The sequence below is a fragment of the Delftia sp. RIT313 genome (genome assembly GCF_000632165.1).
Classification (GTDB): domain Bacteria; phylum Pseudomonadota; class Gammaproteobacteria; order Burkholderiales; family Burkholderiaceae_C; genus Comamonas; species Comamonas acidovorans.
The window spans coordinates 1-57,151 of sequence record NZ_JFYT01000045.1 but is presented as its reverse complement, the minus strand read 5'-3'; the positions used below and the strand labels follow the sequence as shown (position 1 = coordinate 57,151).

48 protein-coding genes and 1 other RNA gene are annotated in these 57,151 nt (G+C 67.9%); 19 read left to right on the top strand and 30 right to left on the bottom strand.

Translation table 11 applies throughout. The features are described from left to right. Positions 1-177: 177 nt before the first annotated feature. The 6 genes from BW39_RS12490 to ruvC are packed head-to-tail and all read left to right on the top strand — an operon-like array spanning position 178 to position 5,982. Complete coding sequence (locus tag BW39_RS12490) at positions 178-762, top strand: YqiA/YcfP family alpha/beta fold hydrolase (protein WP_012203415.1); 585 nt, start codon at positions 178-180, stop codon at positions 760-762. 55 nt (positions 763-817) lie between these two features. After that, positions 818-2,896 carry a ribonuclease catalytic domain-containing protein gene (locus BW39_RS12485; protein ID WP_012203414.1) on the top strand — a complete coding sequence of 693 codons (2,079 nt, stop codon included), beginning with the start codon at positions 818-820 and terminating at the stop codon, positions 2,894-2,896. 36 nt (positions 2,897-2,932) lie between these two features. Next, positions 2,933-3,796, top strand: coding sequence for an energy transducer TonB (locus BW39_RS12480; protein WP_012203413.1), 864 nt, complete (start codon positions 2,933-2,935; stop codon positions 3,794-3,796). A gap of 38 nt (positions 3,797-3,834) precedes the next feature. Beyond that, on the top strand, positions 3,835-4,692 hold the full coding sequence (gene aroE / locus BW39_RS12475; protein ID WP_043822041.1) for a shikimate dehydrogenase: 858 nt from the start codon (positions 3,835-3,837) through the stop codon (positions 4,690-4,692). A 7-nt stretch (positions 4,693-4,699) separates the two neighbouring features. Then, positions 4,700-5,416 carry a monofunctional biosynthetic peptidoglycan transglycosylase gene (gene mtgA / locus BW39_RS12470; RefSeq protein ID WP_012203411.1) on the top strand — a complete coding sequence of 239 codons (717 nt, stop codon included), beginning with the start codon at positions 4,700-4,702 and terminating at the stop codon, positions 5,414-5,416. Between the two features lie 17 nt (positions 5,417-5,433). After that, positions 5,434-5,982, top strand: a complete 549-nt coding sequence (gene ruvC / locus BW39_RS12465; protein WP_012203410.1) for a crossover junction endodeoxyribonuclease RuvC — start codon at positions 5,434-5,436, stop codon at positions 5,980-5,982. A 162-nt stretch (positions 5,983-6,144) separates the two neighbouring features. Here the strand turns inward: ruvC and BW39_RS31685 are convergent, their stop codons facing one another. The 25 genes from BW39_RS31685 to dapF form a co-directional block, all read right to left on the bottom strand. Beyond that, positions 6,145-6,321: a hypothetical protein gene (locus tag BW39_RS31685; RefSeq protein ID WP_012203407.1), complete on the bottom strand. Its 177-nt coding sequence runs from the start codon at positions 6,319-6,321 to the stop codon at positions 6,145-6,147. Between the two features lie 13 nt (positions 6,322-6,334). Continuing rightward, positions 6,335-7,258: a UDP-3-O-acyl-N-acetylglucosamine deacetylase gene (gene lpxC, locus BW39_RS12460; protein WP_012203406.1), complete on the bottom strand. Its 924-nt coding sequence runs from the start codon at positions 7,256-7,258 to the stop codon at positions 6,335-6,337. Between the two features lie 93 nt (positions 7,259-7,351). Then, entirely contained in the window at positions 7,352-8,590 is a 1,239-nt protein-coding gene (gene ftsZ / locus BW39_RS12455; RefSeq protein WP_012203405.1) for a cell division protein FtsZ, read from the bottom strand. A 119-nt stretch (positions 8,591-8,709) separates the two neighbouring features. Continuing rightward, entirely contained in the window at positions 8,710-9,939 is a 1,230-nt protein-coding gene (ftsA, locus tag BW39_RS12450; protein ID WP_012203404.1) for a cell division protein FtsA, read from the bottom strand. An 84-nt stretch (positions 9,940-10,023) separates the two neighbouring features. Further along, complete coding sequence (locus tag BW39_RS12445; protein WP_013804104.1) at positions 10,024-10,824, bottom strand: cell division protein FtsQ/DivIB; 801 nt, start codon at positions 10,822-10,824, stop codon at positions 10,024-10,026. Beyond that, positions 10,821-11,801, bottom strand: a complete 981-nt coding sequence (locus BW39_RS12440) for a D-alanine--D-alanine ligase (protein WP_043822039.1) — start codon at positions 11,799-11,801, stop codon at positions 10,821-10,823. Before BW39_RS12440 ends, BW39_RS12445 begins: the two co-directional genes overlap by 4 nt. Further along, positions 11,798-13,231, bottom strand: a complete 1,434-nt coding sequence (gene murC / locus BW39_RS12435) for a UDP-N-acetylmuramate--L-alanine ligase (RefSeq protein ID WP_043822037.1) — start codon at positions 13,229-13,231, stop codon at positions 11,798-11,800. The genes BW39_RS12440 and murC overlap by 4 nt, the downstream gene beginning before the upstream one ends. Then, positions 13,228-14,322 carry an undecaprenyldiphospho-muramoylpentapeptide beta-N-acetylglucosaminyltransferase gene (gene murG / locus BW39_RS12430; RefSeq protein ID WP_012203400.1) on the bottom strand — a complete coding sequence of 365 codons (1,095 nt, stop codon included), beginning with the start codon at positions 14,320-14,322 and terminating at the stop codon, positions 13,228-13,230. Before murG ends, murC begins: the two co-directional genes overlap by 4 nt. Further along, positions 14,319-15,584: a putative lipid II flippase FtsW gene (gene ftsW / locus BW39_RS12425; RefSeq protein ID WP_013804108.1), complete on the bottom strand. Its 1,266-nt coding sequence runs from the start codon at positions 15,582-15,584 to the stop codon at positions 14,319-14,321. The genes murG and ftsW overlap by 4 nt, the downstream gene beginning before the upstream one ends. After that, on the bottom strand, positions 15,581-17,560 hold the full coding sequence (gene murD, locus BW39_RS12420) for a UDP-N-acetylmuramoyl-L-alanine--D-glutamate ligase (protein ID WP_043822036.1): 1,980 nt from the start codon (positions 17,558-17,560) through the stop codon (positions 15,581-15,583). Before murD ends, ftsW begins: the two co-directional genes overlap by 4 nt. Positions 17,561-17,564: 4 nt before the next feature. After that, complete coding sequence (gene mraY, locus BW39_RS12415) at positions 17,565-18,743, bottom strand: phospho-N-acetylmuramoyl-pentapeptide-transferase (RefSeq protein WP_043822034.1); 1,179 nt, start codon at positions 18,741-18,743, stop codon at positions 17,565-17,567. Next, a complete protein-coding gene (locus tag BW39_RS12410; RefSeq protein ID WP_043822033.1) occupies positions 18,734-20,158 on the bottom strand; it encodes a UDP-N-acetylmuramoyl-tripeptide--D-alanyl-D-alanine ligase in 1,425 nt (474 codons plus the stop codon). The genes mraY and BW39_RS12410 overlap by 10 nt, the downstream gene beginning before the upstream one ends. Further along, positions 20,155-21,684: a UDP-N-acetylmuramoyl-L-alanyl-D-glutamate--2,6-diaminopimelate ligase gene (locus BW39_RS12405; RefSeq protein WP_043822031.1), complete on the bottom strand. Its 1,530-nt coding sequence runs from the start codon at positions 21,682-21,684 to the stop codon at positions 20,155-20,157. The genes BW39_RS12410 and BW39_RS12405 overlap by 4 nt, the downstream gene beginning before the upstream one ends. Further along, complete coding sequence (locus BW39_RS12400; protein WP_043822029.1) at positions 21,681-23,429, bottom strand: peptidoglycan D,D-transpeptidase FtsI family protein; 1,749 nt, start codon at positions 23,427-23,429, stop codon at positions 21,681-21,683. Before BW39_RS12400 ends, BW39_RS12405 begins: the two co-directional genes overlap by 4 nt. Beyond that, positions 23,426-23,710: a cell division protein FtsL gene (ftsL, locus tag BW39_RS12395; RefSeq protein ID WP_012203393.1), complete on the bottom strand. Its 285-nt coding sequence runs from the start codon at positions 23,708-23,710 to the stop codon at positions 23,426-23,428. Before ftsL ends, BW39_RS12400 begins: the two co-directional genes overlap by 4 nt. Positions 23,711-23,747: 37 nt before the next feature. Further along, positions 23,748-24,677 carry a 16S rRNA (cytosine(1402)-N(4))-methyltransferase RsmH gene (gene rsmH / locus BW39_RS12390; RefSeq protein WP_012203392.1) on the bottom strand — a complete coding sequence of 310 codons (930 nt, stop codon included), beginning with the start codon at positions 24,675-24,677 and terminating at the stop codon, positions 23,748-23,750. Positions 24,678-24,692: 15 nt separating this feature from the next. Then, positions 24,693-25,121 (bottom strand): division/cell wall cluster transcriptional repressor MraZ, encoded by a 429-nt coding sequence (gene mraZ, locus BW39_RS12385; RefSeq protein ID WP_012203391.1) that lies wholly within the window; start codon positions 25,119-25,121, stop codon positions 24,693-24,695. 368 nt (positions 25,122-25,489) lie between these two features. Continuing rightward, positions 25,490-26,809, bottom strand: a complete 1,320-nt coding sequence (gene hslU, locus BW39_RS12380; protein WP_170962086.1) for an ATP-dependent protease ATPase subunit HslU — start codon at positions 26,807-26,809, stop codon at positions 25,490-25,492. A gap of 117 nt (positions 26,810-26,926) precedes the next feature. Further along, complete coding sequence (gene hslV, locus BW39_RS12375) at positions 26,927-27,472, bottom strand: ATP-dependent protease subunit HslV (RefSeq protein ID WP_012203389.1); 546 nt, start codon at positions 27,470-27,472, stop codon at positions 26,927-26,929. Positions 27,473-27,596: 124 nt separating this feature from the next. Next, entirely contained in the window at positions 27,597-29,378 is a 1,782-nt protein-coding gene (locus BW39_RS12370; protein WP_052155326.1) for an STAS domain-containing protein, read from the bottom strand. A gap of 45 nt (positions 29,379-29,423) precedes the next feature. Continuing rightward, positions 29,424-29,918 (bottom strand): RNA polymerase-binding protein DksA, encoded by a 495-nt coding sequence (gene dksA, locus BW39_RS12365; protein ID WP_012203387.1) that lies wholly within the window; start codon positions 29,916-29,918, stop codon positions 29,424-29,426. A 531-nt stretch (positions 29,919-30,449) separates the two neighbouring features. Then, a complete protein-coding gene (locus tag BW39_RS12360; protein ID WP_043822026.1) occupies positions 30,450-31,565 on the bottom strand; it encodes a CobW family GTP-binding protein in 1,116 nt (371 codons plus the stop codon). A 134-nt stretch (positions 31,566-31,699) separates the two neighbouring features. Continuing rightward, a complete protein-coding gene (locus tag BW39_RS12355) occupies positions 31,700-32,791 on the bottom strand; it encodes a tyrosine recombinase XerC (RefSeq protein ID WP_043822025.1) in 1,092 nt (363 codons plus the stop codon). Positions 32,792-32,805: 14 nt separating this feature from the next. Beyond that, complete coding sequence (locus BW39_RS12350; RefSeq protein ID WP_012203384.1) at positions 32,806-33,519, bottom strand: DUF484 family protein; 714 nt, start codon at positions 33,517-33,519, stop codon at positions 32,806-32,808. Beyond that, a complete protein-coding gene (gene dapF, locus BW39_RS12345; RefSeq protein WP_043822023.1) occupies positions 33,516-34,376 on the bottom strand; it encodes a diaminopimelate epimerase in 861 nt (286 codons plus the stop codon). Before dapF ends, BW39_RS12350 begins: the two co-directional genes overlap by 4 nt. 115 nt (positions 34,377-34,491) lie before the next feature. Between dapF and BW39_RS12340 the strand changes: the two genes are divergently transcribed. From BW39_RS12340 to BW39_RS12325, 4 genes are all read left to right on the top strand, one after another. Continuing rightward, positions 34,492-36,162: an MBL fold metallo-hydrolase gene (locus BW39_RS12340; protein WP_043822021.1), complete on the top strand. Its 1,671-nt coding sequence runs from the start codon at positions 34,492-34,494 to the stop codon at positions 36,160-36,162. A 63-nt stretch (positions 36,163-36,225) separates the two neighbouring features. Then, positions 36,226-36,969, top strand: a complete 744-nt coding sequence (locus BW39_RS12335; protein WP_012203381.1) for a pseudouridine synthase — start codon at positions 36,226-36,228, stop codon at positions 36,967-36,969. A 95-nt stretch (positions 36,970-37,064) separates the two neighbouring features. Further along, a complete protein-coding gene (locus BW39_RS12330) occupies positions 37,065-38,387 on the top strand; it encodes a sigma-70 family RNA polymerase sigma factor (protein ID WP_043822020.1) in 1,323 nt (440 codons plus the stop codon). A 162-nt stretch (positions 38,388-38,549) separates the two neighbouring features. Next, positions 38,550-41,024, top strand: coding sequence for a TonB-dependent siderophore receptor (locus tag BW39_RS12325; protein ID WP_043822018.1), 2,475 nt, complete (start codon positions 38,550-38,552; stop codon positions 41,022-41,024). Between the two features lie 44 nt (positions 41,025-41,068). On the opposite strand, the gene rnpB is transcribed toward BW39_RS12325, so the two are convergent. Continuing rightward, positions 41,069-41,496, bottom strand: an RNA gene (rnpB, locus tag BW39_RS29780) — RNase P RNA component class A. Between the two features lie 56 nt (positions 41,497-41,552). Beyond that, a complete protein-coding gene (locus tag BW39_RS12320) occupies positions 41,553-42,347 on the bottom strand; it encodes an AraC family transcriptional regulator (protein ID WP_043822016.1) in 795 nt (264 codons plus the stop codon). A gap of 96 nt (positions 42,348-42,443) precedes the next feature. Between BW39_RS12320 and BW39_RS12315 the strand changes: the two genes are divergently transcribed. From BW39_RS12315 to BW39_RS12300, 4 genes are all read left to right on the top strand, one after another. Further along, positions 42,444-43,343 carry a DMT family transporter gene (locus tag BW39_RS12315; protein ID WP_012203377.1) on the top strand — a complete coding sequence of 300 codons (900 nt, stop codon included), beginning with the start codon at positions 42,444-42,446 and terminating at the stop codon, positions 43,341-43,343. Between the two features lie 274 nt (positions 43,344-43,617). After that, complete coding sequence (locus BW39_RS12310) at positions 43,618-44,937, top strand: MFS transporter (protein WP_043822015.1); 1,320 nt, start codon at positions 43,618-43,620, stop codon at positions 44,935-44,937. Between the two features lie 87 nt (positions 44,938-45,024). Further along, positions 45,025-45,702: a DUF2848 domain-containing protein gene (locus BW39_RS12305; protein WP_043822013.1), complete on the top strand. Its 678-nt coding sequence runs from the start codon at positions 45,025-45,027 to the stop codon at positions 45,700-45,702. Positions 45,703-45,752: 50 nt separating this feature from the next. Then, entirely contained in the window at positions 45,753-47,123 is a 1,371-nt protein-coding gene (locus tag BW39_RS12300; RefSeq protein WP_043822011.1) for an amidase, read from the top strand. A 20-nt stretch (positions 47,124-47,143) separates the two neighbouring features. Here the strand turns inward: BW39_RS12300 and BW39_RS12295 are convergent, their stop codons facing one another. Then, entirely contained in the window at positions 47,144-48,079 is a 936-nt protein-coding gene (locus tag BW39_RS12295) for a LysR family transcriptional regulator (protein ID WP_043822010.1), read from the bottom strand. Positions 48,080-48,220: 141 nt separating this feature from the next. Between BW39_RS12295 and cysK the strand changes: the two genes are divergently transcribed. Both cysK and BW39_RS12285 read left to right on the top strand, forming a co-directional pair. Further along, positions 48,221-49,138, top strand: coding sequence for a cysteine synthase A (cysK, locus tag BW39_RS12290; protein ID WP_043822008.1), 918 nt, complete (start codon positions 48,221-48,223; stop codon positions 49,136-49,138). 313 nt (positions 49,139-49,451) lie between these two features. After that, on the top strand, positions 49,452-51,308 hold the full coding sequence (locus tag BW39_RS12285; protein ID WP_043822006.1) for an ABC transporter ATP-binding protein: 1,857 nt from the start codon (positions 49,452-49,454) through the stop codon (positions 51,306-51,308). On the opposite strand, the gene BW39_RS12280 is transcribed toward BW39_RS12285, so the two are convergent. After that, on the bottom strand, positions 51,305-52,051 hold the full coding sequence (locus BW39_RS12280; RefSeq protein WP_043822004.1) for a GntR family transcriptional regulator: 747 nt from the start codon (positions 52,049-52,051) through the stop codon (positions 51,305-51,307). The two genes, BW39_RS12285 and BW39_RS12280, sit on opposite strands and share 4 nt — an antisense overlap. A 97-nt stretch (positions 52,052-52,148) precedes the next feature. On the opposite strand from BW39_RS12280, the gene pcaB reads away from it, so the two are divergent. The 3 genes from pcaB to BW39_RS12265 are packed head-to-tail and all read left to right on the top strand — an operon-like array spanning position 52,149 to position 56,006. Beyond that, on the top strand, positions 52,149-53,531 hold the full coding sequence (gene pcaB / locus BW39_RS12275) for a 3-carboxy-cis,cis-muconate cycloisomerase (RefSeq protein ID WP_043822003.1): 1,383 nt from the start codon (positions 52,149-52,151) through the stop codon (positions 53,529-53,531). Positions 53,532-53,575: 44 nt separating this feature from the next. After that, complete coding sequence (locus BW39_RS12270; protein ID WP_012203368.1) at positions 53,576-54,568, top strand: tripartite tricarboxylate transporter substrate-binding protein; 993 nt, start codon at positions 53,576-53,578, stop codon at positions 54,566-54,568. Between the two features lie 4 nt (positions 54,569-54,572). Then, positions 54,573-56,006, top strand: coding sequence for a class II fumarate hydratase (locus BW39_RS12265; protein ID WP_043822001.1), 1,434 nt, complete (start codon positions 54,573-54,575; stop codon positions 56,004-56,006). Between the two features lie 5 nt (positions 56,007-56,011). On the opposite strand, the gene BW39_RS12260 is transcribed toward BW39_RS12265, so the two are convergent. Further along, positions 56,012-56,968: a tripartite tricarboxylate transporter substrate binding protein gene (locus BW39_RS12260; protein WP_043822050.1), complete on the bottom strand. Its 957-nt coding sequence runs from the start codon at positions 56,966-56,968 to the stop codon at positions 56,012-56,014. Between the last annotated feature and the right edge of the window lie 183 nt (positions 56,969-57,151).

Here is a 57,151-nt window from a genome sequence, read left to right as displayed (position 1 = left end):
CCCGTGGCGCATGCGGCCCAGCCCGGCGCAGGGTTGCCCACGGAGGCGGTTGTCATCCAGCTGTCGGCCCGGGCCTTCCCTGCTGGGCGCCGCCTGCCGCAGCGGCCACAATGGGCCATGAGCCGTCCGGGCCGCATCCCGCGCCCGGCCCCAGCAACGCAAAGGAGAGCGCCCGCCATGACCACCACCCATTTGCTGTACCTGCACGGCTTTCGCTCCTCTCCCCAATCCAACAAGGCCCGGCGCCTGGCCGAGCATGTGGCCACGCGCCATCCCCATGTGCGCTGGTGGAGCCCGCAACTGCCCCCTTCCCCGCGCGAGGCGGCTGCCCTGATTGCCGATGGCATCGGCAGCTGGCCGCGCGAGACCATGGCCGTGATCGGCTCCTCGCTGGGCGGCTACTACGCCAGCTGGGTGGCCCAGCTGGCGCGCTGCCGCAGCGTGATGATCAACCCGGCCGTCAACCCGGCGCGCGATCTTGAAAAGTACATCGGCGAGCAGACTTCCTGGCACAACCCGGAGGAGCGTTTCTTCTTCCGCCGCGAATACATCGAGGAGCTGCGCGCGCTGGACACGCGCCACATGACACCGGCCGCCCCCGAAATGCTGCTGGCGGCCGAGGGCGACGAGGTGCTGGACTGGCGCGAGATGAGCGCACGTTATCCGCATGCGCTGCAGATCATCCAGGAGGGCGGCGATCACGCGCTGAGCAACTTCGAGGAGTACTTGCCTCAGCTGGACGAGTTCCTGAATCTGGCCTGATGCCGCGCAAGACTGCGCGGCAGCTGCCAGCCGCAGCATGGGAGAATGTCGGGCTATGCACGCATTGTTTGAAGAATCCGGCAAGTTCCTGGCCGGCCGCATCCTCTCCGAAGCCGACACCTCCGCCCAGGTGGAGCTGGACTCGGGCAAACGGGTCAAGGTCAAGTCGGCCAACATCCTGCTCAAGTTCGACAAGCCGGCGCCTGCCGAACTGATCGCCCAGGCGCAGGCGCAGGCCGCCCAGATCGATCTGGACCTGGCCTGGGAATTCGCCCCCGAGGAGGAATTCGGCTTTGCCGACCTTGCACGCGACTATTTCTCGGACAAGGCCACGCTGGCCGAGCAGGCCGGCGCGCTGTTCCGCCTCTACGACGCCCCGCACTACTTCCGCCGTTCCGGCAAGGGCCGCTTCAAGAAGGCGCCGGCCGAGATCCTGCAGCAGGCGCTGGCCGGCATAGAAAAGAAAAAGCAGATCCAGGCCCAGATCACGGCCTGGGCCGAGCAACTGGGCGCCGGCGAATGCCCCGGCCCCATCCGCGAGCAGCTCTACAAGATCCTGTTCCGCCCCGACAAGAACGCCGCCGAATACAAGGCCGTGGTCGAGGCCAGCCGCGCCACGCGCCTGGCCCCGCTGGACCTGCTGCACAGGGCCGGCGCCATTGAATCGGCCTACGAGTTCCACTGGAAGCGCTTCCTGTTCGACCACTTCCCCAAGGGCACGCAGTTCCCGGCCCTGCAGGCACCCCAGCCACCGGCCGACCTGCCGCTGGCCGAGGTCCAGGCGTTTTCCATCGATGACTCGGCCACCACCGAAATCGACGATGCGCTGTCGGTGCGCGGCCTGGGCACGGGCACGGTCACCGTGGGTATCCACATTGCCGCGCCCGGTCTGGCCATCGTGCCGGGCACGCCGCTGGACCAGCTCGGCCGCTCGCGCCTGTCCACCGTCTACATGCCCGGCTACAAGATCACCATGCTGCCCGACGAGGTGGTGCAGATCTACACGCTGGACGAAGGCCGCGCCAACCCCGCCGTGTCGCTGTACGTCACCGTGGACGAGGCCACGCTGGAGACCACGGCCAGCGAGACGCGCCTGGAGCGCGTGCCCGTGCAGGTCAACTTCCGCCATGACAAGCTGGACCACATCGTCACCGAGCAGTGGCTGGCCGACCCCTCCTTCGAGGTCGAGGGCACGCCCGAAGTGCTGCAAGGCAAGCGCGCCGAACTGACGTTCCTGCAGCGCTGGGCCAAGCATCTGAAGGCCGGGCGCGAACTGGTGCGCGGCAAGCCCGAGAACTTCAACCGCCCCGACTACAACTTCCGCCTCGTGGGCAACGGCGGCGCCGAGCCCCGCGGCAACGAGCAGGTGGAAATCAGCGTGCGCAAGCGCGGCGCGCCGCTGGACCTGATCGTGGCCGAGGCCGCCATCGTGGCCAACAGCACCTGGGGCGGCTGGATGGCCGAGCTCGGCGTGCCCGGCATCTACCGCAGCCAGGCCAGCCTGGCGCCCGGCATCAAGGTGCGCATGTCCACCAAGGCGCAGCCCCATGCAGGCATCGGCGTCAAGAGCTATGCCTGGGCCACCTCGCCGCTGCGCCGCTACGTGGACCTGGTCAACCAGTGGCAGATCATTGCCTGCGCGCGCCACGGCAAGACCGCCGCCCTGGCCGCACCGTTCAAGCCCAAGGATGCCGAGCTGTTCGGCATCATCAGCAGCTTCGACGGTGCCTACAGCGCCTACAACGGCTACCAGGCCGGCATGGAGCGGTTCTGGACGCTCAAGTACCTGCAGCAGCACGCCATCACCGAGCTGACGGCCACCGTCATCAAGGAAGGCATGGGCGGCGGCCTGCTGGTGCGCGCCGATGACCTGCCCCTGGTCTTCCCCGTGCTGGGCGTCACCGGCCTGCCGCGCGGCGCCCATGTGCGCGTGCGCCTGGGCGAGATCGACGAGATCGCGCTCGATGTCTCGGGCACGCTGATCGAGCGCCTGGATGGCGATGCGGCGGCCGCTGCCGATGGCGCCGAAGACAGCGCCGAGGATGACGAGGAAGCCGTGGCCGGCCCCATCGCCATCGCCGTGGACATGAACGAGACCGATGGCACACCGGCGGCCGACCCCGCCCAGCCCTGACCTGCCTCACATCCGAGCAACTGCCCCAGATCTGACGTGAAACTGCCTACCGCCCTCCGTTCCCTGAGCACGCTGCAGTTGGCACTGGGCGTTTCCATCGCCCTGCATGCCGGGTTGTTCTCGTTCCGGTTCATCGACCCGGAGCGCTTCGACCGCGTGTTCCAGGACACGCCGCTGGAAGTCATCCTGGTCAATGCCCGCGCCAACGAGCAGCCCGACAAGGCGCAGGCCATCGCGCAGACCTCGCTGGCCGGCGGCGGCGAGGCCGACAAGGGCCGGGCCTCCAGCCCCATGCCCTACTCGGCACTCACGGCCGTGGGCGACGACTTCGAGGAACGCCAGCGCCAGATCGACTCCATGCAGGAGCAGCAGACCGTCTTGCTGACGCAGTTGCGCAAGCAGGTCGCGGCCCTGCCGCCGCTGGACCCGCGCGAGGCGGCCAAGCAGACCAAGGAGCAGCAGGCCCAGCAGGAAAAGCGCCAGCAGCTGGTAAAGCTGCTGGCCGAGATCGAAAAGCGCATCAACGAGGAAAACGCCCGCCCCAAGAAGCGCTATATCAGCCCGTCCACTCGCGAGGCCGTCTACGCCATCTACTACGACGGCCTGCGCCGCAAGGTCGAGGACAAGGGCACGGAAAACTTCCCCGAGCAGGCCGGCAAGAAGCTCTACGGCGAGCTGGTCATGATCCTCACCGTCAACCACGACGGGCGGGTGCTGTCCACCGAGATCGTGCAGGGCTCGGGCAACCGCCTGCTGGACACCCGGGCCGAGGCCATTGCACGTGCGGCCGGCCCCTTCGGCCATTTCGGCCCCGCCATGCGCGCCAAGGCCGACCAGATCGCCGTGGTCTCGCGCTTCAAGTTCACCCGCGAGCAGACGCTGCAGACGACGGTGCAGTAGCGCCCTCCTCTTGTCTTCGCGCACTCTCCTTTTCCGACATGACTTCCGCCGCCAACTCCTCCGACCGCTACTGCGTCATGGGCAACCCCGTCGCGCACAGCCGCTCGCCCTGGATCCATGCCCGCTTTGCCGAACTGTGCGGGCAGGACCTGCACTACGAGCGCCAGCATGTGGAGCTGCAAGGCTTTGCCGAGGCCGTGCGCGGCTTCGTCGCGGCAGGCGGGCGCGGCTGCAACGTCACCGTGCCCTTCAAGCTGGAGGCCGCACAGCTAGCCACCACCTCCAGCGAGCGCGTGCAACTGGCCGGCGCCGCCAACACCCTGGTGCTGGCGGCGGACGGCATCCATGCCGACAACACCGACGGCCTGGGCCTGGTGGCCGACATCGTGCGCAATGCGGGCGTGCCGCTGGCCGGGCGCGACCTGCTGCTGCTGGGCGCGGGTGGCGCCGCAGCCGGCGCACTGGGCTCGCTGCTTGCCAAGCGCCCGCGCCGCATCGCCGTGGTCAACCGCACCTTCGAGCGCGCCCAGGCCCTGGTGCAGCGCCATGCCGCCATCGCCGCGCACCATGGCGTGGAACTGGTGGCGCTGGAGCAGCAGGCGGTGGATGAGGATTTCGACGTGGTCATCAACGCCACCGCCAGCAGCCTGGCCGGTGCCGAGGTGCCCGTGCCGGCCCGCGTGCTGCGGCCTGGCAGCCTGGCCTACGACATGATGTACGGCGCCGCAGCCCAGGGCTTCATGCAATGGGCCGAGCACCATGGCGCCCAGGCCCGCGACGGGCTGGGCATGCTGGTGGAGCAGGCGGCCGAATCGTTCGCGCTGTGGCGCGGCATGCGCCCGCCTTCGGCCCAGGTGCTGAACGAGCTGCGCGCCCATATTGCTCAAGGCGGCTGAGCGCTCTATGAAATCCCTGGCACGCGCCCTGCTGCTGGTGCTGTGCGCCGGCCTGCTGCTGCAGCTGTTCTTTGTGCTGCGCATTGCGCTGATGGTGGTGGTCGATCCCGAATCCACGGCCTTTCAGCGCTCCGAGGCCTGGCAGATGCTGCGCAGCTCCGAAGGCCTGCACTGGAGCCAGCAATGGCTGCCCTACGACCGCATCGCGCCCACGCTCAAGCGCGCCGTCATCGCCTCCGAAGATGACAGCTTCACCGAACACCACGGGGTGCAATGGGAGGCCATCGAGAAGGCCTGGCAGCGCAACCAGCGCGCCGAAGCCCGTGCCCAGAAGGCAGACAACGGCAAGGCGCCCAAGATCTACGGTGGCTCCACCATCACCCAGCAGCTGGCCAAGAACCTGCTGCTGTCGGGCGAACGCAGCTTGCTGCGCAAGGGCCAGGAACTGGTGCTGACCCAGCTGCTGGAACTGATGCTGAGCAAGCAGCGCATCCTGGAGATCTACCTCAACAGCGTGGAATGGGGCCAGGGCGTGTTTGGCGCGGAGGCTGCAGCCCGCCACTACTTCCGCAAGAGCGCCTCACAACTCAGCGCGGCCGAGGCCGCACGCCTGGCCGTGATGCTGCCCCAGCCCAAGCGCTTCGAGAAGCTGCCCAACTCCGGCTATCTGCTGCAGCGCACGCGCACGGTCATGCAAAGAATGCCCAGCGCCGTCATCCCCTGAACGGCTACAGTCACGCCATGCGCATTCTTGGAATAGACCCCGGGCTGCAGACCACGGGATTCGGCGTGATCGACGTCGACGGCCACCGCCTGGCCTATGTGGCCAGCGGCACCATCCGCACCACCGGCATCGCGCTCGGCGACCTGCCGGGCCGGCTCAAGCTGCTGTTCGACGGCATCTCGGAAGTCGCCAGCCGCTACCAGCCCGACACCTCGGCCGTGGAAATCGTCTTCGTCAACGTCAACCCCCAGTCCACGCTGCTGCTGGGCCAGGCGCGCGGCGCCGCGCTCACGGCCCTGGTCAATGCGGGCCTGCCGGTCGCCGAATACACGGCACTGCAGATGAAAAAGGCCATGACCGGCCACGGCCGCGCGGCCAAGAGCCAGATCCAGGAAATGGTGCGCCGCCTGCTGCAACTGCCCGGCCTGCCCGGCACCGACGCAGCCGACGCCCTGGGCCTGGCCATCACCCACGCCCATGCGGGCGCCGCCATGTCGAAGATGGCCGAGGTCACGCAGCTGCAGCGCCGCCAGCATGCCGTCTACAAGGGCGGCAGGGTGTATTGACTCCCCCTGAGGCGCTGCGCGTCTTCCCCCTGAGGGGGACGACAGCCTAGCTGTGGGGCAGCCCTTGCTTGCTATCTCTCGCCTGAGCGCGCCCCCGCAAGCGCCATGGTCTCGATCTCGCTACCGCAACTGCGTTGGATGGGATGCGAGTCAGAGCCGCCCTCAGACGATGCGTCCAAAGAACAGCACGGCGAAGAAGGTCACGCCGGCAATCACGGTCCACTTGAGGATGATGAAGCCCCAGCGCTTGTAGTGCGGCCGGCCCGTGCCCAGGTAGAACGCGAAGGAGACGGCCGAGGCCAGCAGCAGCAGGGTGGCCAGCCAGCGGAAGATCAGCATGGCGGCGCTCGCCTCACCAGGCCCGCGCGGGCTGGGCGAAGCCCTTGGGTGCCTGGCGCTCGCTGTCGAAGCTGACCAGTTCCCAGGCGTCGGGCTGGGCCAGCAGGGCACGCAGCAACTGGTTGTTCATGCCGTGGCCCGAGCGGAAGGCGCTGTAGGCGGCCAGCAGCGGCCTGCCGATCAGGTACAGGTCGCCGATGGCGTCGAGGATCTTGTGCTTGGCGAACTCGTCGTCGTAGCGCAGGCCGTCGCTGTTGAGCACCTTGTAGTCGTCCATGACGATGGCGTTGTCCATGCCGCCGCCCAGCGCCAGGCCATGGCTGCGCAGCATTTCCACGTCCTTGGTGAAGCCGAAGGTGCGCGCGCGTGCGATGTCGCGCGTGTAGTTGTCCTCGCCCATGTCGAACTCCACGCACTGGCCCGTGGAGTCCACGGCCGGATGGGCGAAGTCGATCTCGAAGCGCAGCTTGAAGCCGTGGTAGGGGTCGAAGCGCGCCCACTTGAGGTTCTGGCCCTCGCCCTCGCGCACCTCGACGGGGCGGATGACGCGGATGAAGCGCTTGGGAGCCTTCTGCAGCTCGATGCCCGCGCTTTGCAGCAGGAACACGAAGGAGGCGGAGGAGCCGTCGAGGATGGGCACTTCCTCGGCGGTGATGTCTATATAGATGTTGTCGAGCCCGAGACCGGCAATGGCCGACATCAGGTGCTCCACGGTATGCACCTTGGCGCCGCCGGTGCCGATGGTGGAGGCCATGCGCGTGTCGGTGACGGCTTCGGCCGAGATCGGGATGTCCACAGGCTCCGGCAGGTCCACGCGACGGAACACGATGCCGGTGTCGGGCTGCGCGGGTCGCAGCGTCAACTCGACGCGCTGGCCGCTGTGCAGGCCCACGCCAACGGCACGGGTGATCGTCTTGATGGTGCGTTGTTGGAGCATCCGGCTATTTTAGAACGCGGCAGCCGTGCGCAGGGCATGGCCCTGGCACGGCTTTCGCTATCACGGCTATGCAGCGACCGTATGGGCCGCTGCTCAGTCAGCCTGCTTGCGCAGGAAGGCCGGGATTTCCAGATCGTCCATGCCGCCGGAGGCCAGGGCATCGACGCGGGCAGCGGCCTGCGTGCGGTTGGTACGCCAGACGCTGGGGACCGACATGTTGTTGGCATAGTCGGCGCCGCCAGCGGCACCGCCCACCAGGCCGCCGGCTGCCGTGGCGGCACCCATGGAGGCCGAGGGCAGCTGGTAGCTCATGTTGTCGGTACCGGTGCGCAGACCGCCCTGCACCACCTGCATGTTCTGGCGGCGTGCGCTGGGGCGCGACAGGCCGGTGGCGACCACGGTGACGCGGATCTCGTCGCCCAGGGTGTCGTCGTAGGCGGCGCCGTAGATCACGTGCGCATCGGGCGAGGCATAGGCATTGATGGTGCTCATGGCCAGGCGCGACTCGGACAGCTTGAGGCTGCCCTTGGCGGCCGTGACCAGCACCAGCACGCCCTTGGCGCCCGACAGGTCGATGCCTTCCAGCAGCGGGCAGGCCACGGCCTGCTCGGCGGCGATGCGCGCGCGGTCGGGGCCGGCGGCCTTGGCCGTGCCCATCATGGCCTTGCCGGGCTCGCCCATGACGGTGCGCACGTCTTCGAAGTCGACGTTCACATGGCCGTACTCGTTGATGATTTCGGCAATGCCGCCCACGGCGTTCTTGAGAACGTCGTTGGCATGGGCGAAGGCTTCGTCCTGCGAGATGTCGTCACCCAGCACGTCCAGCAGCTTCTCGTTGAGCACGACGATCAGCGAATCGACATTGGCTTCGAGCTCGTTCAAGCCGCTGTCGGCGTTGGCCATGCGTCGGCCGCCTTCCCACTCGAAGGGCTTGGTGACCACGCCCACGGTGAGAATGCCCATTTCCTTGGCCACACGCGCGATCACGGGCGCAGCGCCCGTGCCCGTGCCGCCGCCCATGCCGGCCGTGATGAACAGCATGTGCGCGCCTTCGATGGCGGTGCGAATGTCGTCCTCGGCCATTTCGGCAGCCTCGCGGCCCTTGTCGGGCTTGCTGCCCGCGCCCAGGCCGCTGCCGCCGAGCTGGATGGTGCGGTGGGCGCTGCTGCGCAGCAGCGCCTGCGCGTCGGTGTTGGCGCAGACGAATTCCACACCCTGCACGTTGCGCGCAATCATGTGCTCGACGGCGTTGCCGCCGCCGCCGCCAACGCCGATCACCTTGATCTGCGTACCCTGGTTGAATTCTTCAACTTCAATCATGTCGATGGGCATGTTGGTTCTCCTGTAGCTCTCTGTAAGTGGTCACCACCGTCTGGGGAAAATTCTGTCTTCTGTCCGGTATTCGGAAGCCGGTGGGCGGGCCGGTAATGCGCAGTCGATGAAAGCACATATCAAAAGTTCCCCACGATGAAGTCTTTGAAACGGCCAAAAGCGGTCTTCATCGACCCACTCTTTTGTGCCACCTTGAAACCGCGCAGGCGAGCCAGGCGGGCCTCTTCGAGCAATCCCATCACGGTGGCGGCGCGGGGTTGGGCCACCATGTCTGCCAGAGCGCTCGAATACTTGGGGATGCCGCGGCGCACGGGCTTGAGGAAGATGTCCTCGCCCAGTTCCACCATGCCCGGCATGACGGCGCTGCCGCCGGTCAGCACGATGCCCGAGGACAGAACTTCCTCGTAGCCGGAATCGCGCACCACCTGCTGCACCAAAGAAAAGATCTCTTCCACGCGCGGCTCGATCACGCCGGCCAGCGCCTGCTTGCTGATCATGCGCGGGCTGCGGTCGCCCAGGCCCGGCACTTCGACCTGGGCATCGGGGTCGGCCAGCAGCTGCTTGGCATAGCCGCTTTCGACCTTGATGTCCTCGGCGTCCTTGGTCGGCGTGCGCAGCGCCATGGCGATGTCGCTGGTGATCAGGTCGCCCGCGATCGGGATGACGGCCGTGTGCCGGATGGCGCCGCCCGTGAAGATGGCCACGTCGGTGGCGCCCGCGCCGATATCGACCACGGCCACGCCCAGCTCGCGCTCGTCGTCGGTGAGCACGGCCTGGCTCGATGCCAGCGGGTTGAGCAGCAGTTGCTCGACCTCCAGGCCGCAGCGGCGCACGCACTTGATGATGTTCTCGGCCGCGCTCTGCGCGCCCGTGACGATGTGGATCTTGGCCTCCAGGCGGATGCCGCTCATGCCGATGGGCTCGCGCACTTCCTGGCCGTCGATCACGAATTCCTGCGGCTCGACCAGCAGCAGCCGCTGGTCCGAGGAGATGTTGATGGCCTTGGCCGTCTCCATCACCCGCGCCACGTCGGTGGCCGTGACTTCCTTGTCCTTGATGGCCACCATGCCGCTGGAGTTCAGGCCGCGGATGTGGCTGCCGGTGATGCCGGTGCACACGCGCTGGATCTTGCAGTCGGCCATCAGCTCGGCCTCTTTCAAGGCCTGCTGGATGCTCTGCACGGTGGCGTCGATGTTCACCACCACGCCCCGCTTGAGTCCGTTGCTCGGGGCCACGCCGAGGCCGGCGAGCTTGAGTTCGCCGTTGTACAGGACCTCGGCGACCACGACCATGACCTTGGCCGTGCCGATGTCCAGTCCGACGATCACATCTTTGTATTCTCTTGCCATATCAGCATCCGCCCCCGGTTGGTTCTGTCCTGTCGCTGTGTCGCTGCATGGTGTGCGTGTACATAGGTCTTTCCTCCCTCGTCTTCAGCGTCGGGGACGCACTGCAGCCGGCGCCTTGGCCGTGCCGGTGGTCACACCGCGCAGCCTCAGCGCATATCCGTCTTCGTAGCGCAGGTCGGCCGACTCGATGGCGTCGGCCTTGCGCTTGTATTGGGTCGTGATCTGGGGCAGCGTGCGCACGAAGCGCTGCACGCGCTGCAGCACGGCTTCCACGCTGCCGCCACCCAGTTCGATCTGTGCATCATTGGCCAGCCTGAGCTGCCAGCTTCCGCGCGCATTGAGCGTGAGCCCGTCGATCTCCACATCCAGCGGCCCCAGCGCCGGCACCAGCAGCCGGTACATCTGCAGCATCTGCGGGGCGCTGTCCTCGGGGCCCTGCAGGCGCGGCAGGCCGTCGCGGTCGAGCTCGCCCAGGTTGGCCTCGAAGACCTCGCCAAAGCTGTTGATCAGGCCGGTGCCCGAATCGGGGCCCCAGAAGGCCTCGGCCACATGCTCGTGCAGGATGACGCGCAGGCTGTTGGGATAGTCGCGGCGCACCTGCGCCTCGCGCACCCAGGGAACCTGCTCGAATGCCGCCTTGGCGCCCTTGAGGTCCACGGTGAAGAAGTTGCCCGTGAGCACGGGCGCCACGTTGGCGCGCAGCGTCACCGTGTTGTTGTGCACCAGCTCGCCCTCGACCACGATGCGGCCGATGTTGAAGGCCGGGTGGCGCAGCGCCCACCAGCTCACCGCTGCCAGCCCCAGCGCAGCCACGCCCACGAACAGGACCGTGGCGGTCACGTTCATGAGCTTGACGTCGAAGGGGGCCGGCAGGGAGTAGCTCATGCGTGCTCCTGCTCCGGTTGCGCGGCGTCCAGCGCGGCGCTGGCCAGGATGCCCAGGCAGAGGTTCTCGTAGCTGACACCGATGGCGCGGGCCGACATGGGCACCAGCGAGTGGCCCGTCATGCCCGGCGAGGTGTTGATCTCCAGCAGGAAGGGCTTGCGATCGCTGGCGCGGATCATGATGTCGGCGCGCGACCAGCCGCGGCAGCCCAGCGTGCGGAAGGCCCGCACGACGATGCGGCGGATCTCGGCCTCTTCCTCGGCAGGCAGTCCGCTGGGGCAGTGGTACTTGGTGTCGTCGGTGAAGTACTTGTTCTGGTAGTCGTAGTTGCCTTCGGGGGCGACGATGCGGATCACGGGCAGCGCATGGGCGCCCTCGCCGGTGCCGAGCACGGGGCAGGTGGTCTCGTCGCCTTCGATGAACTCTTCGCAGAGCACTTCGGGGTCGTAGCGGGAGGCCAGCACATAGGCCTGCTCGCATTCCTCGGCCGTCCAGACCTTGGTCAGGCCGATGGTCGAGCCCTCGCGCGAGGGCTTGACGATCATGGGCGCGCCCAGCGCCTGCAGCGCGGCGCGCGTCTCGCCTGCGCTGGCGACCAGGCGCCAGTCCGGCGTGGGCAGGCCCTCGAAGCGCCAGATGCGCTTGGTCATGATCTTGTCCATGGCGATGCTCGAGGCCATCACGCCGGGGCCCGTGTACGGGATGCCCAGCAGCTCCAGCGCACCCTGCACCGTGCCGTCTTCGCCGTAGCGGCCGTGCAGCGCGATGAAGCAGCGGTCGAACCCTTCCTTCTTCAACTCGCCCAGGTCACGCTCGGCGGGGTCGAAGGCATGGGCGTCCACGCCATGTGACAGCAGGGCCTTGAGCACGCCCGTGCCCGACATCAGCGAGACCTCGCGCTCGGCCGAGCGGCCGCCCAACAGCACGGCCACCTTGCCCAGGGCCTTGACATCGATCTGGGTGCCGAAGCTGCTCATTGCACAGCTCCCTGCTGCGCCTGCAGCTCTTGTTTCTGAAGCATTTCAACCAACTTTCCGGGCACGGCGCCAATCGAGCCTGCCCCCATGCACAACAACACGTCGCCATCGCGGGCATTGACGGCAATGGCCGCCGGCAGCTCGGCAACGTTTTCCACAAACACCGGCTCGACACGGCCGGCCACGCGCAGGGCGCGAGTCAGCGAGCGGCCGTCGGCCGCCACCACGGGCGCCTCGCCGGCCGCATAGACCTCGGTCAGCAGCACGGCATCGGCCAGGCCGATGACCTTGACGAAATCCTCGAAGCAGTCGCGCGTGCGGCTGTAGCGGTGCGGCTGGAATGCCAGCACCAGGCGACGGCCCGGGAAGGCGCCGCGCGCAGCGGCCAGCGTGGCCGCCATCTCGACGGGGTGGTGGCCATAGTCGTCAATGACGGTGAAGCTGCCGCCGTCGGCAGTCGCCAGTTCGCCATAACGCTGGAAGCGCCGGCCCACGCCCTTGAAGCTTTCGAAGGCACGCAGCAGCGCGTCGTCGGAGATCTCCAGCTCCATGGCCACGGCCACGGCCGACAGGGCGTTGAGCACGTTGTGCTCGCCCGGCAGGCTCAGCACCACGTCCAGGTCGGGATAGCTCTGGCCGTTGCTGCGGCGCACCGTGAAATGCATGCTGCCAGCTTCGGCGCGCACGTTGAGGGCGCGCACCTGGGCGTTCTCGGCAAAGCCGTAGGTGGTCACGGGGCGGGCTACCTGGGGCAGGATCTCGCGCACGGCCGGGCTGTCCACGCAGACGATGGCGCGGCCGTAGAACGGCATGCGGTGCAGGAAATCGACGAAGGCGCCCTTGAGCCGGCCGAAGTCATGGCCGTAGGTTTCCATGTGGTCGGCGTCGATGTTGGTGACGACGGCCATCACGGGCAGCAGGTTCAGGAAGGAGGCATCGGACTCGTCGGCCTCGACCACGATGTAGTCGCCCTGGCCCAGCTTGGCGTTGGCGCCCGCGCTGTTGAGCTTGCCGCCGATGACGAAGGTCGGGTCCAGCCCGGCCTCGGCCAGCACGCTGGTCACCAGGCTGGTGGTCGTGGTCTTGCCGTGGGCACCCGCGATGGCGATGCCCTGCTTGAAGCGCATGAGCTCGGCCAGCATGAGCGCACGCGGCACGACGGGAATCTTGCGCTCGCGCGCGGCCAGCACCTCGGGATTGTCGGACTGCACGGCGGTGGAGGTGACGACGGCGTCAGCCCCTTCGATGTGCGCGGCCGCATGGCCGACGTGGGTGGCGATGCCCAGGCCGGCGAGCCGGCGCAGCGTGGCACTGTCGGACAGGTCCGAGCCCGAGATGGCGTAACCCAGGTTGTGCAGCACCTCGGCGATGCCGCTCATTCCGGCGCCGCCGATGCCGACGAAATGGATGTGATGAATGGCGTGCTTCATGCGGCCAGTTCCTCACAGGCGGCGACCACCTCGGCGGTGGCATCGGTCTTTTGCATTTTCTTGGCTTTTCCAGCGCGCTCCAGCAGCGTCGCACGCTGCATATTTTGTAGCATTTCGGCCAGGCTTTGGGCAGTCAGTGCGCTTTGTTGCATCAACCATCCACCACCGGCATCGACCAGGAAACGCGCGTTCGTGGTCTGGTGGTCGTCCACGGCGGACGGGAAGGGCACATAGATGGCTGCGGCGCCCACGGCCGCGATCTCGGTGACCGTGCTGGCACCGGCGCGGCAGACGATGACATCGGCCTCGGCAAAGGCGCGCGCCGTGTCGTCGATGAAGGGCGTGAGCTCGGCCGCGACGCCTGCGGCGGCATAGTTGGCACGCAGGGCATCGATCTGCGCGGCGCCGCTTTGGTGCAGCACGACGGGCCGCACATCGGCAGGAATCAGGGCCAGCGCCTGGGGCACGATCTCGTTGAGCGCCTTGGCGCCCAGGCTTCCGCCCACCACCAGCAGGCGCAGCGGACCGCTGCGGCCCGCAAAGCGCTGCTCGGGCGCGGGCTGCTCGGTGAAGGCCTGGCGCAAGGGGTTGCCGACCCAGCGGCCCTTGGGGAATACGTTGGGGAAGGCGGTGAAGATGCGGTGGGAGACGCTGGCCAGCACCTTGTTGGCCATGCCGGCCACGGAGTTCTGCTCATGCAGCACCAGGGGCTTGCCGGCCAGCACGGCCATCATTCCACCGGGGAAGCTGATGTAGCCACCCAGACCGACCACCACGTCGGGCTTGACGCGGCGCACCACGGCCAGCGCCTGCCAGAAGGCACGCAGCAGGCGCATGGGCAAAAAGGCCAGGGTCATGATGCCCTTGCCGCGCACGCCCGAGAACTCGATGGTCTCCAGCGGGAAACCCTGGGCGGGCACGATGCGCGACTCCATGGAGCCGGGCGCGCCCAGCCAGCGCACGTTCCAGCCGCGCTCGCGCAGGGCCTGGGCCACGGCCAGGCCCGGGAAGATATGTCCGCCCGTGCCGCCGGCCATGATCAGGGCCGTGCGCTGGCGTTGCGTGCCTTGGGAGATGGGCTGCTGTGTCATGCATGCCCTCCCTTCATCAGCAACTTGTTCTCGTAGTCCACCCTTAACACCACCGCTATCGCTATCAGATTCATCAGAATGGCCGAGCCCCCGAAACTCATCAGGGGCAGCGTCAGCCCCTTGGTCGGCAGCGCGCCCAGGTTCACGCCCATGTTGATGAAGGCCTGGAAACCCATCCAGATCGCAATGCCCTCGGCCACCAGGCCGGAGAACACCCGGTCCAGCGCAATGGCCTGCCGCCCTATGAGCATGATGCGGCGCGTGAGCCACAGGAAGGTGACGGCGATCAAGAGCACGCCGACCAGGCCGAATTCCTCGCCGATCACAGCCAGCAGGAAGTCGGTGTGCGCCTCGGGCAGCCAGTGCAGCTTCTCGACGCTGCGGCCCAGGCCCACGCCGAAGATCTCGCCGCGACCGATGGCGATCAGCGCATGCGACAGCTGGTAGCCCTTGCCCAGGGCGTGCTTTTCATCCCAGGGATTGAGGTAGGCAAAGATGCGCTCGCGCCGCCATTCGGAGGTGGCGATGATCAGCACGAAGGCCAGCACCACCAGGGCCGCGATCAGGAAGAACATGCGCGCGTTGACACCGCCCAGGAACAGGATGCCCATGGCGATCACCACGATCACCATGAAGGCGCCCATGTCGGGCTCGGCCAGCAGCAGCACGCCGACCAGCACCACGGCCAGCCCCATGGGCAGCACGGCGCGGAAGAAGCGCTCCTTGACCTCCATCTTGCGCACCATGTAGTCGGCCGCATAGATGAGCACGGCGAACTTGGCCAGTTCGGACGGCTGGAAATTCATGATGCCCAGCGACAGCCAGCGCCGCGCGCCGTTGACCACGGTGCCCACGTGCGGGATCAGCACGGCCACCAGCAGGACCAGGGACACCAGGAAGAGCTTGCGCGCCATGCGCTCCCAGGTGGCCATGGACACCTGGAAGGCCAGCAGCGCGCCGACGAAGGCCATGCCGATGGACATGGCATGGCGCATCAGGAAATGGGTGGGCGCGATCTTGCCGAAGCGCGGGTTGTCCGGCATGGCGATCGACGCCGAATACACCATGATCAGGCTCCAGGCCAGCAGGCCTATGACCACCCAGATCAGGGCCTGGTCCAGGCCGAGCACGCTGGCCGGCGTCTGCGTGGGCCGGTGGTACTGGGGACCGCCCAGGCGCACGGGCAGCACGTCGATGGCCTTCTCCTGCGCACCTCCGAACCAGGAGCGCATGCGGCCCAGGGCCTGCGATACGGCGGTCATGCAGCACCTCCGAGTTCATGCCCGGCATCCAGCGCCAGCGCGCGCACGGCATCGACGAACTGGTGGGCCCGGTCCTCGTAGTTGCGGAACATGTCCAGGCTGGCACAGGCGGGCGACAGCAGCACGGCATCGCCCTCATGGGCGCGCGAGGCGGCCAGCTCCACGGCGTCGGCCATGGTGGTGGCATCGACCAGGGGCACGCCGCAGTCCTGCAGGGCGGCGCGGATGCGGCCGGCGTCGCGGCCGATCAGCACGGCCGTGCGCACATGGCGCGACACGGGCGCGACCAGCGGAGAGAAATCCTGGCCCTTGCCGTCGCCACCCAGGATGACCACGATGCGGTGGTCAGGTCCCAGGCCGGACAGCGCGGCCACGGTGGCGCCCACGTTCGTGCCCTTGCTGTCGTCGTAGTACTCCACGCCGTTGACGCGGCCAATGGGCTGGACGCGGTGCGGCTCGCCCCGGTACTCACGCAGTCCATAGAGCAGCGGCGCCAGCGTGCAGCCACCCGCGCTGGCCAGGGCCAGGGCGGACAGGGCGTTGATGGCGTTGTGCCGGCCGCGGATGCGCAGTGCGTCGGCAGGCATGAGGCGCTGGATGTACAGGTCTTCGGCGTTCTTGCCCTTGGCGGTTTCGTCGGCCTCATGGGCGCGCACCAGCCACGTCATGCCGCTGACCACTTCCAGGCCGAAGTCGCCGGGGCGGCGCGGCATGTCGCCGCCGAAGGTGATGTGGGCGCGCTGCTGGGGCTTTTGGCGCTTGCCCGGCGGTACCACGGGCGCCGGCAGCATGCGCATGACCTCGGGATCTTCGCGGTTGAGCACCATGGTGCCGCTGCTGCCGAAGATGCAGGCCTTGGCATCGGCATAGGCGCGCAGGCTGCCGTGCCAGTCCAGATGGTCCTGGGTGATGTTGAGCACGGCGGCGGCCGTGGGCTCGAACATCTGCACGCCATCGAGCTGGAAGCTGGACAGCTCCAGCACCCAGGCCTGGGGCAGCGTTTCGGCATCGATGGCCTGGGTCAGCGTGTCCAGCAGCGTGGGGCCGATATTGCCGGCCACGGCCACGCGCAGGCCCGCATGCTCCAGCAGTTGGCCGGTCAGCGAGGTGACCGTGGTCTTGCCATTGGTCCCGGTGATGCCCAGCACCGTGGGACGGTAGCCATGGGCCGCGGCCAGGGCCTTGAGCGCCATGGCGAAGAGATCGAGTTCGCCGCCCACGGGCAGGCCCTGGGCGCGCGCGGTATCGACCACGGGCGCCACGGCGGCCGGGCTCAGGCCGGGCGAGCGGTAGACCAGGCCCAGGCTCTGGCCGTCCACCAGCTGCGCCGTGAACTCGCCGGGCACGAAGCGCACCTGGGGCAATTCGGTGGACAGCTGCTGCAGCTGGGGCGGTGCCTGGCGCGTATCGGCCACGATGACCTCGGCGCCGCAGCGCACGCACCAGCGTGCCATGGCCAGGCCCGAGGCGCCCAGACCCAGCACGAGCACGCGCTGGCCCTGCAGGTGCTGGACCTGCTCGCCAGGCCAGCCGGCAGCCACGGGCGGCAGCACCTGCTCGGATTCAACCGCCTCTTCGGCAGCAAGGGGCGTGACCTCGGCATCGGACGAGTCGGAGATGCTGGGGTCCGCAAAGATCTGGGCCACGAAGGCGGCAGCATCCTTGGCCGCCGTCAGCGTGGCGATGTCGGGCACGGGCTCGGTCAGGGCCACAGGCACCTGCGGCACCTGCGGCACCTGCGGCACCTGCGCCGCCTGCGTCACCTCGGCGACCGGAAGCTCCGCCTCGCCGTCGCCGGCTGGCGCGGGAGCCGGTGAATCGTCCAGGACCGGGTCCGCAACCACCTGCCCCTCGGGAGGGAGGCCCGGCATTCCGGCCGGGTCCGCCAGCTCGACAAGCTCGGCAGGGGACGCCGGCACGGCGGGCTCGGTGGCCGGCAGTGCGTGGAGGTCGGTCTTGAAGTCTTCGGTGTTCATGCTCTCACCTCAGCTTCAGCGTGGACAGGCCCAGCAGGCACAGCAGCATGGTGATGATCCAGAAGCGGATCACGACCTGGGTCTCCTTCCAGCCACTCTTTTCGAAGTGGTGGTGCAGCGGCGCCATCTTGAGCAGGCGGCGGCCCTGGCCGTAGCGCTTCTTGGTGAACTTGAACCAGGTGACCTGCAGCATCACCGACAGCGCCTCCACCACGAAGATGCCGCCCATGATGGCCAGCACGATTTCCTGGCGCACGATGACGGCAATGGTGCCCAGCGAGGCGCCCAGCGCCAGCGCACCCACGTCGCCCATGAACACCTGGGCCGGGTGGGCGTTGAACCAGAGGAAGGCCAGGCCCGCGCCGGCCATGGCCGCGCAGTACACCAGCAGCTCGCCCGAACCCGGGATGTGCGGGAACAGCAGGTACTTGGCGTAGCCGGCATTGCCGGTGACGTAGGCGAAGATGCCCAGGGCCGAGCCCACCATGATCACGGGCATGATCGCCAGGCCGTCCAGCCCGTCGGTCAGGTTCACGGCATTGCTGGCGCCCACGATGACCAGGTAGGTCATGATCACGAAGCCCAGCACGCCCAGCGGGTAGCTGACTTCCTTGAAGAAAGGCACGAGCAGGCCCGCCTTGGGCGGCAGGTCCAGCGCAAAGCCGGACTGCACCCAGGTGACGAACATCTCGAAGACCTGGGCATTGGAGTTCTCGGAAATGCAGAACACCAGGTACAGCGCGGCCAGCAGGCCGATGACGGACTGCCAGAAATACTTCTCGCCCGAGCGCATGCCTTCGGGGTCCTTGTTGACCACCTTGCGCCAGTCGTCCACCCAGCCGATGGTGCCAAAGCCCAGCGTGACCAGCAGCACGATCCAGACGAAGCGGTTGGACAGGTCGAACCACAGCAGCGTGGAAACGGCAATGGACAGCAGGATCAGCGCCCCGCCCATGGTGGGCGTGCCGCTCTTGGCCAGATGGGTCTCCATGCCGTAGCCGCGCACGGGCTGGCCGATCTTGAGCGAGGTCAGCATGCGGATCAGGCGCGGCCCGGCCAGCAGTCCGATGACCAGGGCCGTGAGCGCGGCCATCACGGCGCGCATCGTGAGGTACTGGAAGACGCGCAGAAAGCCGAACTCGGGGGACAGGCCCTGCAGCCATTGGGACAGCATCAGCAGCATGCGGCCTCCTTCTTGCAACCGTCATCCTTGCCGGCCGCCTCGGCCGCCTCGACCGCCTGAACCACCTGCTCCATCTTCATGAACCTCGAACCCTTGACCAGAATGCTGCCCACCTCGGGCAGTGCGGCACAGGCTGCCTGCTGCAGCGAGGCCATGTCTTCGAAATGCCGCGCACCTGCACCGAATGCGGTGGCGGCGGATGTGCTTTGCGCGCCCAGCGTGAACAGCCGGGCAATGCCCAGGCTGCGCGCCAGCGCGCCAGCCTCGGCATGGAATTGCGGCCCCTGGTCGCCGACCTCGCCCATGTCGCCCAGCACCAGCAACTGGGGAGCGGGCAGTTCGCGCAGCACCTCGATGGCTGCGGCCACCGAGTCGGGATTGGCGTTGTAGCTGTCGTCGATCACGGTGACCGTGCGGCCCTGCACCGAAACGCCCAGTGCGCGCGAGCGGCCCTGCACGGGCTCGAACACGCTCAGGCCGCGTGCAATGTCGGCCAGCGGCACACCGGCTGCCTGGGCGCAGGCCGCAGCGGCCAGCGCATTGCGCACGTTGTGGCGGCCGGCAATGTGCAGGCGCACCGGGGCCTCGCCCTCGGGCGTGACCAGGGTGAACTGCCAGGCATCGCCCAGCCACAGCGCATCGCGCGCATGGACCTGGGCGCCATCGGCAGACTCGCCGAACAGCAGGCACTGGCGCGCAGCGGCCAGCTCGCGCCACAGCGGCGTGTAGGTGTCGCCGGCCGGGAACACGGCCACGCCGTCGGCGGGCAGGGACAGCAGCACGCTGCCGTTCTCGCGCGCCACGGCCTCGACCGTGTGCATGAATTCCTGGTGCTCGCGCTGCGCGTTGTTGACCAGGGCCACCGTGGGCTGGCCGATGGCGGCCAGCTCGGCAATCTCGCCGGGATGGTTCATGCCCATCTCCAGCACGGCCACGCGGTGCTGGGCGGTCATGCGCATCAGGCTCAGCGGCAGGCCGATGGAGTTGTTGAAGTTGCCGCGCGTGGCCAGGGCCGCCTCGCCCGCATGGGCGCGCAGGATGGAGGCCACCATCTGCGTGACCGTGGTCTTGCCGTTGCTGCCGGTAACGGCAATCAGCGGCAGCGCAAAGCGCGCGCGCCAGGCCGTGGCCAGCGCGCCCAGGGCGGCCAGCGAATCGGGCACCTCGATGCCGGACAGGCCTGCGGCCTCCAGGCCGCCATGGGCCAGGGCTGCGGCAGCGCCGGCCTCGCGGGCCTGGGCCAGGAACTGGTTGGCATCGAAACGCTCGCCCTTCAAGGCGACGAACAGATCCCCGGCCTGCAGCGTGCGGGTGTCGGTGTGCACGCGCGTGAGCACGGCCTGGCCGTTGCCGACCAGCCGTGCCTGGGGGATATGCGACTGGATCAGCTCCAGCGCTTGTTGCAAGGTCATCATGACCGCTTCTTTCCTTCGCGGGCCGCCAGCGCCTTGTGCGCCTCGGCCATGTCGGAGAACGGATGGCGCTGGCCTGCCGTCTCCTGGTAGTCCTCATGTCCCTTGCCGGCGATCAGCACCACGTCGCGTTCGCTGGCGTGCGCAATCGCCTGGGCGATGGCCGCTGCGCGATCGGCCTGGGACTGCAGGTTCTCGCCCGGCTGCATGCCGGCCAGGATCTGGTCGATGATGCGGTCGGGCACTTCGCTGCGCGGGTTGTCGCTGGTGACCAGCACACAGTCGGCATTCTTCTGGGCGGCCTGCCCCATGAGCGGCCGCTTGGTGGCATCGCGGTCGCCGCCGCAGCCGAACACGCACCACAGCCGGCCACGGCGCTGCTCGGCGGCCGGGCGCAGGGCACGCAGGGCCTTGTCCAGCGCATCGGGCGTGTGGGCGTAGTCCACGGCCACCAGCGGCTGGCCGGGCTGGACGATCTGCTGCATGCGGCCGGGCACGGGCTCCAGGTGGGCGCAAGCGGCGACGGCCTGGTCCAGGGTCAGGCCCAGGCAGCGCAGCGCGGCCAGCACGCCCAGCAGGTTGGATACGTTGTACTGGCCCACCATGCGCGTGTGCATGCGCAGGCTGTGGCCGGCCTCGATCACGGTGAAGCTCAAGCCCTCGGCACCCAGCGCAATGTCCTTGGCCTGCAGGCGCGCCGCGCCTTCCATGGAAATGCTCCAGACGTCGAGCGCGGCAGGCTGCTTGCGCGACTGCAGCGTGGCCCACAGGCGTGCGCCATGCACGTCGTCCACATTGACGACGGCGGCCTGCAGGCCGGGCCAGTCGAACAGCGCGGCCTTGGCATCCCAGTAGGCCTGCATGCTGCCGTGGTAGTCGAGGTGGTCCTGCGTGAAATTGGTGAACAGCGCCACGCGGATGCGCGTGCCGTCCAGCCGGTGCTCGACGATGCCGATGGACGAGGCCTCGATGGCGCAGGCCGCCAGGCCCGCATCGGCGTACTCGCGGAACGCGCGCTGCAGCCGCACCGGGTCGGGCGTGGTCATGCCCGTGGATTCCATGGCGGGCGGAATGCCCACGCCCAGCGTGCCCACCAGGGCGCAGCCGCTGCGTTCCTGCAGCTTCACCTGGGCCAGCGCGTGCGCCAGCCACCAGGCGGTGGTGGTCTTGCCGTTGGTGCCGGTCACGGCCAGCACGTCGATCTGGGCGCTGGGATGCTGGAACCACTGGTCGGCGATCAGGCCCGTGGCGGCCTTGAGGCCGGGCAGCGCCGCGATGTGCTCGCCGGAAAAACCGAAGGCTTCGACGCCCTGCGCTTCGACCAGGCAGGCCATGGCACCGCGCTCCAGGGCCGAGGCCACATGGGCGCGGCCATCGGTGGCCGCGCCGGGCCAGGCGATGAAGGCGTCGCCGGGCCGGACCTTGCGGCTGTCGGTCTGCAGCGTGCCGCTGCCTTGCAGGCGGGCGGCCAGCCATTGGACAGCCTCGGTGGCCGTGGACAGCACCCGCAGGGCTTGGGAGGAACTCATAGCGAGGGCTCCTCCACGGGGTTGGCGACGATCAAGGGCTTGACTTCCATATCGGGCTGCACGCCCATCAGGCGCAGCGTCTGCTGCACCACTTCACTGAACACGGGTGCCGCCACGGTGCCGCCGTAGATGGTGCCTGCACTGGGCTCGTCCACCATCACGGCGACGATGATGCGCGGGTTCTCGATGGGCGCCATGCCCGTGAACCAAGCGCGGTACTTGCCGGCTGCATAGCCCTTGCCCTGCTGCTTGCGGGCCGTGCCCGACTTGCCGCCCACCGAGTAGCCGATGGTCTGGGCGCGCTGGCCCGTGCCGCCGGGGCCGGCCGCCAGGGCCAGCATCTTGCGCACTTCATTGGCCGTGCGCGGAGAGAACACGGGCACGCCCACGGGCGGCTCGTCGGTCTTGACCATGGTGGCCGGGATCACGCGCCCGCCGTTGGCAAAGACGGTGTAGCTGCGCGTCATCTGCAGCAGGCTGGCGGACAGGCCGTAGCCATAGCCCATGGTGGCCTGCTCCACCGGCCTCCAGGTCTTGTAGGGACGCAGGCGACCGCTGGCGGCGCCGGGGAAGGATATCTGCGGCTTCTGGCCGAAGCCCACGGCCGAGAAGGTTTCCCACATTTCCTTGGCCGGCATCTGCAGCGCGATCTTGGTCGTGCCCACGTTGCTGGACTTCTGGATCACGCCGGCCACGGTGAGCAGGCCGTAGTTGTGGGTGTCGGAAATCGTCGAGCCCGTGACGTTGACGCGGCCCGGCGTGGTGTCGATGGGCGTTTCCGGCTTGAAGCGGCCCGACTCCAGCGCCAGGCCGATGGTGATGGGCTTCATGGTCGAGCCGGGCTCGAAGGTGTCGGTGATGGCGCGGTTGCGCAGCTGCTCGCCCGTCAGGTTCTTGCGCTTGTCGGGCACGTAGCTGGGGTAGTTGGCCAGGGCCAGCAGTTCGCCGGTGTGCGCATCCATGACCACCACGCTGCCCGCCTTGGCCTTGTGCGCGATGACCTGCTCCTTGAGCTTCTGGTAGGCGAAGTACTGGACCTTGCTGTCCACGGACAGCTGGATGTCGCGGCCGTCCTGAGGCGGCACTTCCTCGCCCACGCCCTCGACCACGCGGCCCAGGCGGTCCTTGATCACGCGGCGCGAGCCGGGCTTGCCGCCGAGCTCCTTGTCGAAGGCCAGCTCCATGCCTTCCTGGCCATGGTCTTCCACATTGGTGAAGCCCACGATGTGGGCGGCCGATTCGCCTTCCGGGTACTGGCGCTTGTATTCCTTGCGCTGGTAGATGCCCTTGATGTTGAGGGCATGGATCTGCTGGCCAATGTCCCAGTCGAGCTGGCGCTTGATCCAGACGAAGGTCTTGTCCTCGTCGGCCAGCTTTTCCATCAGCGCGGGCAGCGGCATCTCCATGAGCACGGCCAGCTGCTTGAGCTTGGCCTTGACCTCGGGGTCATCCTGCTCGACATCTTCGGGAATGGCCCAGATGCTGGCGGCCGGCACGCTGGAGGCCAGGATCAGTCCATTGCGGTCCAGCAGGCGGCCGCGGTTGGCCGGCAGCTCCAGCGTGCGCGCAAAGCGCACCTGGCCCTGGCGCTGGAAGAAGTCGTTGCCGAACACCTGCACGTAGGCCGCGCGTGCACCCAGGCCGACAAAGCCCAGGCCCAGCATGGCCACGATCATCTTGCTGCGCCACAGGGGTGTCTTGGACGCCAGCAAGGGGCTGGAGGTGTAGAGCACGCTGCGCGTCATGGAGCCACTCCGGTGCGCGCATCGTCATTGACGTACTGGGCGATGGCCGGCGTGGCCGGCTTCATCTGCAGGCGCTCGCGCGCCATGACCTCGATGCGCTGTGGCGTGGCCTGGGCGCGCTTTTCCACCTGCAGGCGCTGCTGCTCGGTGGCCAGGCGGCGCGACTCGGCCACGGCGCGGTCCAGTTCGGTGAACAGGCGGCGCGATTCGTACTGGTTGTGCACCAGGAAGATGGCGCTGGCCATCACCGCCAGCAGCAGCACGAGGTTCAGGCGCAGCATGCCACGCCCTCCTCTTGCGCCAGACGGTGCATGCGCTTCATGCAGGCACCCCGGTGCGGCGGGCCACGCGCATCACGGCCGAGCGCGAGCGCGCATTGGCGGCGACCTCGGCCTCGCTGGGCTTGATGCGGCCCAGCGCTTCAAGGCGCATGGGCGTGGGCACGGCAAAGGGTGCGCGCCGGTCATAGACTTCCTTGGAGTGCTTGGCGATGAACTGCTTGACGATGCGGTCCTCCAGCGAGTGGAAGCTGATCACCACCAGGCGTCCGCCCGGCGCCAGCACGCGCAGGCTGGCCTCTAGCGCCTGTTCGAGCTCTTCAAGCTCGGCATTGATGAAAATCCGAAGAGCCTGGAATGTGCGTGTCGCTGGGTTCTGCCCAGCCTCGCGGGTCCGGACCGCGCCAGCCACGAGCTCGGCAAGCTCCGCGGTGTTGCGAAGGGGCCCCTGGCTTTCGCGCCGAGCAACAATCGCCTTTGCAATGGGGCCAGCAAACCGTTCTTCGCCGTAGTCACGTATCACCTCCGCAATCTGCTGGGCATCGGCTTCCGCCAGCCAGTCCGCCACGCTCTGGCCGCGCGTGGTGTCCATGCGCATGTCCAGCGGACCCTCGAAGCGGAAGCTGAAGCCACGCTCGGGGTTGTCGATCTGGGGAGAGCTCACGCCCAGGTCCATCAGCACGCCCTGCACGCTGCCGGCCGGCAGCTCGCTGAGGTGGCGAAACCCTTCGTGCCGAATCGAAAAACGCGCATCGGTGATGCGCGCTGCCTCTTCGATCGCGTCCGGGTCCTTGTCGAACGCCAGCAAGGCCCCATCCGGCCCCAGCCGCTGCAGGATGCGCCGGGAATGCCCGCCTCGCCCGAAGGTCGCGTCCACCCATTGCCCGGCAACGGGCTGTGCGGCGCCGTCCAGCAGCGCATCGACGGCCTCGTCGAGCAAAACGGTGATGTGTTGCAACGGCTGATTCAAGAAAACGCCTCTTTCCTAGAAAGCAAAATCCTGGAAGGCCGCAGGCATTTCTTCCTGCATGGCCTTCGCTTCATGTGCCTCATAAGTGGCCTTGTCCCACAGCTCGAAATGGTTACCCATGCCCAGCAGCACGACCTCCTTGGTCAGACCCACGGCTTCACGCAGCTCGGGCGACACCAGCACGCGGCCGGTGGCATCCATGTCCACGTCCATGGCGTTACCCAGGAAGATGCGCTTCCACCACTGCGCCGACATGGGCAGCTGCGCGATCCGCTCGCGAAACTGCAGCCACTCCGTGCGCGGGAACAGCATCAGGCAACCGTGGGGATGTTTGGTGAGGGTGACCTGGCCCTGGGCCATGGCCACAAGGGCGTCACGATGCCGGGTCGGCACAGACAGCCGCCCCTTTCCATCGAGATTCAGCGAGGACGCCCCTTGAAACACGGTCAGTCACCCCGGTCGGTTGGAGCCATCGCGTCCCGGAAATCGGGGCACAAAGGCAACTTTCACCACTTAATTGCACTTTTTTGCACTGTAGCAGCAATTTGGTGTTTCACAACCCGGGAATGGACAATTATTTGCAATGAAATCAACAACTTAGAAGCCGAATGCAATGTGAGTGGTGACAAAAATCCCTGGCTTTACAAGTACTTAGAGGACTGACTGCAAGTGATCTCTCAAAGCCTGCACGCAATTGCAACGATTCAATTCGCTGGCGACCGGTTGCAACTCGGGCAACCCTCCTACAAAAAGTGACTGCCCGGCAATGCGGGCAGTCACTTCGGTGGCGGCTGCGCGGCAGCCGGCCCGTTTCAGAGGATGAAGCGCGACAGGTCTTCGTCCTGGCTCAGGGACTGCAGACGCTGGTCCACGTAGGCCGCGTCGATGGAGATGGTCTGGCCCGACAGATTGGCCGCGTCGAAGCTGACCTCGTCCAGCAGGCGCTCGAGCACGGTGGACAGGCGGCGCGCGCCGATGTTCTCGGTGCGCTCGTTGACATCGAAGGCGATGCCGGCGAGCCGGGTAATGCCTTCGGGCGTGAATTCCAGCGTGACGCCTTCGGTGGCCAGCAGCGCCTGGTACTGCTTGACCAGGGAGGCATGGGTCTGGGTGAGGATGGCCTCGAAGTCCTGGACCGACAGCGAGTCCAGCTCCACGCGGATCGGGAAGCGCCCCTGCAGCTCGGGGATGAGGTCGCTGGGCTTGGACAGGTGGAAGGCGCCCGAGGCGATGAACAGGATGTGGTCGGTCTTGACCACGCCGTACTTGGTGGAGACGCTGGTGCCTTCGACCAGGGGCAGCAGGTCGCGCTGCACGCCCTGGCGCGAGATGTCGGAGCCGCTGGTTTCCTGGCGCGTGGCCACCTTGTCGATCTCGTCAATGAAGACGATGCCGTTCTGCTCGGCATTGGCGATGGCGCGGGTGCGCACGTCTTCCTCGTTGACCAGTTTTGCCGCTTCCTCGTCGGTCAGCAGCTTCATGGCTTCGGCAATGCGCAGCTTGCGCGTCTTGCGCTTTTCCTGGCCCATGTGGCTGAACATGCCGCGCAGCTGCTCGGCCATCTCTTCCATGCCCTGGGGACCCATGATCTGCACCTGGGGCGGCGCGTCGGCGACATCGATCTCGATTTCCTTGTCGTCGAGCTGGCCCTCGCGCAGCTTCTTGCGGAAAACCTGGCGTGCCGTGTTGTCGGCGGCCACCTCGCCGCTGCGGGCCTGGGGCACGAGCACGTCAAGGATGCGGTCCTCGGCCGCGTCTTCGGCGCGCAGGCGCAGCTTCTTCATGTCGGCCTCGCGCGTCTGCTTGACGGCCACCTCGGCCAGGTCGCGGATGATGGCATCCACGTCCTTGCCCACGTAGCCCACTTCGGTGAACTTGGTGGCCTCGACCTTGATGAAGGGCGCATCGGCCAGCCGCGCCAGGCGGCGCGCGATCTCGGTCTTGCCCACGCCTGTGGGGCCGATCATGAGGATGTTCTTGGGCGTGATCTCCTGCCGCAGGCCGTCGGCCACGTTCTGGCGGCGCCAGCGGTTGCGCAGCGCGATGGCCACGGCGCGCTTGGCGCCAGCCTGGCCGACGATGTGACGGTCCAGTTCGGAGACGATCTCCTGGGGGGTCATGGCAGAGGACATGGTGTGTATTCGATGCATTGCGCCGCCAGCCCCGTTGCCTGGCCGCTGGCGACTGTGAGTTTCAATGCCGTGCGTTTCGATCGCCGGCCTGCTGGGCGAGCCGGCGCCGCGCGGGTGTCAGAGCGTCTCGACCGTGTGGTGCATGTTGGTGTAGATGCACAGCTCGCCGGCAATGGCCAGCGACTTGCGCACGATCTCCTCGGCCGACAGCTCGGTATTGGTCAGCAGCGCCTTGGCCGCAGAGTGCGCGTAGGCGCCGCCCGAGCCGATGGACACGATGCCCTGCTCGGGCTCCAGCACGTCGCCGTTGCCGGTGATGATCAGCGAGGCGGATGCGTCGGCCACGGCCAGCATGGCCTCCAGACGGCGCAGCACGCGGTCGGTGCGCCAGTCCTTGGTCAGCTCGATGGCTGCGCGCGTCAGGTGGCCCTGGTGCTTTTCCAGCTTGGCCTCGAAGCGCTCGAACAGCGTGAAGGCGTCTGCCGTGGCGCCGGCAAAGCCGGCAAGCACCTTGCCGTGGTAGAGCTTGCGCACCTTGCGCGCGGTGCCCTTGACGACGATGTTGCCCAATGTGACCTGGCCATCGCCGCCGATGGCGACCTGCACGCCTTCGGGGGTCTGCCGGCGCACGCTGATGATGGTGGTGCCGTGATACTGTTCCATAGCGGTGCCAGATGAGGGCGAAGGCGGCCTTCTCAAGGGTCTGCTCAAAGAATGCCCACGCGCTCTTCGCGGCGAGCGCGCCGTCCTGCCGGAAGGGGTGTGGCGCAGCCGCCGCGCGGCAGGATCAGTCCCGCCGTGGAGTGACCTGCGCGTGCTCCTGGATGCCGATCACATTGAAGAACACCGCCACCAGCTGGTGCAGTTGGCCGAACTGCAGCACATGGCCCAGCGACTGCATGTGGGCAGCCCAGTTGAGCACGGAGCCGGCTGCCGCAAAGTCCATGCGCACCAGTTGGGTGCAGTCGATGAACACGGGCTCGCCCAGGCTGGCCCCATCCTGCACCGGGTCAAGCCAGGTGGAGGCATCGCCTTCAATGGTGCCGGCCAGCGCAAATCGCACGGCGTCCGCCGTGGCAGCAATGCCTGCCTGCAGGGGCGCATCCGCGCCCTCGGTTTCGACGGCTTGCGTCAGGCATTGGCAGACCGGGTCCACCCACGAGGGAGGCGAGACCTCGTAGGTGACGCAGTAGTCCAGCGCCACCAGCTCGAAATCATCCTGCCGGTTCATCAAACGCAGCACCGCCATGCGCAACCGCCACCACAGCGTATCCACGCTGGAATCGCCCGAGGGAGCCAGCGTGCCCAGCAGCACCAGCAGCCGGTCCGCATTGAGCAGCACGAACACGCCCTGCGAGCCCGCCCATTGCTGCAGCAGCGCCTCCAGGGGCGTGGCCGCCGCATCGTCGATGCCGGCCACGGCAGCCCAGTCCAGGCTCCAGGGACTGGAAGCCTTGGCCTGGGAGGCCTTCAGCGCCGTCACGGCACTCGGCGTGATCTGTGCAGGTGCGCTCCAGCGCCAGCCACGCCCGGCCGCTGCGCCCGGCATGGACACCACGGGGGCGGTGCGCTGTTGCGGCATCGCAAACCATTGGGGAGCGGAGCGGCCGAAGCGCGCCGCGAATTCGATGCCCGCCTTGTCGAACTGCAGCGGGCGGTCGGCCGCACGGTACAGGTCCAGCAAGGCCAGCCAGACCGGCAGCTGCGCGGGAACATCGCGCCGGTCGATCAGCTCCAGCATGCCCTGCTCGGCGCCATCCACATCGCCATTGGCAAAGAGGATGGCCGGCTCTTCCAGGTCGGGATCGTGCTCGAACACCACGAAGCAGGGCGGCACCATGTCCATGGGCTGCGGCGGAGAGACCTCGGTGGCCGCGAAGGCCGGCAGGAAATCGGTCGCCCCCTCCAATGGCCGCAGGGGGCGGGCCATGGGCATGGGGTCAATAATGGGAGCCGTCGAGACGGAGGGCACCTGCGGCGCAGGTGCCAGGCTCATGGGCAAGGTGGTGGCAAAGGCCGCCACGTCGCCGGCCGAGGCAATGGCCGGCGGCACCACGTCGCTGAGCATGGGAATCTGCCCAGACGGCGGCGGCTGCTTGCGAAACGAGGCCGGAGCGGGGTTGCCGCCCGCTGGCAGCGCCATGGGAATGGTGGTTGCATCGGCCGCCTGCTTGCCCCGCCACCATTGCTGGGACATCTGGGCCTCGATCTCGTCGATCTTCTTGAGCGTGACGGCGCGTTCACCGGAGGATTTGGAGCTCAGCAGGCTGCTGAGAAATTGCGAGCCCTGCGCGGCGGGGCCGGGCACACCGACCGGTGCGCTGCCCGGCCTGGAGGCCTGTTGCAGCTCGGCCTGGCGCAGGCGGCGCAGCTGGTCGAACTCGCGCTTGCGCACGAAATCGTTGCGGCGCTTGCGCTCGATCATTTCCTTGAGCGCCTGCTTGCTGTACTGGCTTTCCTGCTCCCCGTCCAGGCCGTCGAGGTCGGACCAATTGACCGTAGGGTGGCGCACAAAGCGCACCACCTTGGACAACAACCCCCCCGATTTGCTGCTCTCTTCTTTTGCCATGGCGAGTCAGATTAGCACCAACGGCCTGCTGGCCGTTGCTGCAACTCAATCCCCATACATCTTCTGCTTGAGCTCACGGCGCTGCTGGGCTTCCAGCGACAGCGTGGCCGTGGGGCGGGCCAGCAGGCGGCCCACGCCGATGGGCTCGCCGGTCTCGTCGCAGTAGCCGTAGTCGCCTGCGTCGATGCGTGCAATGGATTGCTCGATCTTCTTGAGCAGCTTGCGTTCGCGGTCGCGCGTGCGCAGTTCCAGCGCATGCTCTTCCTCGATGGTGGCGCGGTCGGCCGGATCGGGAACCACCACGGTGTCCTCGCGCAGGTTTTCTGCCGTCTCACCCGCGTTGGTGTGCATGTCGTGCTTGAGAGTGAGCAGCTTGAGGCGGAAGAACGCCATCTGCTTCTCATTCATGTATTCGTCATCCGACATGGCCAGCACTTCGGCATCCGTCAGTTCTTCCACCGACTTGGTCTTCCAGGCATTGGCCAGCTTGGGGTCTCGTTTCGTCGATCCCGACGAAGGCGTTTGCGTAGTGGTAGGCATAGTGTTGGTTTCGCTAACTTAGTCCGCGCCGAGGGCTTCGGACGGGGCCATGGATGGTACTGTCAATCGGGGCGCCCGGGTCGAATGCCGTGTAGGACAGCCGATCGCCGCAGTTGCGGAACCTGCCGGCTTCCCCGTGCGGCGGGGTGCGGCAATCCAGGCCGTGCGGCGGCCGTGCGTGCAAAGAGCCCTTTTGCGGTCAGCAAGGGACACCAGGTCGGCAACGCCGACCGCAGTGCGGACCGCGGCCTTCTGGCTTGCAGCCGGGGCCGGTGCGGCCACTGACGGCTTCTTGCTGGATTCGGCGCTCACTTGCTGTCTCCTCACGGTATGGGCGACCCCTGCGGGGCAGTCCATTGGGCTTGGGGGCTCTCTTCAGGGGCGCGATTGTATCGATGCTCTACAGGAGCGCAAGCCGTTGCACATACCCCACAGGAATGCAAAGGGGCCGCCCACGCATGCGGGCGGCCCCTGTGTCATTCAGATGTCAGCAAAAAGCCATCCGATTGCCCACAAAGGTTCACAAAAAACTCAGACCAGGCACTGCTCCAGGCCCTGCAGGAAGATGTCCTGGGGCAGGTCGATGCCAATGAAGACCATCTTGCTCTGGCGCTTTTCGCCCTCGGCCCACTGCGGTCCCAGGTCGCTGCCCATGAGCTGGTGCACGCCCTGGAAAATGACCTTGCGCTCCGTGCCCTGCATGTTCAGCACGCCCTTGTAGCGCAGCATGCGCGGGCCGTAGATGTTGACGATGGCGCCCAGGAAGTCCTCCAGGCGGGCAGGGTCAAAGGCCCGGTCGGCACGGTAGACGAAGCTCTTGACGTCGTCATCGTGGTGATGGTGGTGCGGATGCTTGCAGTGCTCGCCGTGCTCGTGGTCATGGGCGTGGTCGTGCCCGCAGTTCTCGTCGTGCTTATGGCCATGGTCGTGGCCGCAGTGCTCGTCATGCTCATGCTTGTGGCCATGGTCATGTCCGTGGTCGTGGTCGTCTTCCTTGAGGAAGTCGGGATCGATGTCCAGCTTGGCATTGAGGTTGAAGCCGCGCAGGTCGAAGACTTCGTTCAGGGGCACTTCGCCGAAATGCACGGCGCGGATGGGCGCGCGCGGGTTCATGTGCTTGAGGCGGTGGATGAGCGCGTTCTTCTCGTCCTCGCTGACCAGGTCGGTCTTGGACAGGAACAGCTGGTCGGCAAAGCCCACCTGGCGGCGCGCCTCCTGGCGGTCGTCCAGCTGCTGGTTGGCGTGCTTGGCATCGACCAGGGTGAGGATGGAGTCGATCAGATAGGTCTCGGCGATCTCGTCGTCCATGAAGAAGGTCTGGGCGACGGGGCCGGGATCGGCCAGGCCCGTGGTCTCGATCACGATGCGGTCGAACTCCACCAGGCCCTTGCGGCGCTTGGCGGCCAGCAGCTGCAGGGTTTCGCGCAGGTCTTCGCGGATGGTGCAGCAGATGCAGCCGTTGCTCATCTGCAGGATCTGCTCCTTGGACTCCGTCCTGAGGATGTCGGTGTCGATGTTCTCTTCGCCGAACTCGTTCTCGATCACGGCGATCTTCATGCCGTGGGACTCGCTGAGCACGCGCTTGAGCAGCGTGGTCTTGCCCGAGCCCAGGAAGCCGGTGAGGATGGTGACGGGAATCAGTGCCATGGAATTGCTTTCAGAAAATTCAGCAAAGGGAAGCGGCAAGGCCCGTCCACCATGGACGGGCCTTGTCGAAAAGACGTTCCGAATAAGTTTAGCGAGCCTGTCAAGTGCCGTTTTGCCAGAGGGCTTGGCCTTTTTTATCCGAGGCCGCCCTTTTCATCGCTATCTCCATTGCCATCGCCACTGTCGCTGCCGTCCCCGCTCTGGCGCCGCGCGCGCGGATGGGCGCTCTCGTAGGCCTGGGCCAGATGCTGGAAATCCAGGCGCGTGTAGATCTGCGTGGTCGAGATGCTGGCGTGGCCCAGCAATTCCTGCACGGCGCGCAGGTCGCCGCTGGACTGCAGCATGTGGCTGGCAAACGAATGCCGCAGCACATGGGGATGGACACCGGCCGACAGGCCGGCCTGCTGGCCGCGCTGGCGCAGCCGCGCCCAGACCGACTGCGCGCCCAGGCGTTCGCCACGCCGGCCAATGAACAGCGCCGGCTCCTGCCGCGCCGCCTGGGCCGCCGCGCCAGCCAGGCCCGTGTCCCGCAAGGCCAGCCAGCGCTGCAGCGCCTGCAGCGCGGCGGCGCCCACGGGCACGGTGCGCCGCTTGCCGCCCTTGCCCTGCACATGGGCATCGGCGGCCTGCAAATCTATCCAGCCACGGCCCTGGCGCTGCGTGTCCTGGCCGGGCGCCACGTCCAGGCCCACCAGCTCGCCCACGCGCAGGCCGCAGCTGTAGAGCAGTTCGGTGATGGCGGCGTCACGTGCCTCGATCCAGGGGTCGGCGTCGCCGTTGCTGAAGGCGGCCAGCTGCACGGCGTCATCCACGCCCAATGCCTTGGGCAGGGGTTTGGGGGCCTTGGGACCGCGCACGCCCTCGACGGGATTGAAGGGCACCAGCGATTGCTGAGCTGCCCAGCGGAAGAAGCTGCGCCAGCCAGACAGGATGAGCGCAATGCCGCGCGGGCTGCGGCCCCGGGAATGCATCTGGGCCACGAAGCGGCGGATGTGGGCGGGCTGCAGCGCCAGCAGCTCCTGGCCGGCGTCGCGGGCCATGGTGCAAAGCCGGGCCATGTCCAGCGCATAGAGTGCGCAGGTGCGGTCGGCCAGGCGCTTTTGCACGCGCACATGCTCCAGATAGGCATGGACGGCGGCGGGGAGCATCGCCAGGTTCTCTGCCGCCAGATCCTCTGCCGGAAGATCGCCTTCCGGGAGCCCGTCCCTGTCCGATGCTCCCGGCATGGGCTTTCAGCCGGTCAGCCGCGCGCCAGGGTCAGCGGCACGGGCCGCATGCGCGACAGGGCCGCGCTGGCCAGGGCCGAGATGCGCGAGAGGAATTCCGTGCCCATGGTGGCCTCGAAGCGCAGCGGATCGGGAGACCCCAGCACCAGCATGCCGAAGGCATTGGCGGGGTTGATGCTGTCGCCGTCATGCAGCGTGAGCAGGGCCAGGGACTGGGCCGCATCGGGATCGACCAGCCAGCCGCCGGGCTCGAAGCCCATGTTGGGGCCGCAAAACGGCATGGTCAGCGACGCCGCAAAGGACTTGGCGTCCTCGCTGACGCCCATGGTGTAGATGCTGCTGGTCTGGGCGCCGGAGACGTTCCACAGGCGCAGGGCCACCTGGGGCACCTCGAAGACATGCTGCAGGCTGGCCGTGAGCGCGTGGGGCAGCTCGCGCAGGTCCTGGACCTTGGCCAGGGCGCAGCTCCAGGCATGCAGCTTGTCGCCGATGGAGGCGTTCTCGCTGCTGTGGCGCATCATGTCCATGATGCGGTGCTCCAGGCCCTTGATCTTCTCGCGCAGCATCTCGGCTTGGCGTTCCTGCAGGCTGACGGTGCGCGGGCTGTGGCTGCTGACCAGCTGCACACGCGCGAGCATCTCGGCGTGGCGCTCGAAGAATTCCGGATGGTTCAGCAGGTAGTCGGCAATCGTCTCTTCGGTGACGGCGATATCGGTAGTGCTGTTCATGGCTGGTCGGGAACCTCGATCTGTCCTTCAAAAACAAACTCTGCGGGGCCGGTCATGCGCACCGCGCCGCCGTCCCACTCGATGGTCAGCCGGCCGCCGCGGGTGTGCACATCGACGCGCGCGTCGAGCAGCCCCCAGCGAATGCCGGCCACCACGGCCGCGCAGGCGCCCGTGCCGCAGGCCAGCGTCTCGCCGGCACCGCGCTCGTAAACACGCAGCCGGATCTGGCCGCGATCGACGATCTGCATGAATCCCGCATTGACGCGCTGGGGAAAGCGCGCATGGCGCTCGATCAGCGGGCCCCAGGTGGCCACGGGGGCGTGGTCCACATCGTCCACCAGTTGCACCGCATGCGGGTTGCCCATGGAAACGGGGGCGATCCAGACCGTGGCCTCGTCGCCCAGCTGCAGGGGCCATTGCTGCGCCGCACCCAGCGGGCGGGGCACAAGGTCTGCACTATTGAAGGGCACCAGGGAGGGGTCCAGCACGGGCTGGCCCATGTCCACGGTGACGCGGCCATCGGCATGCAGCTCGGGGGCGATGAGGCCGGCCAGCGTCTGCACGCGGATGACGGACTTGCCGGTCAGGCCCTTGTCGTGCACATAGCGCGCAAAGCAGCGCGCGCCGTTGCCGCACTGCTCGACCTCTCCGCCGTCGGCGTTGTGGATCACATATTCGAAATCGATGCCTTCGGCGGGCGAGGGCCGCACCGTGAGGATCTGGTCGGCGCCCACGCCGAATTGGCGATGGGCGAGGAAGCGGTACTGGGCTGCGCTCAGGCCCAGCGGGCCGGCGGTTTCGTCGAGGACCACGAAATCGTTGCCAGCGCCCTGCATCTTGGTAAAGCGGATCTGCATCCGGCGATTATCCCCTGCACGGCAGCCTCATGGCGCAATCCGGGGCCATGCCCCGCAGCAGTACTTGCGTCTCTTGCGCAACAGCGGCGGGCGGGCCAATCCGCATAATGCCCCCATGACCCGCCCCAGCCAGCTCCTGCACCCCCAGCGCCAGCCTGTAGACACGCTCAAGGCCTCCACCGTCCTGCTGCTGCGCGACCGCGCCGATGGCCAGGGGCTGGAGGTGCTGATGACGCGGCGCTCGCCCAAGGCCAGCTTCGTGCCCAGCGCCTATGTCTTCCCGGGCGGCGGCATCGAGGCCCAGGACGCGGCCGAGGCCGCCCATGCCCGCGCCAGCACCCGCCCGGCCCAGGCTGGCGACGGACTGCGCATCACCCAGGCCATCGCCGGCCTGCGCGAGACCTTCGAGGAGCTCGGCATTTTGCTGGCCCACGACGCCCAGGGCCGGCCGGTATCTGCCGCCGAACTGGCCACGCTGGACCGCAAGGCGCCGCTGGTGCCCCAGTGCGAGGCACGCGGCCTGCGCCTGGCCGTGGATGCGCTGTGGTACCTGGCCCACTGGACGGCCGACCGCGACCAGCCCCGGCGCTTCGATGTGCCCTTCTTCGTGGCGCGCATGCCCGAAGACCAGGAACCCGACGCCGACGGGTCGGAACAGTTCGAGCCCATCTGGGTGCGCCCGCAGGAAGCGCTGGAGCGCCACCGCGCGGGCAGCTTCCCCATGATCTTCCCCACCATCCGCACGCTGGACCGGCTCAGCCGCTTCGCGGGCACCGAAGCCGTGTTCGCCGCCCTGCAAGGCGAGCAGCCGCTGTGGCAGTGCTGCCCGCGCACCGGCTTTCTCAATGGCAAGGAAGCCCGCCACATGGAGGACGAGGCCCCCTTCGGCGAGCTGGAAATGGTCTGCCCGGACGGCCAGATCCTGCACACGCTGGACTGGCAGAGCGAGCGCGCCGTGCCACTGCGCAAGAACCTGCTGCGCCTGACGGCACCCAACCCCGGCGTGATGACCGGCCCCGGCACCAACAGCTATCTGGTGGGCGATGCCGCCACGGGCTACGCCGCCATCGACCCCGGCCCGGCCGATGCCGCCCATGTGCAGCGCCTGTTCGATGCGGCGGGCGGCGACATACGCCACATCCTGTGCACGCACTCCCATGCCGACCACTCGCCGGGCGCCGCGCTGCTGCAGGCGCTGGCGGTGCAGGCCGGCAGGCCCAGGCCCGCCATTGGCGGCCTGCCCTCGGCGCCCACGGCCCGGCCGGCCAGCCGCTTCACCCCCGACTACGCACTGACCGACGGCCAGCGCATCGTGCTGCAGGATGCGCAAACTGGCACCACCCACACCCTGCAAGCCGTGTTCACGCCCGGCCATGCGGCCAACCATGTGTGCTTTGTGCTGGAGGAAGACGCCCTGCTGTTCAGCGGCGACCACATCCTCAATGGCAGCACCACCATCATCGATCCGCCTGACGGCAACATGCGCGACTACATCGATTCGCTGGACAGGCTCGACGCGCTGTGCGCCGCGCACGATGCGCGCTTCATCCTGCCGGCCCATGGCTATGTGCTGGGCTTTGCGCGCCAGGCGATCGCCAAACTCAAGGCCCACCGGCTGGCGCGCGAGGCCAAGGTGCTGGCCGCCATGCAAAAACAGCCCGACGGCAGCGTGCAGGACTGGGTGCGGCTGGCCTATGACGACGCCCCGCCCCAGCTGTGGCCGATTGCCGAGCGCTCGCTGCTGGCGCATGTGGAGCGCATCCGTGCGCTGTGCGGGCGGCAATGACCAGCAATGACCGGCAATGACCGACGACGCGCGCGGGGCCTGGTATCTGGTTAAGCTGCGCGCATGTCTGAATCTGAAAGCGTTCGCCTGGCCAAGCGCCTGGCCGAACAGGAACAATGCTCGCGCCGCGAGGCCGAACTGCATATCACCGCCGGCAACGTCCAGGTGGACGGCAAGGTCGTGCAACTGCCCGAGACGCGCGTGCGCCCCGAGCAGCAGGTCACGCTGCGCAGCGGCGCCCAGCCCGAGGCCGTGCCGCCCGTCACCCTGCTGATGAACAAGCCTGCGGGCTACACCCAGGGCCGGCCCTATGGCCGGGTGCGCAGCGCCCACTCCCTGCTGGGCGAAGCCAGCATGGCCCAGGTGGACACGCCCATGCCGCTGCTGGTGCTGGCCCAGCATTTCAAGAACCTGGAATCCTTCCTGCCCCTGCCGCTGCCGGCCAGCGGCCTCATCGTCTACACCCAGGACAAGCGCGTGGCGCGCAAACTGGGCGAGGAAGGCATGTGGCTGGAGCAGGAATGCATCGTCGGCGTCGAGGGCCAGATCCACGAGGACGGCCTGGAGCTGATGAAGGCCGGCCTGCCGATCGGCAAGCGCCAGCTGCCACCCTGCCGCGTAAGCTGGCAGAACGAGAACCATCTGCGCTTTGCGCTCAAGGGCATCGCCCCCGACGAGATCGACGCCATGTGCACCGAAGTGGGCCTGCGCGTGGTCAGCCTGCGCCGCCTGCGCATTGGCCGCCTCTCTCTGGCCAAGGTGCCCGAAGGCCAGTGGCGCTACCTGATGCCCTGGGAGCGGTTCTAGGCCGGCATTGCCGGGTGCGCGGCGGGCAGCACATTCGGCAAATGAGAATCATTTCATAGAATGCGGGATTCCCGTGCTGCCTTCGGGCCTCCCGCATGCCTGCGCCCGCCTCTTCCTCTTCTTCCCTGCTAAGCACCTTCCAGGACAGCTACCACGAGCTGGTGCGCTTCGTGGCGCGCCGCGCCGGCCCGCAGGCCGCGCGTGACCTGGTGCATGACGCCTGGATACGCCTGGCCGAACGCCAGCGCGGCGAAAGCGATGCGCCCGCCGCTTCGGACAGTCCGCCAGGCGCCAGCCGCGCCTATCTCTACGCGGTGATGGAGAACATCGCCATCGACCACCTGCGCCATGGCCAGCGCACGGCCGAGCGCTTTGACACCAGCGCGAGGGAAGGCGAGCCGCCCTCCCTCCTCAGCCCCGATGTGGCCGACACCCATTCCTACCGCCAGGCCCTGGCCGGGGTCGAAGGCGCCCTGGCGCAGCTGCCGGCGCGCTGCCGCGACATCTTCCTGGCCGACCGCATCGAGGGCGCCTCGCATGCCGAGCTGGCCGAGCGCCACGGCGTCTCGGTCAAAACCGTGGAACGCGAGGTCATGCGCGCGATGGACAGCGTGGAAGCCTCGCTGCGCCGCTGGCGCGGAGAAACCGCCGCACCCGCACCACGCACGGGCCGCCGCCGCGCCCTGTCCACCCTGCTGGGGATGGCGGGCCTGGGTGTCGGCAGCCCGGCGATCTGGCTGGCCTGGCGCCAGTGGATGCCGCAGTACCAGGTGCGACTGGCCACGGCCACCGGCCGCCTGCTGAACCAGACCCTGCCCGACGGCAGCAGCTTGACGCTGGACGCCGCCAGCCGCGCCGAGGTGGACTTCTACGCCACGCGCCGCCAGGTGCGACTGCTGGCCGGCAGCGCCTTCTTCGCCGTGGCGCGCGACACGGAACGGCCCTTCATGGTCCAGGCGGCGGACGTACAGGTCACCGTGCTGGGCACGCGCTTCGAGGTGGCGCTGGAGGACGATGCGGTGCTGGTCGCCGTCGATGCGGGCCGCGTGCAGGTGCGCGACGGCAGCGGCGCCCGGCATGAACTGGGTGCAGGCCAGATGCTGCGCCTGGCGCCAGGCCAGACGGCCGCCGTGCAAACGGTTGCGGCTGTGGCCGCCTGGCGCGAAGGCTGGCTGGACTTCCAGAACACGCCGCTGGCCGAGGTCGCTCGCCGCCTGGAGCGCTACAGCCTGCAGCCACTGCGCGTGGAGCCCGACGCCGCCGCCCTGCCCGTGCTGGGGCGCGTGCGCATTGCGGCGGCCCAGGGCTGGCTGCGCATGCTGCCGCGCACCCTGCCGGTCAGCGTGCAGGAAGAGGTGCAGGAAAAGGAGCAGGGCCCGGGAACCGGGCGCACCCTGGTCATCCGCCGCCGCAGCTGATGCGCTGATGCGCTGATGCGCCCATGGCCCCGGAATGCACGGCGCATGCGCACCAGGCGTGAGGGAATGTCTGCGCCCGTTCGTATAGGCATGAGGACCCGGGAACGCGACGCATTCGCAGCCCGGGAATCGCCATTGCCCAGATCCGCCACGGGACCTTCCATGTCTTCATTCCCCTCCAAGCCTTCCCGCCTTGCCCGCCACCATGCCGTTGCCGCGGGCATCGCGCTGCTGGCCCTGCAGCTGTCTCCAGCCGCTCTGGCCCAGGCGGCACCGGCCACAGCCACGGCCGCCAGCACCGACTTCCACATTCCCGCCCAGCCGCTGGACCAAGCGCTGGCTCAACTGGCCCGCCAGGCTGGCCTGCAGCTGCTGGCCGCGCCTGAACTCGTGCAGGGCCGCCGTGCGCCCGCCGTGGAAGGGCGCCTGAGCACCGCCGCCGCCGTGGCCCGGCTGCTGCGCGGCAGCGGGCTGGAAGGCCATGTGAACGAGGGCACGCTGGTGGTGGAAAAGCCCGCCGGCACCGTGGCCCTGCCCGAAGTCACGGTGTCCGCCGTGGGCGAGACCACGACCACCGAGGGCTCGGGCTCCTACACCACGGGGCTGATGAGCACCTCGACCAAGCTGCCGCTGTCCATCCGCGAGACGCCCCAGTCCCTCACCGTGGTCACCCGCCAGAAGATGGACGACCAGGGCATGCTGTCCATCGACGACGTGGCCAACAGCGCCACCGGCATCACCATCAACCGCTGGAGCGACGACCGGGCGCGCTATTTCTCGCGCGGGTTCGTGATCGGCTCCTTCCTGCAGGACGGCGTGCCCGTCTCGTATGAAACCGACACCTCCACCTACGACACCATGGCCATGTACGACCACGTGGAAGTGGTGCGCGGCCCCACGGGGCTGATGACGGGCGTGGGCGACCCTTCGGGCACCATCAACTTCGTGCGCAAGCGCGCGCCGCGCACCACCCAGCGCTCGGTCACCCTGCGCGGCGGCAGCTGGAACCAGGCCGTGGGCGAGGTCGATGTGGGCGGCGCCCTCAACGAGGACGGCTCGGCGCGCGGGCGTGTGGTGGCCTCGGCCCAGTCGCGCGACCACTTCATCGATGGCTACAGCAGCCGCCGCCAGCTGCTGTACGGCACCGCCGAGTTCGACCTGGGGCGCGACACCACGCTGAGCGTGGGCGGCTCCTATGTGAACGAAGACAACCCCGGCTCGCAATGGATGGGCGTGCCCATGGGCTTCGATGGCTCCTTCCTCGACATTGCGCGATCCAGGCGTTTCTCGCCCTCCTGGAGCAAATGGGACAAGAAGGAGGTCAGCCTGTTCGCCGACCTGGAGCACCGCTTCGACAACGGCTGGAAGGCCAGGCTGGCCGCGCGCGCCCTGCAGGCCAAGTCCGCGCTGGACGGCGCCTACCTGGTCTCGGGCGGCCTGGACGACCAGGGCCGCACGCGCTACGACGTGGCCGGCGGCCTGTACGACTACGACAAGCGCCAGCTCAGCCTCGATGCCTCGGCCCAGGGCCCCGTGCGCCTGTTCGGCCGCGAGCATGACCTGGCCTTCGGCCTCAGCCGACGCACCATCCGCTGGAGCGACCAGGGCTACAGCTACCTGTCGCCCACGGGGGAATGGCTGATCGCCAATGGCGTCGATCCCTATACCTGGAACCCCGACTCGCTGGACCGCTCCGGCCTGCTGGCCGAAGACCTGTGGACGCGCCGCCAGAAGACCACGCTGACCTCGGCCTACGCCACGGGCCGCTTCCTGCTGGCCGAGCCACTGAACCTGATCGCCGGCGCGCGCCTGGACTGGTACGACTTCACCAACGTCCAGCGCCAGGGCAGCTGGAGCCGGGAGCGCGAATTCAGCGAGAAAGCCCATGCCACGCCCTATGCCGCGCTGACCTATGACATCAGCAAGACCTACTCGGCCTATGCCAGCTACACCAGCATCTTCCGGCCGCAGGATTTTCTGGATGCCTCGGGCAGCATGCTGGCGCCGGTGGAGGGCCGCAACTTCGAGCTGGGCCTCAAGGGCAGCTACCTGGACGAGCGCGTGAACCTGGCCGTTGCCGTGTTCAACACCACGCAGGACAACCTGCCCCAGGCCATCGCGGACATCAACTCCTGCACGGTGAAGACCAATTGCTACCGCTCGGTGGGCAAGGTCAAGAGCAAGGGGCTGGACGTGGACATCAGCGGCGAGATCCTGCCGCGCCTGAACGCCGGCCTTGGCTATACCTTCACCCAGGCCGAGATCGCCAGCGACAGCACCGAAGGCGCCAAGGGCGCGCCCTATGCCAGCTACACGCCGCGCCACCAGCTCAAGCTGTCGGCCATGTACCACCTGGGCGGCGAGCTGGGCGCATGGCGCGTGGGCGGCGGCCTGCGCTACCAGAGCCGCACCACGTCCGAGTCGCTGACCAGCGCCGAAGGCTATGCAATCCGCCAGTCCGCCTATGCCGTGGCCGACCTGGTCATCGGCTATCGGGTGAACCGGCAGCTGGACCTGCAGATGAACGTCAGCAACCTGTTCGACCGCCGCTACTTCGAGACCCTGGGCACGAACAACGGCGGCAACTATTTCGGCGTGCCGCGCAGGCTGCTGCTGACGGCCAAATACCAGTTCTGAACCGCCCATGAAAATGCCCCGCCGGTGGCGGGGCATGAAAGAAAGTGTGAAGCGCGCCGATAAGCCGGATTCTGTGCACGCGGTTGCCCGCATGTGACCGCCATTAATCTGGGCCGGGCGTCGCCGCCCGGCTCGGTGCTACCTACCCGCACACTCCGGGGGCCCCGTCAACGTGTGCCTACTTGGTATTGCTGCGCGTAGAGATTGCCCGTTTCACCTTGGACGGTTCCCGTCCAAGGTGGCTGTGGGTTCCATGCTCGCGCATGGACCGTATGGCTTGCGCCATCCGGTTCGGCTTTCGCCGACCCACAGAACACCCGGGGGGGGAATTGTTCCGTCCAAACTCGTCTCTGTTGCTCTGATCCTCACCTCACGGTGGACAGCCGTTAGCTGCTACGCTGCCCTGTGCAGTCCGGACGTTCCTCCAGTGCCGTGTTTCCACGATTGCACCAGCGGCGGTCTGGCGTGCTTCACGGGCGGCATTATCTCGCGGCTTGGGCCGGGCTGCAGGCAGATGGCGCAACAGCCTCACGGCGGCATGCAGAACTCGCGGCGGAATTGTTCGGGTGAGGTGCCGGCCTCGCGCTGGAACATGGCGATGAAGGCCGAGGGCGTGCTGTAGCCCAGGTCATAGGCGATCTGCTGCACGCTCAGGCCGGCCTCCAGCGCATCGATGGCCAGCAGGTAGCGCATGCGCTGGCGCCATTCGCCCAGGCCCATGCCCAGCTCGCGCTGGCAGTGGCGCGCCAGGGTGCGCTCGGTCATGTGCACGCTGGCGGCCCATTGGGCCAGGCTGCGGTGGTCCTCGGGCGCAGCGCGCATGCGGGTCAGCACTTCGACCAGGGCCGGGTGTTCGGCGGCCGGCAGATAGCCGGGCTCCACGGGAACGGCCCGCAACTGGTCGTAGAGCACACGGGCCAGGCGCAGGTCGGAATCCGTGGCGGGAATGTGCACGTCGCGCACGGCAAAGTCGGCCAGGATGGCCTTGACGATGGCGCCGATGCGCATGGAGCACGGTTGCGCCGGCAGCTCCCTGCACAGCGCAGGCGCCAGGTAGACCGAGCGGTAGACCACGGCATGCGCCACATGGCAGCTGTGCACTACGCCGGGCGGCACCCAGACGCCGTACTGCGGCGGCGAGACCCAGCGCTGGCCTGCCGTGTCCATGCACATGCTGCCGTGGGGCGTGTAGTTCAGGTGTCCCCAGCTGTGGCTGTGCGGCGGCACCTCGGTGTCGGCGCCGAATTCGTCGTAGCGGAAGTAGTACTCGCCCGGCACATCCTCGACGTTCTGGATGTGCATGGGCTTGCTGGGACGGGGCATGGCGGATGGTCCGGGTTGCGCTATCGATTGTCCGAAACCAGGGATGCACTCCAAGTCGGACAGAACGATCATAGGATCAGTCTTAGGAGTCTTCCAATGGGGTCTTACCTTTTCCCTTTGATCGCCGTGCTCATCTGGTCGGTCAATACCGTGGTCAGCAAGATGGCGGCCGACAGCATCGGCGCGGCCGAGATCGGTTTCTACCGCTGGCTGGTGGCGGCCGTGCTGTTCACGCCTTTCCTTTTGCCGTCCATCTGGCGCCAGCGCGCCGACATCCGGCCGCTGCTGCCGCGCCTCATCGTGCTGGGGATGCTGGGCATGGTGATCTACCAGAGCCTGGCCTATTACGCGGCCCATATGACATCGGCCACGCACATGGGCCTGATCGGTTCGCTCACGCCCATGATGGTGCTGGGCCTGTCCACCGCCATGCTGGGCCAGGCGCTGAGCCGGGGCGCCGTGCTGGGCTGCGTGCTGGCGATTGCGGGCGTGGCCCTGGTGGTGTCTTCGGGGCAGCCTGCCACCTTGCTCACCCAGGGCCTCAATGGCGGCGATGCGCTGATGTTCGTGGCCATGCTGGCCTATGCGGTCTACAACATCCTGCTCAAGCGCTGGCCCATGCCGCGCCTGGCCACGGTGCAACTGCTGTACCTGCAGATCCTGGTGGCCGTGATCGCGCAGCTGCCGCTGTTCCTGATGGCGCCGCGCACGGGGCTGAACGCGACCAACCTGCCGCTGGTGGGTTTTGCAGGCATCATGGCCTCCATCGCCGCGCCGCTGCTGTGGATGATGTCGGTGGCGCGCATCGGCCCGGGCCGCTCCAGCATGTTCTTCAACCTGGTACCCATCTTCACGGCCGTGATCGCCTTCATGGCGTTGGGTGAGCCCCTGGCGGCCTACCACGCCGTGGGCGGCGTGCTGACCATCGGCGGCCTGCTGCTGGCCGAGCTGTGGAAGCAACCTTTGCGCGCACCGCGTGCCGCCGCCACCGCCTGAAAAAATCAGGGTTTTCCCGAGCGCAAATGGTGCACGCATGCTGCATGCCGGTGCGGCGCCCGCACCAGCTCTGCCCATAAGAATTTGCATTCAGGCCTGCTCATAATTTCTTGTTGGACAGCCCTGTCCCGCCTTTCGATACTGCCGCCACAGGAACAGCTCCAGACGCCCGGCCGGTCTCACAGCAGACCCGCCAGCGCCTGAAGCCCCTAAGACACACGGGCCCCGCCCCGGTCCGTGTGCCCGCTGCACCGTCGAAGACAGGAGACACCCCATGAGCAGTCCGGCATCCGCCGCACATTCCCCCGCCCACGGCGCCGGCCAGGTATCGCCGCCCGACATGGACGCCACCTACCGCAAGATCGCCTGGCGCCTGATCCCTTTTCTGGTGCTGCTCTTCATCCTGGCGTGGATAGACCGCGTCAACGTCGGCTTCGCCAAGCTGCAGATGCTGGACGACCTGCAGTTCAGCGAGGCCATCTACGGCCTGGGTGCCGGCATCTTCTTCATCGGCTACTTTTTGTTCGAAGTGCCCAGCAACCTGCTGCTGGAGAAGATCGGCGCACGCAAGACGCTGGCGCGCATCACCATCCTGTGGGGCGCGGCCTCCATGGCCATGGCCTATGTGACCACGCCCACCATGTTCTACGTGCTGCGCTTCATCTTGGGCGTGGTGGAGGCCGGCTTCTTCCCCGGCGTGGTGCTGTACCTGACCTACTGGTTCCCGGCCCGCCACCGGGCGCGCGTCAACGGCCTGTTCATGACCTCGTTCGCCATTGCGGGCGCCGTGGGCGGCCCCATTGCGGGCGCCATCATGAATGGCATGCAGGGCGTGGGCCATCTGTCCAACTGGCAGTGGCTGTTCATCCTGGAAGGCATTCCCTCGGTGATCGCCGGCTTCTTCGTGCTGCTGTACCTGCCCGAGAAGCCCGCCAACGCCAAGTGGCTGAGCGCGTCCGAGCAGCGCGCCGTGACCGCCGCCGTGGAGGCAGAGAACCAGGGCGGCCACAAGCATGTGTCCTTCCTGGACGCCTGCCGCAACTACCGCGTGTGGCTGTGCGCTGCCGTGTATTTCTGCATCGTCAGCGGCAACGCCACCATTGCCTTCTGGTCGCCGTCCATCATCAAGGAGATCGGCATCCAGAACACGCTGCAGATCGGCCTGATCTCGGCCATTCCCTTCCTGGCCGGCACGCTGGCCATGGTCTGGAACGGCATGCATTCGGACAAGACCGGCGAGCGCCGCATGCACTGCGCCCTGTCCGCGCTGATCGCGGCGGCGGGCCTGATCCTGACGGGCCTGTTCCTGCACAACGCCGTGCTCGCCCTGTGCGCGCTGACGCTGGCCTCCATCGGCATCCTCGCGGCCTTTCCCGTGTTCTGGTCGATTCCTGCCGCCTTCCTGGCCGGCACGGCGGCGGCCGGCGGCATTGCGCTGATCAACTCCATCGGCAACCTGGCCGGCTTCGTGGCGCCCTACATGATCGGCGCGCTCAAGACCAGCACGGGGTCGCTGTCCTCGGGCCTGTACTTCGTGGCCGCGCTGGAATTCATGGCCGCCTTCCTGGTCGTGCTCTTCGTCAAGAAGCAGTGATGCCTGCGCGCCGCACCGCGCGCGCCACTGCCCCCTCCTCTTTCCCACCGGGGCCTGCGGCCCCGCCTTTTCCCTGGATCGCCTGCCATGCAACTGCAGTTCACCACCCCCGAGGGCCAGACCTTCGCCCCTGAATTCGACACCCTGATCGTCGCCGGCTGGGCCGGCCGCGACCGCGAGGCCATCGAGCACCACATCGAGGAGCTGGCCGCCATCGGCATTCCGCGCCCCAGCGCCGTGCCGCTGTACTACCGCATCTCCAGCAACCAGCTGAGCCAGCACAGCGCGCTGCAGGTGCTGGGCCCGGACTCCTCCGGCGAGGTCGAGGTCTTCGTGTTCACGCACGAAGGCGAGATGTTCGTGAGCCTGGCCTCCGACCACACGGACCGCAAGCTGGAAGCCTACAGCGTGGCCTTTTCCAAGCAGGCCTGCGTCAAGCCCGTGGCCACCCAGGCCTGGCGCTTTGCCGACGTGGCCGGCCACTGGGATGAGCTGGTCGTGCGCTCGTGGATCGTGGAAGACGGCCGCGAGGTGCTCTACCAGGAAGGCACGCTGGCCAGCCTGCGCACGCCCCAGGACCTGATCGCAGGCTTCACGGGCGGCAAGGATCTGCTGCCCGCGGGCTGCGGCATGACCTGCGGCACGGTGGGCGCCATCGGTGGCATCCGCCCCTCGACGCAGTTCTCCATGGAGCTGTACGATCCCCGCAGCCAGCGTTCCATCCGCCACAGCTACCGCAGCGAACTGCTGGACGTCGTGGCCTGAGCCGCGACTCCGATCCGCCCACGCCCGCCTTCACCCACAGGACTTCCCACATGACCCAAGCCCTCCCCCTGCCCAGCCTGGAACTGGCATCACAGCGCCTGCATGGCGGCGAAACCACCTCGGTGCAGCTGACCGAGCAGGCCCTGGCCCGCACCATGTCGGGGGAAGGCCCCAAGGTGTTCACGCGCGTGTTCCAGGGCGCGGCCCTGGCCGAGGCCCGCGCCAGCGACGTTCTGCGTGCGGCCGGCCTGGCGCGCTCGCCCATCGAGGGCCTGCCGGTCTCGGTCAAGGACCTGTTCGACATCGCCGGCTTTCCCACGCTGGGCGGCTCGCGCCTGCTGGCCGACGCACCGCCCGCGCAGCGCACGGCCGAAGTGGTGCAGCGCCTGCGCCAGGCCGGCGCCGTCATCGTGGGCACGACCAACATGACCGAGTTCGCCTACTCGGGACTGGGCATCAACCCGCACTACGGCACGCCGCGCAATCCCTGGCAGCGTGACGAGGGCGGCGGCCGCATCCCGGGCGGCTCGTCCTCGGGTGCGGCCATCTCGGTCACCGACGGCATGGCCATGGCGGCCATCGGCTCGGACACGGGCGGCTCGGTGCGCATTCCTTCGGCGCTGTGCGGGCTCACGGGCTTCAAGCCCACGGCGCGCCGCGTGAGCATGGAGGGCGTGCTGCCGCTGTCGGCCAACCTGGACTCCATCGGCCCGCTGGCCCCCAGCGTGCGCTGCTGCGCCACGCTGGACGCCATCCTCAGCGGCGAACCGCTGGGCGAGCTGCATGCCGCGCCACTGCAGGGCCTGCGCCTGCTGGCACCCACCAACGTGGTGCTGGACGGCATGGACGCCACCGTGGCCGCCGCCTGGGAGCGCACGCTGACCCTGCTGTCGCAGGCGGGCGCCCACATCACCCATGCCGTGGTCGCGCCCTTTGGCGAGCTGGCCGACATCAATTCCAAGGGCGGCTTCACGGCCGCCGAGGCCTGGGCCTGGCACCGCCACCACATCGCCACGCGCCTGTCCGAGTACGACCCGCGCGTGGGCACGCGCATCCTGCGCGGCAAGGACATCAGCGCGGCCGACTACATCGACCTGCTGGCACGCCGCAGGCAGTGGATTGCCGCCGTCAGCGCCCAGATGGCCGACCATGACCTGATCGTCATGCCCACCGTGCCCGTGGTCGCCCCCAAGATCGCCGACCTCACGCAGAGCGACGAGGCCTACTTCGGCGCCAACGGCCTGATCCTGCGCAACCCCACGCTGATCAACTTCCTCGACGGCTGCGCCATCTCCCTGCCCTGCCAGCGCGCGGGCGAGGCGCCCGTGGGCCTGAGCCTGGCCGGCCTCGGCGGGCAGGACCGGCGACTGCTGTCCGTGGCCCTGGCCGTGGAGCAGCTGCTGGCTTCGGCGCAGGGCTGATCGACCAGGCGGCCTCGGGCCTAGCCGCCCAGGCCGCTGCCCGGCAGCCGCGCCACGGCCTGGCCGTGGTTCAGCGCAAAGGCGGCGGCGGTCTCCTCGGCCGCGCGCGCCACCACTTCGGTCAGCGGGTTCTGGTGGTCATTGCGAAAGCAGGCCACCAGCGGCAGCGAGGGGAACTCACGGTCCACGCGCAGCAGGCGCAGGCGCTGCTCGGCCAGCTCGCGCTGGATGATGGCCGGCGGCACGGCCGCCACGCCCAGGCCGTCGCAGACCACGCGGATCATGGTCGCCACCGAGGCGATGCAGTTCAGGTGCACCGAGGCGCTGCTTTCGGTGGAGAACAACTGCTCGATCACCGCATAGGGCTCGGAGCCGCGCGCAAAGCACATGATGGGAAAGGCCGCCAGCTCCGCCAGGCTCAGGGTCTCGTCGCCAATGCCCAGCTTGGGGCTGCCCACCCAGGCCATGGGAAATTCACCCAGCGACAGATGACCCACGCCGGCCGCCGTCACGGGCTTGGCCTGCAGCGACAGGTCCAGCTGGCCCTTCACCAATTGCTCGGACATGTGCAGCGTGGTGTCGCAGGCGATCTCCACCTGCAGGCGCGGATAGCGCTGCTGCAGCAGCGCCAGGAAATCGGGAAACCAGCTGTGCACGATGGACTCGATGGCGCCGATGCGGATCACGCCCGCATAGGCCTGCTTGTCCAGCATGTCCTCGCGCATCTCGCGCATGAGGCGCAGCATGCGCTCGGCATGGACCAGGGCCTTGGCGCCGTCGGCCGTCAGCGTGACTTCGCGCACGCCACGGTCGAACAGGCGCACGCCGAACTCCTGCTCCAGCGTGGCGATGCGGCTGGAGACGGCGGCCTGCGTGGTGTACAGCCGCTCGGCCGTCATGCGGAAATTGCGCAGCTCGGCCAGCAAGACAAAGGTTTCCAGGAACCGTAGATTCATGCGGCGATGTTAGCCGTCCAGGCCATATCGATATAGCCCATGCATAGAACAGCTGCGTGCACAATGAATGCCTGGTTTTCGCGCAGCGTCTGCGCACCACCCCCGACTGTCCAACCACCACCCCAAAATCGCGGAGGTCCGATGAGAGCTGACAACATCCTGCAAACGATTGGCAACACGCCCCATGTGCGCATCAACCGCCTGTTCGGCGCCGGTGCCAATGTGTGGATCAAGTCCGAGCGCGGCAACCCCGGCGGCTCCATCAAGGACCGCATCGCCCTGGCCATGGTCGAGGACGCCGAGAAGTCCGGCGCCCTGCAGCCCGGCGGCACCATCATCGAGCCCACCAGCGGCAACACCGGCGTCGGCCTGGCCCTGGTGGCCGCCGTCAAGGGCTACAAGCTGGTGCTGGTCATGCCCGAGAGCATGAGCATCGAGCGCCGCCGCCTGATGCTGGCCTACGGCGCCAGCTTCGACCTCACGCCCAAGGAAAAGGGCATGAAGGGCGCCATCGCCCGCGCCCAGGAACTGGCCAGCCAGACGCCCGGCGCCTGGATTCCCCAGCAGTTCGAGAACCCCGCCAACATCGACGTGCATGTGCGTACCACGGCCCAGGAAATCCTGGCCGACTTCCCCGAAGGCCTGGATGTGCTGATCACCGGCGTGGGCACGGGCGGCCACCTGACCGGCGTGGCCAAGGTGCTCAAGGCCAAGTTTCCCCAGCTCAAGGTCTTTGCCGTGGAGCCTGCCGCCTCGCCCGTGATCTCGGGCGGCCAGCCCTCGCCCCACCCCATCCAGGGCATTGGCGCAGGCTTCGTGCCCAAGAACCTGGACACCAGCCTGCTGGACGGCGTGATCCAGGTCGAGGCCGAACCCGCGCGCGAGTACGCACGCCGCTCGGCCCGCGAGGAAGGCATCCTGGTCGGCATCTCCTCGGGCGCCACCCTGGCCGCCATTGCGCAAAAGCTGCCCGAGCTGCCCGCAGGCGCCAAGGTGCTGGGCTTCAACTACGACACGGGCGAGCGCTACCTGTCGGTGGAAGGCTTCCTGCCGGCCTGACCGGCGGCAAGCCCCGTCCGCTGCAGTGCACTGCACTGCGGCATGAAACACAAGGCCTCGCAAGAGGCCTTTTTTGTTGCCGCCAGCGGCATGCTGCATTCCCCATTCGCGCACAACGAAGCGGCCCCGGACGCGGACAATCTTCCCCACGGCGCCGTGTTCCCCCTGCACTGAAATCCGGGCGCGAACCCACGCGTAGGACAGTTGTGTGGAGATTTCTTACAAAACATGTTGCGCCCAAAGGTCATGCTGAACGCGCATCGGGCAAACCCGACTCTGGCCTACGATGGTCTGACCAAGGAGTAAAAAAATCTTGTTCGGTTTCTTTGAAAAACGCGTCCCGCCCTATCCCAGCGTCGAGCCCACGGTCCCTCCCAAGGGCTTTTTCGCCTTCATCTGGGCCTGCACGCAAGGCATGCGAGGCTGGATCGCGCTGCTGACCTGCACCTCGGCGCTGCTGGCCGTCTACGAGGCGGCGCTGTTCGCCCTCATGGGCCATGTGGTGGACTGGTTGTCCACAGTGTCGCCAGCCGGTTTCTGGGCAGAGCAGCGCGGCACGGTGTGGGGCATTGCCGCCGTCCTGCTGTCCAGCGTGCTGTTGCTGGCCTTTCACACGGCAGTGATGCACCAGGTGCTGGCCATCAACTTCCCGATGCGGCTGCGCTGGGTGTTCCACCGGCTGATGCTGGGCCAGAGCATGTCGTTCTATGCCGACGAGTTCGCGGGCCGCATCACCACCAAGATCATGCAGACCGCGCTTTCCGTGCGCGAAGTGGTGTTCATGGTGGTCGATGTGCTGGTGGGCGTGAGCGTCTACATGATCGGCATCCTGATCCTGGCGGCCAGCTTCGAGTGGCGGCTGATGATTCCGTTTGCGCTGTGGCTGGCCGCCTATATCGGCGCCTGCTGCTACTTCGTTCCGCGCCTGGGCAAGATCGGCAAGGAGCAGGCCGATGCACGCTCCATGATGACGGGCCGCGTGACCGATGCCTACACCAACATCGCCACCGTCAAGCTGTTCGCCCACACGCGCCGCGAGGCCGAGTACGCGCGCAACGCCATGGAGGCCTTCAAGTCCACGGGCTATGCGCAGATGCGGCTGGTCAGCCAGTTCGAGATCGTCAACCACCTGATGATCACGATGCTGCTGGTGGGCTCGGCGGGCACGGCGCTGTACCTGTGGTCGGCCGGACAGGCCAGCGCAGGCGTGGTGGCGGCCATCATCGCCATGGCGCTGCGCCTGATGGGCTATTCGCACTGGGTGATGTGGCAGATGACGGGCCTGTTCGAGAACGTGGGCACCATCCAGGACGGCATCCTCACGCTGACCAAGCCGCGCACCATCGTGGACGCGCCCGACGCCAGGCCTCTGCAGGTCACGCACGGCGCCATCGCCTTCGAGGACCTGAGCTTTGCCTACAAGGACGGCGGCAAGCAGGTGATCGACCACCTGAACCTGCACATCCGCGCCGGCGAGCGCATCGGCCTGATCGGCCGCTCGGGCGCGGGCAAGTCCACGCTGGTGAACCTGCTGCTGCGCTTCCATGAAGCCCAGGGCGGGCGCATCACCATCGACGGCCAGGACATCCGCACCGTCACGCAGGACAGCCTGCGCTGCGCGGTGGGCATGGTCACGCAGGACACCTCGCTGCTGCACCGCTCCATGCGCGACAACATCCTCTACGGCCGCCCCGACGCGACCGAGCAGGAGATGCTGGCCGCCGCCCAGAAGGCCGAGGCCTCGGACTTCATCGCCACGCTGACCGACCTCAAGGGCCGTGGCGGCTACGACGCCCAGGTGGGCGAGCGCGGCGTCAAGCTGTCGGGCGGCCAGCGCCAACGCGTGGCGATTGCGCGCGTCATGCTCAAGGACGCGCCCATCCTGCTGCTGGACGAGGCCACCAGCGCGCTGGACAGCGAGGTCGAGGCGGCCATCCAGCAAAGCCTGGACAGCCTCATGCACGGCAAGACCGTGATCGCCATCGCCCACCGCCTGTCGACCATCGCGGCCATGGACCGGCTCATCGTCATGGACCAGGGCCACATCGTCGAGCAGGGCACGCACCAGCAACTGCTGGAGCTGGGCGGCATCTACGCCAAGCTGTGGTCGCACCAGAGCGGCGGCTTCCTCGCAGAGCAGGGCTCGGAAGCTGCCAACGCCAACGGCTAGACGCTCGCCAGATCCCGGTCCAGCTGCGTATGCAAGGTGTAGCGGCTGGCCGGGTGCAAGGTCACACTGAGGTCCATCAACTCCCCATCGGTATCCAGGTAGCGGCGCACGATCTTCAGCGCCGCTGACCCTGCCGGGGCCTGCAATTCCTCCGACAGCGCCTCCGGAATGAGCGCCCCCACCACGGCCTGCCGCACCCGCGCGATGCGCAGGCCGTATTGCTGCTCCAGCAGGCTGCTGACCAGCAACTCGGGCGCGGCGCGCACGCGCTGGGCCAGTTCCTGCGTGTCAAAGCGCTGCGCATCCACATAGACCACGGTCCAGGCAATGGGCAGGTGCGGCGCGGCGCCGTCGCGGCGCAGGCTGCAGATGGCCAGCCAGCGGCTGCCGGCCGGGCAGTCCAGTTCGGCGGCCAGGTCCTGGTCCAGCACCACCTCCTCGATGCGCCGCACTTCGCGCACATGGGTGGCGCCGAACTGCACCAGGTCCTCCAGCGAGGTCAGCGCCTGGCGGTAGTGCGCATGGGGCTGCGCCGCCTCCACGCGCGTGCCCACCTTCTTGCGCCGCGATACCAGCCCCGACTGCTGCAGCTCGGCAATCGCCGCGCGCACGGTGTGGCGGCTCACGCCATAGCGGTCGCACAGCTCCAGCTCGGTGGGCAGCAGGGCGCCCACGGCGTATTCACCCGAGGCAATGCGCTCGGACAGGTCGCGCGCCACCTGGGCATAGCGTGTCTCAGCCATGGGCGCAGGCCCTCACCCCAGGCAAACCCGGATGTTCGTAATGTACGTACATAAATAAAAATATCGATATGTCCGAACTTAATTGCAATTGCGCACCATGACCCTTCCGTCCTTCACCTCCAGCACCGCCATCGATTCGCTGCTGTTCCGCGACGCCTTCGGCACCCCGGCCATGCGCGCCATCTTCGCCGACAGCGCGCTGGTGTCGCGCTACATCGAGGTCGAGGTCGCGCTGGCGCGCGCCCAGGGCCGCTGCGGCGTGATTCCGGCCGAGGCCGCACACGAGATCGCGCAGCGCTGCAGCCTCGACGCGCTGGACTTCGAGCTGCTGCGCAAGGAAACCGACATTGTCGGCTACCCCATCCTGCCGCTGGTGCACCAGCTGGTGAAACAGTGCGGCGACGCAGGCCGCTACATCCACTGGGGCGCCACCACCCAGGACATCATGGACACGGCCACCGTGCTGCAGGTGCGCGATGCGCTGGACCTGGTCGATGCCGACATCGCCGCGCTGCGCACCATCCTGGCCGACCTGGCAGAACGCCACCGCGACACGCCCATGGCCGGCCGCACGCACCTGCAGCACGCCCTGCCCATCACCTTCGGCTACAAGGCCGCCATCTGGCTGGCCATGTTCGACCGCCATGCCCAGCGCCTGAAGGAACTGCGCCCGCGCGTGCTGGTGGGCCAGTTCGCGGGGGCGGCAGGCACGCTGGCCTCGCTGAGCGGCCGAGGCCTGGAAGTGCAGCAATTGCTCATGGAAGAACTGGGCCTGGGCGTGCCCGCCACCACCTGGCATGTGGCGCGCGACGGCCTGGCCGAAGCGGTGAATTTCCTGGCCCTGGTCACCGGCTCGCTGGGCAAGATCGCCTACGACGTGATGCTGCTGTCCTCCACCGAGTTCGGCGAGGTGTTCGAGCCCTTCGTCACCGGGCGCGGCGCCAGCAGCACCATGCCGCAAAAGCGCAACGCCATCTCCAGCGAGCTGATGCTGGCCGCCTCCAAGGCCGTGCGCCAGCATGCGGGCCTGATGCTGGACGCCATGGTCCAGGACCTGGAGCGCGCCACCGGCCCCTGGCATGCCGAATGGGTGGCCCTGCCCGAGAGCTTCGTGCTCTCGGCTGGCGCCCTGCACCAGGCGCGCTTCATGCTGGGCGGCCTCATCGTCGATCCCGAACGCATGGCCCGCAACCTGGACATGACCGACGGCCTGATCGTGGCCGAGGCCGTGATGATGGGCCTGGCCCCGCACACGGGCCGCCAGCAGGCGCACGACATCGTCTATGCCGCCTGCCGCAGCGTCAACGCCGAGGGCGGCACGCTGGCCGATGCGCTGGCCCGCCTGCCCGAAGTCACGGCCCATTTCGACCGAGCGGCGCTGCAGCGCCTCACCGACCCGCGCAACTACCTGGGCGAGGCCCCGCAGATGGTGGACCGCGCCCTTGCGCTGTCGCGCTCCCATACAGCCAGCGGCCGCTGACACCCCGGCCCTGGACAGAACACAGCACTACAGGAGACAACACCATGCCTTTCCATCTTCCCCGCCTGCCACGCCTGGCCCTTGCCCTGGCCGCCACCACCTTCGCCCTGGCCGCGCACGCCCAGGGCGGCTACCCCGCCAAGCCGCTGACCTGGATCGTGCCCTTCGCGGCCGGCGGCCCCACGGACGCCATGGCGCGCGACATCGCCCAGCGCACCAGCACCCAGCTGGGCCAGCAGATCATCATCGAGAACGTTCCGGGTGCGGGCGGCACCATCGGCGCGGCCAAGGCGGCGCGCTCGGCGCCCGACGGCTACAGCTTCCTGGTCGGCCACATGGGCTACATGGGCGCGGCGCCGTCGCTGTACAAGAAGCTGGCCTATGACCCGGTCAAGGACTTCGAGGCGGTGTTCCGCTTCCCCGACACGCCGCTGGTGCTGCTGGTGGGCAAGAACTCCCCGTACAAGACGGCAGAGGAGCTGGTGGCCTTCGGCAAGCAGAACCCGGGCCGGCTGAACTTCGGCAACGCGGGCGTGGGATCGACCTCGCACCTGGTGGCGGCGCTGTTCGCCAGCCGCGCGCAGATGGAGATCACCCAGGTGGCCTACAAGGGCGCGGCGCCGGCCATGACCGATGTGATCTCCGGCCAGGTCGATGCCATGTTCGACCAGACCAACACCGCCCTGCCCCAGCTGGCGGGCGAGCGCATCCGCGCCATCGCCCTCACCTCGGACAAGCCCATGCCCCAGTTCCCGGGCGCGGCAGCGCTGGGCCAGAAGCTGCTGCCCGGCTTCGAGACCGCCACCTGGTACGGCATCTACGCGCCCAAGGGCACGCCGCGCGACGTGGTGCAAAAGGTCTACCAGGCCTATACCAAGGCCCTGGCCGACAAAGCCTGGACCGACAGGATGGCCGCCCAGGGCATACGCCTGCTGCCCGCAGATCAATACGCGCCCGAAGCCCTGGCCCGCCACACGGCCGCCGAGGTGGAGCGCTGGCGCAAGGTGGCAGCCGACGCGAAGATCTCGCTGGACTGAGCCCATGGACCAGACACGCACCCAGGCCCAGGCACCGACCCAAGCTCATACCCGCGTCGAGCACGATGCCTTCGGCCCCGTCCACATCCCTGCCGACCGTCTCTGGGGCGCGCAGACCCAGCGTGCGCTGGAGCTGTTCACCATTGGCGAGGAGCGCTTTCCGCAGGGCCTGTACCGCGCCTTCGGGCTGCAGAAGCTGGCGGCAGCGCGCGCCAACCGGCGCCTGGGCGTGCTGGACGACGAGCGCGGCGCGGCCATCGAGGCCGCGGCCACCGAACTGCGCGACGGCCTGCTGGACGCGCATTTCCCGCTGACCATCTGGCAGACGGGCTCGGGCACGCAGACCAACATGAATGCCAACGAGGTCATCGCCAACCGCGCCAACCAGATGCTGGGCCAGCCCCCGGGCACGCGCAGCCCGGTCCACCCCAACGACCATGCCAATGCCTCGCAGTCGTCCAACGACAGCTTTCCCACGGTGATGCACCTGGCCACGGCGCTGGAGCTGCGCGACCACCTGCTGCCCGCCCTGGAACAGCTGCAGCAGCGCCTGCAGGAACGCGCCCTGGCCTTTGCCGGCGTGCTCAAGGTGGCACGCACGCACCTGATGGACGCCGTGCCCATGACGCTGGGCCAGAGCTTCGAGACATTCGCCCACCAGGTGGGCCACGGCATGGACCGGCTGCAGGCCACCCAGCCCCGGCTGTGGAGCCTGGCCCAGGGCGGCACGGCGGCCGGCACGGGGCTCAACGCGCCGGCCGGATTCGACCGGGTCTTCTGCGAGGAGATACAGGCGCTCACGGGCCTGGCGGTCACGCCCAACCCCTGCAAGTTCGAAGGCATGGCCGCGCACGATGCGCTCATCGAGGTCTCGGGCGCACTCAACGTGGTGGCCGGTTCGCTGGCCAAGATGGCCAATGACATCCGCCTGCTGGGCTCAGGCCCGCGCTGCGGCCTGGGGGAGCTGGTGTTTCCCGACGATGGGCTGAGCTCCTCCATCATGCCGGGCAAGCGCAACCCGACCGTGGCCGAGGTCGTGGTCCAGGCCGCCTACCAGGCCATGGGCCACCACCTCACCGTCACGCTGGCGGGCTCGGCCGGGCACTTCGAGCTCAACGTGGCCAAGCCCGTGCTGATCCACCACCTGCTGCGCGCCATGCGCGCGCTGGGCGACGCCAGCCGCGTGTTTGCCGAGAAGCTGGTGGCCGGCCTGCAGGCACATACGGAGCGGCTGGAGCAACAGGTCAACCACTCGCTGCTGCAGGCCACCGCGCTCAACCCGGTACTGGGCTATGACACCGTGGCACGCATCACGCGCGAGGCCATGGCACGCGGCATTGCGCCGCGCGAGGCGGCCGTGGCGCTGGGGCTGATCACGGCGGCCGAGTACGACCGGCTGGTGGACCTGCGGGCCATGGCCGGGCTGCCGCCCGCGTAGCGGCCTCAATCCTCCAGGCCTATGTTCTGCACGATCTTCTTCTCGTCCTCGAACGCCTTCCTGGCGAACGCCGTGTACTCCTGGCTGCCGCGGAACTGCGTGCGCACGCCGTAGTTGCCGACGACCTGGCGGAAGGCCGGGTCGTCCATGGCGGCCTTGATGGCGGCTTCGAGCTTGCGCACGATCTCGGGCGGCAGGCCGCGCGGCCCGGCAATGCCCAGGGGCGAGGGCACATCGAAGGCATAACCGGCTTCGCGGAACGTGGGCACGTTGGCAAAGGCCTCGGGCCGCACCTCGGAGGCCGAGGCCAGGGCGCGCAGCTTGCCCGAGCTCAGGTACGGCAGCACCGTGTTGGCGTACACGCCGGACTTGATGTGGCCGGCCATCAGCGAGTTCAGCGCCTCGGCATCGCCCTTGAAGGGCGCATGCGTGAAGCGTGCGCCCGTGGCCTGCTCCAGCAGCGCCATCACCACATGGTTGGCCGTGAACTTGCCCGGCGTGCCGTAATCCACGGCGCCCGAATTCTTCTTGGCGAACTCGACCAGATCCTGCACCGTCTTGAACGGCGAGTCCTGGGGCACGGCCAGCACGAAGTCATAGGTCATGTAGGTGGCGATGTAGCTGAGATCGCGCACCGGGTCGTACTGCACCTTCTGGATGTGGGGCTGGCGGAAGATGCTCACGGGCGCCAGTGTCAGGCGGTAGCCATCGGGCTTGGCCGTGCGCATCTCCATCACGCCCATGGACGCGCCTGCGCCGGGCTTGTTCTCGATCACCACGGTCTGCCCCAGCTGCTTGCCCATGCCCTGGGCCAGCGCACGCGCCACCACGTCGGTCACGCCGCCCGCGCCGTAGGGCACGACCAGGCTGATGGGGCGGCTGGGATAGCTGTCCTGCGCCCATGCTGCGCCCGTCATCAGGACCGATGCGCACATCCATGCGCCAAACACTCGTCTTTGCATTTCCATCTTCCTCAGAGGCTCACGACCATCGAACTTGCTGCTGTTCAATTTAGATGGATGCATGCCAACCATGGATTCGGGCAAGCCCGTAGCGTTGGGGCTTGTGGGGAAAACGCGCAGCGTGGGTGCGGGACTGATGGCTCTATAGCAGGGGGTGGCGTGGTTGCTTGGTTTGCGGGGGGT

Excerpts from the sequence above, each read along its gene's own strand:
- mraY (WP_043822034.1), bottom strand. The coding sequence starts at position 18,743 with ATGCTGCTGATGCTGTCCCAATGGCTGCAGGGCCTGTCCCCCGAGTTC.
- BW39_RS12355 (WP_043822025.1), bottom strand. The coding sequence starts at position 32,791 with ATGCCGGGAGCATCGGACAGGGACGGGCTCCCGGAAGGCGATCTTCCG.
- BW39_RS12400 (WP_043822029.1), bottom strand. The coding sequence starts at position 23,429 with ATGACGCGCAGCGTGCTCTACACCTCCAGCCCCTTGCTGGCGTCCAAG.
- ftsW (WP_013804108.1), bottom strand. The coding sequence starts at position 15,584 with ATGACCGCCGTATCGCAGGCCCTGGGCCGCATGCGCTCCTGGTTCGGA.
- BW39_RS12265 (WP_043822001.1), top strand. The coding sequence starts at position 54,573 with ATGGACCAGACACGCACCCAGGCCCAGGCACCGACCCAAGCTCATACC.
- pcaB (WP_043822003.1), top strand. The coding sequence starts at position 52,149 with ATGACCCTTCCGTCCTTCACCTCCAGCACCGCCATCGATTCGCTGCTG.
- ftsZ (WP_012203405.1), bottom strand. The coding sequence starts at position 8,590 with ATGCCCATCGACATGATTGAAGTTGAAGAATTCAACCAGGGTACGCAG.
- BW39_RS12335 (WP_012203381.1), top strand. The coding sequence starts at position 36,226 with ATGTCTGAATCTGAAAGCGTTCGCCTGGCCAAGCGCCTGGCCGAACAG.
- BW39_RS12315 (WP_012203377.1), top strand. The coding sequence starts at position 42,444 with ATGGGGTCTTACCTTTTCCCTTTGATCGCCGTGCTCATCTGGTCGGTC.
- BW39_RS12370 (WP_052155326.1), bottom strand. The coding sequence starts at position 29,378 with ATGGCAAAAGAAGAGAGCAGCAAATCGGGGGGGTTGTTGTCCAAGGTG.
- murC (WP_043822037.1), bottom strand. The coding sequence starts at position 13,231 with ATGAAGCACGCCATTCATCACATCCATTTCGTCGGCATCGGCGGCGCC.
- BW39_RS12270 (WP_012203368.1), top strand. The coding sequence starts at position 53,576 with ATGCCTTTCCATCTTCCCCGCCTGCCACGCCTGGCCCTTGCCCTGGCC.
- dksA (WP_012203387.1), bottom strand. The coding sequence starts at position 29,918 with ATGCCTACCACTACGCAAACGCCTTCGTCGGGATCGACGAAACGAGAC.
- BW39_RS12280 (WP_043822004.1), bottom strand. The coding sequence starts at position 52,051 with ATGGCTGAGACACGCTATGCCCAGGTGGCGCGCGACCTGTCCGAGCGC.
- BW39_RS12410 (WP_043822033.1), bottom strand. The coding sequence starts at position 20,158 with ATGATGACCTTGCAACAAGCGCTGGAGCTGATCCAGTCGCATATCCCC.
- BW39_RS12320 (WP_043822016.1), bottom strand. The coding sequence starts at position 42,347 with ATGCCCCGTCCCAGCAAGCCCATGCACATCCAGAACGTCGAGGATGTG.
- ftsL (WP_012203393.1), bottom strand. The coding sequence starts at position 23,710 with ATGCTGCGCCTGAACCTCGTGCTGCTGCTGGCGGTGATGGCCAGCGCC.
- BW39_RS12260 (WP_043822050.1), bottom strand. The coding sequence starts at position 56,968 with ATGCAAAGACGAGTGTTTGGCGCATGGATGTGCGCATCGGTCCTGATG.
- hslU (WP_170962086.1), bottom strand. The coding sequence starts at position 26,809 with ATGTCCTCTGCCATGACCCCCCAGGAGATCGTCTCCGAACTGGACCGT.
- aroE (WP_043822041.1), top strand. The coding sequence starts at position 3,835 with ATGACTTCCGCCGCCAACTCCTCCGACCGCTACTGCGTCATGGGCAAC.
- cysK (WP_043822008.1), top strand. The coding sequence starts at position 48,221 with ATGAGAGCTGACAACATCCTGCAAACGATTGGCAACACGCCCCATGTG.
- BW39_RS12485 (WP_012203414.1), top strand. The coding sequence starts at position 818 with ATGCACGCATTGTTTGAAGAATCCGGCAAGTTCCTGGCCGGCCGCATC.
- BW39_RS12490 (WP_012203415.1), top strand. The coding sequence starts at position 178 with ATGACCACCACCCATTTGCTGTACCTGCACGGCTTTCGCTCCTCTCCC.
- ftsA (WP_012203404.1), bottom strand. The coding sequence starts at position 9,939 with ATGGCAAGAGAATACAAAGATGTGATCGTCGGACTGGACATCGGCACG.
- BW39_RS12295 (WP_043822010.1), bottom strand. The coding sequence starts at position 48,079 with ATGAATCTACGGTTCCTGGAAACCTTTGTCTTGCTGGCCGAGCTGCGC.
- BW39_RS12310 (WP_043822015.1), top strand. The coding sequence starts at position 43,618 with ATGAGCAGTCCGGCATCCGCCGCACATTCCCCCGCCCACGGCGCCGGC.
- ruvC (WP_012203410.1), top strand. The coding sequence starts at position 5,434 with ATGCGCATTCTTGGAATAGACCCCGGGCTGCAGACCACGGGATTCGGC.
- BW39_RS12300 (WP_043822011.1), top strand. The coding sequence starts at position 45,753 with ATGACCCAAGCCCTCCCCCTGCCCAGCCTGGAACTGGCATCACAGCGC.
- BW39_RS12330 (WP_043822020.1), top strand. The coding sequence starts at position 37,065 with ATGCCTGCGCCCGCCTCTTCCTCTTCTTCCCTGCTAAGCACCTTCCAG.
- BW39_RS31685 (WP_012203407.1), bottom strand. The coding sequence starts at position 6,321 with ATGCTGATCTTCCGCTGGCTGGCCACCCTGCTGCTGCTGGCCTCGGCC.
- BW39_RS12350 (WP_012203384.1), bottom strand. The coding sequence starts at position 33,519 with ATGAACAGCACTACCGATATCGCCGTCACCGAAGAGACGATTGCCGAC.
- mtgA (WP_012203411.1), top strand. The coding sequence starts at position 4,700 with ATGAAATCCCTGGCACGCGCCCTGCTGCTGGTGCTGTGCGCCGGCCTG.
- BW39_RS12405 (WP_043822031.1), bottom strand. The coding sequence starts at position 21,684 with ATGAGTTCCTCCCAAGCCCTGCGGGTGCTGTCCACGGCCACCGAGGCT.
- BW39_RS12325 (WP_043822018.1), top strand. The coding sequence starts at position 38,550 with ATGTCTTCATTCCCCTCCAAGCCTTCCCGCCTTGCCCGCCACCATGCC.
- BW39_RS12440 (WP_043822039.1), bottom strand. The coding sequence starts at position 11,801 with ATGAGCAGCTTCGGCACCCAGATCGATGTCAAGGCCCTGGGCAAGGTG.
- lpxC (WP_012203406.1), bottom strand. The coding sequence starts at position 7,258 with ATGCTCCAACAACGCACCATCAAGACGATCACCCGTGCCGTTGGCGTG.
- murD (WP_043822036.1), bottom strand. The coding sequence starts at position 17,560 with ATGAACACCGAAGACTTCAAGACCGACCTCCACGCACTGCCGGCCACC.
- BW39_RS12360 (WP_043822026.1), bottom strand. The coding sequence starts at position 31,565 with ATGGCACTGATTCCCGTCACCATCCTCACCGGCTTCCTGGGCTCGGGC.
- BW39_RS12445 (WP_013804104.1), bottom strand. The coding sequence starts at position 10,824 with ATGAGCTACTCCCTGCCGGCCCCCTTCGACGTCAAGCTCATGAACGTG.
- dapF (WP_043822023.1), bottom strand. The coding sequence starts at position 34,376 with ATGCAGATCCGCTTTACCAAGATGCAGGGCGCTGGCAACGATTTCGTG.
- BW39_RS12340 (WP_043822021.1), top strand. The coding sequence starts at position 34,492 with ATGACCCGCCCCAGCCAGCTCCTGCACCCCCAGCGCCAGCCTGTAGAC.
- hslV (WP_012203389.1), bottom strand. The coding sequence starts at position 27,472 with ATGGAACAGTATCACGGCACCACCATCATCAGCGTGCGCCGGCAGACC.
- BW39_RS12305 (WP_043822013.1), top strand. The coding sequence starts at position 45,025 with ATGCAACTGCAGTTCACCACCCCCGAGGGCCAGACCTTCGCCCCTGAA.
- murG (WP_012203400.1), bottom strand. The coding sequence starts at position 14,322 with ATGACACAGCAGCCCATCTCCCAAGGCACGCAACGCCAGCGCACGGCC.